This window comes from Amphritea sp. HPY (assembly GCF_050870985.1).
GTDB lineage: Bacteria > Pseudomonadota > Gammaproteobacteria > Pseudomonadales > Balneatricaceae > Amphritea.
The window spans coordinates 344686-402356 of the sequence record NZ_CP194015.1; the positions used below are offsets into that span (position 1 = coordinate 344686).

At 49.2% G+C, this 57671-nt stretch carries 46 protein-coding genes (1 of these 46 running past the window's edge); 29 read left to right on the forward strand and 17 right to left on the reverse strand.

Annotation, left to right across the window (positions count from 1 at the left end; translation table 11 throughout):
• Together ACQUQM_RS01490 and trmA are read left to right on the forward strand one after the other, a co-directional pair.
• Positions 1-468, forward strand: partial view of an HDOD domain-containing protein gene (locus ACQUQM_RS01490; protein ID WP_432472717.1) — the end only. 783 nt of this gene lie to the left of the window's left edge; the window shows 468 of its 1251 coding nt (coding positions 784-1251); its start codon lies off the left edge, out of view; the stop codon is at positions 466-468.
• 153 nt (positions 469-621) lie between these two features.
• Positions 622-1716 (forward strand): tRNA (uridine(54)-C5)-methyltransferase TrmA, encoded by a 1095-nt coding sequence (gene trmA / locus ACQUQM_RS01495; RefSeq protein ID WP_432472718.1) that lies wholly within the window; start codon positions 622-624, stop codon positions 1714-1716.
• 6 nt (positions 1717-1722) lie between these two features.
• Here the strand turns inward: trmA and ACQUQM_RS01500 are convergent, their stop codons facing one another.
• Positions 1723-4119, reverse strand: coding sequence for an EAL domain-containing protein (locus ACQUQM_RS01500; RefSeq protein ID WP_432472719.1), 2397 nt, complete (start codon positions 4117-4119; stop codon positions 1723-1725).
• Positions 4120-4136: 17 nt separating this feature from the next.
• Positions 4137-5246, reverse strand: a complete 1110-nt coding sequence (locus ACQUQM_RS01505; protein ID WP_432472720.1) for an ABC transporter substrate-binding protein — start codon at positions 5244-5246, stop codon at positions 4137-4139.
• A 313-nt stretch (positions 5247-5559) separates the two neighbouring features.
• Between ACQUQM_RS01505 and ACQUQM_RS01510 the strand changes: the two genes are divergently transcribed.
• The 7 genes from ACQUQM_RS01510 to ACQUQM_RS01540 all read left to right on the forward strand — a co-directional run bounded on the left by ACQUQM_RS01510 (position 5560) and on the right by ACQUQM_RS01540 (position 14767).
• Entirely contained in the window at positions 5560-9012 is a 3453-nt protein-coding gene (locus tag ACQUQM_RS01510) for an acyl-[ACP]--phospholipid O-acyltransferase (protein WP_432472721.1), read from the forward strand.
• A 150-nt stretch (positions 9013-9162) separates the two neighbouring features.
• Positions 9163-9375, forward strand: coding sequence for a hypothetical protein (locus ACQUQM_RS01515; protein WP_432472722.1), 213 nt, complete (start codon positions 9163-9165; stop codon positions 9373-9375).
• A 452-nt stretch (positions 9376-9827) separates the two neighbouring features.
• On the forward strand, positions 9828-11096 hold the full coding sequence (locus ACQUQM_RS01520; RefSeq protein WP_432472723.1) for a DEAD/DEAH box helicase: 1269 nt from the start codon (positions 9828-9830) through the stop codon (positions 11094-11096).
• 327 nt (positions 11097-11423) lie between these two features.
• Positions 11424-12236: an iron-sulfur cluster carrier protein ApbC gene (gene apbC / locus ACQUQM_RS01525; RefSeq protein WP_432472724.1), complete on the forward strand. Its 813-nt coding sequence runs from the start codon at positions 11424-11426 to the stop codon at positions 12234-12236.
• 121 nt (positions 12237-12357) lie between these two features.
• Positions 12358-12924 carry a dCTP deaminase gene (gene dcd, locus ACQUQM_RS01530; protein WP_432472725.1) on the forward strand — a complete coding sequence of 189 codons (567 nt, stop codon included), beginning with the start codon at positions 12358-12360 and terminating at the stop codon, positions 12922-12924.
• Positions 12921-13562, forward strand: a complete 642-nt coding sequence (locus ACQUQM_RS01535) for a hypothetical protein (RefSeq protein WP_432472726.1) — start codon at positions 12921-12923, stop codon at positions 13560-13562. The genes dcd and ACQUQM_RS01535 overlap by 4 nt, the downstream gene beginning before the upstream one ends.
• A gap of 407 nt (positions 13563-13969) precedes the next feature.
• Positions 13970-14767 (forward strand): hypothetical protein, encoded by a 798-nt coding sequence (locus tag ACQUQM_RS01540; RefSeq protein ID WP_432472727.1) that lies wholly within the window; start codon positions 13970-13972, stop codon positions 14765-14767.
• Between the two features lie 148 nt (positions 14768-14915).
• On the opposite strand, the gene ACQUQM_RS01545 is transcribed toward ACQUQM_RS01540, so the two are convergent.
• The 4 genes from ACQUQM_RS01545 to ACQUQM_RS01560 are packed head-to-tail and all read right to left on the reverse strand — an operon-like array spanning position 14916 to position 20995.
• Positions 14916-16202: a TolC family outer membrane protein gene (locus tag ACQUQM_RS01545; RefSeq protein WP_432474783.1), complete on the reverse strand. Its 1287-nt coding sequence runs from the start codon at positions 16200-16202 to the stop codon at positions 14916-14918.
• Positions 16203-16204: 2 nt separating this feature from the next.
• Positions 16205-19279 (reverse strand): efflux RND transporter permease subunit, encoded by a 3075-nt coding sequence (locus ACQUQM_RS01550; RefSeq protein WP_432472728.1) that lies wholly within the window; start codon positions 19277-19279, stop codon positions 16205-16207.
• A 3-nt stretch (positions 19280-19282) separates the two neighbouring features.
• Positions 19283-20353, reverse strand: coding sequence for an efflux RND transporter periplasmic adaptor subunit (locus tag ACQUQM_RS01555; RefSeq protein WP_432472729.1), 1071 nt, complete (start codon positions 20351-20353; stop codon positions 19283-19285).
• 12 nt (positions 20354-20365) lie between these two features.
• Positions 20366-20995: a TetR family transcriptional regulator C-terminal domain-containing protein gene (locus ACQUQM_RS01560; RefSeq protein WP_432472730.1), complete on the reverse strand. Its 630-nt coding sequence runs from the start codon at positions 20993-20995 to the stop codon at positions 20366-20368.
• A gap of 246 nt (positions 20996-21241) precedes the next feature.
• Here ACQUQM_RS01560 and ACQUQM_RS01565 point away from each other — a divergent pair, with 246 nt between their 5' ends.
• Positions 21242-22129: a DMT family transporter gene (locus ACQUQM_RS01565; RefSeq protein ID WP_432472731.1), complete on the forward strand. Its 888-nt coding sequence runs from the start codon at positions 21242-21244 to the stop codon at positions 22127-22129.
• Between the two features lie 71 nt (positions 22130-22200).
• On the opposite strand, the gene ACQUQM_RS01570 is transcribed toward ACQUQM_RS01565, so the two are convergent.
• A complete protein-coding gene (locus tag ACQUQM_RS01570) occupies positions 22201-22410 on the reverse strand; it encodes a hypothetical protein (protein WP_432472732.1) in 210 nt (69 codons plus the stop codon).
• Between the two features lie 89 nt (positions 22411-22499).
• On the opposite strand from ACQUQM_RS01570, the gene uvrB reads away from it, so the two are divergent.
• The gene (gene uvrB, locus ACQUQM_RS01575; protein WP_432472733.1) at positions 22500-24512 is read left to right on the forward strand and encodes an excinuclease ABC subunit UvrB; all 2013 of its coding nucleotides are present in this window, start codon (positions 22500-22502) and stop codon (positions 24510-24512) included.
• Positions 24513-24764: 252 nt separating this feature from the next.
• A complete protein-coding gene (locus ACQUQM_RS01580; protein ID WP_432472734.1) occupies positions 24765-27416 on the forward strand; it encodes a bifunctional diguanylate cyclase/phosphodiesterase in 2652 nt (883 codons plus the stop codon).
• 931 nt (positions 27417-28347) lie between these two features.
• Here the strand turns inward: ACQUQM_RS01580 and ACQUQM_RS01585 are convergent.
• The 3 genes from ACQUQM_RS01585 to ACQUQM_RS01595 all read right to left on the reverse strand — a co-directional run bounded on the left by ACQUQM_RS01585 (position 28348) and on the right by ACQUQM_RS01595 (position 33456).
• A complete protein-coding gene (locus tag ACQUQM_RS01585; RefSeq protein WP_432472735.1) occupies positions 28348-30000 on the reverse strand; it encodes a BCCT family transporter in 1653 nt (550 codons plus the stop codon).
• A gap of 134 nt (positions 30001-30134) precedes the next feature.
• Positions 30135-32228, reverse strand: a complete 2094-nt coding sequence (locus tag ACQUQM_RS01590) for an acetate--CoA ligase family protein (protein WP_432472736.1) — start codon at positions 32226-32228, stop codon at positions 30135-30137.
• Between the two features lie 61 nt (positions 32229-32289).
• Positions 32290-33456, reverse strand: coding sequence for an acyl-CoA dehydrogenase family protein (locus tag ACQUQM_RS01595; RefSeq protein WP_432472737.1), 1167 nt, complete (start codon positions 33454-33456; stop codon positions 32290-32292).
• 317 nt (positions 33457-33773) lie between these two features.
• Between ACQUQM_RS01595 and ACQUQM_RS01600 the strand changes: the two genes are divergently transcribed.
• Genes ACQUQM_RS01600 through caiE form a run of 3 tightly spaced genes read left to right on the forward strand, consistent with a single transcriptional unit; the run spans position 33774 to position 35962 of the window.
• Entirely contained in the window at positions 33774-34559 is a 786-nt protein-coding gene (locus ACQUQM_RS01600) for an enoyl-CoA hydratase-related protein (protein ID WP_432472738.1), read from the forward strand.
• Between the two features lie 9 nt (positions 34560-34568).
• Positions 34569-35351, forward strand: a complete 783-nt coding sequence (locus tag ACQUQM_RS01605) for an SDR family oxidoreductase (RefSeq protein ID WP_432472739.1) — start codon at positions 34569-34571, stop codon at positions 35349-35351.
• 20 nt (positions 35352-35371) lie between these two features.
• Positions 35372-35962, forward strand: a complete 591-nt coding sequence (gene caiE / locus ACQUQM_RS01610; RefSeq protein ID WP_432472740.1) for a carnitine operon protein CaiE — start codon at positions 35372-35374, stop codon at positions 35960-35962.
• A gap of 131 nt (positions 35963-36093) precedes the next feature.
• Here the strand turns inward: caiE and ACQUQM_RS01615 are convergent, their stop codons facing one another.
• Both ACQUQM_RS01615 and ACQUQM_RS01620 read right to left on the reverse strand, forming a co-directional pair.
• Complete coding sequence (locus ACQUQM_RS01615; protein ID WP_432472741.1) at positions 36094-37065, reverse strand: GlxA family transcriptional regulator; 972 nt, start codon at positions 37063-37065, stop codon at positions 36094-36096.
• A gap of 224 nt (positions 37066-37289) precedes the next feature.
• Positions 37290-37664, reverse strand: a complete 375-nt coding sequence (locus ACQUQM_RS01620; protein WP_432472742.1) for a hypothetical protein — start codon at positions 37662-37664, stop codon at positions 37290-37292.
• A gap of 488 nt (positions 37665-38152) precedes the next feature.
• Between ACQUQM_RS01620 and ACQUQM_RS01625 the strand changes: the two genes are divergently transcribed.
• From ACQUQM_RS01625 to ACQUQM_RS01660, 8 genes are all read left to right on the forward strand, one after another.
• Positions 38153-38377 carry a hypothetical protein gene (locus tag ACQUQM_RS01625; RefSeq protein ID WP_432472743.1) on the forward strand — a complete coding sequence of 75 codons (225 nt, stop codon included), beginning with the start codon at positions 38153-38155 and terminating at the stop codon, positions 38375-38377.
• A 620-nt stretch (positions 38378-38997) separates the two neighbouring features.
• On the forward strand, positions 38998-39204 hold the full coding sequence (locus tag ACQUQM_RS01630; RefSeq protein WP_432472744.1) for a cold-shock protein: 207 nt from the start codon (positions 38998-39000) through the stop codon (positions 39202-39204).
• A gap of 24 nt (positions 39205-39228) precedes the next feature.
• Positions 39229-39486 carry a hypothetical protein gene (locus ACQUQM_RS01635; protein ID WP_432472745.1) on the forward strand — a complete coding sequence of 86 codons (258 nt, stop codon included), beginning with the start codon at positions 39229-39231 and terminating at the stop codon, positions 39484-39486.
• A gap of 83 nt (positions 39487-39569) precedes the next feature.
• The gene (locus tag ACQUQM_RS01640; RefSeq protein ID WP_432472746.1) at positions 39570-39764 is read left to right on the forward strand and encodes a hypothetical protein; all 195 of its coding nucleotides are present in this window, start codon (positions 39570-39572) and stop codon (positions 39762-39764) included.
• A gap of 483 nt (positions 39765-40247) precedes the next feature.
• Positions 40248-40421 (forward strand): hypothetical protein, encoded by a 174-nt coding sequence (locus tag ACQUQM_RS01645; protein WP_432472747.1) that lies wholly within the window; start codon positions 40248-40250, stop codon positions 40419-40421.
• Between the two features lie 267 nt (positions 40422-40688).
• The gene (locus ACQUQM_RS01650; protein ID WP_432472748.1) at positions 40689-40811 is read left to right on the forward strand and encodes a hypothetical protein; all 123 of its coding nucleotides are present in this window, start codon (positions 40689-40691) and stop codon (positions 40809-40811) included.
• A gap of 29 nt (positions 40812-40840) precedes the next feature.
• On the forward strand, positions 40841-41041 hold the full coding sequence (locus ACQUQM_RS01655) for a hypothetical protein (protein ID WP_432472749.1): 201 nt from the start codon (positions 40841-40843) through the stop codon (positions 41039-41041).
• A 487-nt stretch (positions 41042-41528) separates the two neighbouring features.
• Entirely contained in the window at positions 41529-42680 is a 1152-nt protein-coding gene (locus ACQUQM_RS01660; RefSeq protein WP_432472750.1) for a GGDEF domain-containing protein, read from the forward strand.
• 126 nt (positions 42681-42806) lie between these two features.
• Here the strand turns inward: ACQUQM_RS01660 and ACQUQM_RS01665 are convergent, their stop codons facing one another.
• Positions 42807-43418, reverse strand: coding sequence for a tyrosine-type recombinase/integrase (locus ACQUQM_RS01665; protein ID WP_432472751.1), 612 nt, complete (start codon positions 43416-43418; stop codon positions 42807-42809).
• 534 nt (positions 43419-43952) lie between these two features.
• On the opposite strand from ACQUQM_RS01665, the gene ACQUQM_RS01670 reads away from it, so the two are divergent.
• The 5 genes from ACQUQM_RS01670 (at position 43953) to ACQUQM_RS01690 (ending at position 51014) form a co-directional block, all read left to right on the forward strand.
• Complete coding sequence (locus tag ACQUQM_RS01670) at positions 43953-44159, forward strand: cold shock domain-containing protein (RefSeq protein WP_432472752.1); 207 nt, start codon at positions 43953-43955, stop codon at positions 44157-44159.
• A 118-nt stretch (positions 44160-44277) separates the two neighbouring features.
• Positions 44278-45441, forward strand: a complete 1164-nt coding sequence (locus ACQUQM_RS01675) for a response regulator (RefSeq protein WP_432472753.1) — start codon at positions 44278-44280, stop codon at positions 45439-45441.
• Between the two features lie 111 nt (positions 45442-45552).
• Complete coding sequence (locus ACQUQM_RS01680) at positions 45553-46554, forward strand: ABC transporter substrate-binding protein (RefSeq protein WP_432472754.1); 1002 nt, start codon at positions 45553-45555, stop codon at positions 46552-46554.
• A 66-nt stretch (positions 46555-46620) separates the two neighbouring features.
• Positions 46621-49812 carry an ATP-binding protein gene (locus ACQUQM_RS01685; protein ID WP_432472755.1) on the forward strand — a complete coding sequence of 1064 codons (3192 nt, stop codon included), beginning with the start codon at positions 46621-46623 and terminating at the stop codon, positions 49810-49812.
• The gene (locus ACQUQM_RS01690; protein WP_432472756.1) at positions 49806-51014 is read left to right on the forward strand and encodes an EAL domain-containing response regulator; all 1209 of its coding nucleotides are present in this window, start codon (positions 49806-49808) and stop codon (positions 51012-51014) included. The genes ACQUQM_RS01685 and ACQUQM_RS01690 overlap by 7 nt, the downstream gene beginning before the upstream one ends.
• Before the next feature lie 225 nt (positions 51015-51239).
• Here ACQUQM_RS01690 and ACQUQM_RS01695 read toward each other — a convergent pair whose 3' ends face one another.
• The 3 genes from ACQUQM_RS01695 to ACQUQM_RS01705 form a co-directional block, all read right to left on the reverse strand.
• Positions 51240-51866, reverse strand: a complete 627-nt coding sequence (locus ACQUQM_RS01695) for a response regulator transcription factor (protein WP_432472757.1) — start codon at positions 51864-51866, stop codon at positions 51240-51242.
• A gap of 662 nt (positions 51867-52528) precedes the next feature.
• Complete coding sequence (locus ACQUQM_RS01700) at positions 52529-55372, reverse strand: transporter substrate-binding domain-containing protein (protein ID WP_432472758.1); 2844 nt, start codon at positions 55370-55372, stop codon at positions 52529-52531.
• 199 nt (positions 55373-55571) lie between these two features.
• Complete coding sequence (locus ACQUQM_RS01705) at positions 55572-55793, reverse strand: hypothetical protein (protein WP_432472759.1); 222 nt, start codon at positions 55791-55793, stop codon at positions 55572-55574.
• Between the two features lie 3 nt (positions 55794-55796).
• Between ACQUQM_RS01705 and ACQUQM_RS01710 the strand changes: the two genes are divergently transcribed.
• Positions 55797-56036 (forward strand): hypothetical protein, encoded by a 240-nt coding sequence (locus ACQUQM_RS01710; protein ID WP_432472760.1) that lies wholly within the window; start codon positions 55797-55799, stop codon positions 56034-56036.
• On the opposite strand, the gene rpoS is transcribed toward ACQUQM_RS01710, so the two are convergent.
• On the reverse strand, positions 56010-57020 hold the full coding sequence (gene rpoS, locus ACQUQM_RS01715; RefSeq protein ID WP_432472761.1) for an RNA polymerase sigma factor RpoS: 1011 nt from the start codon (positions 57018-57020) through the stop codon (positions 56010-56012). The two genes, ACQUQM_RS01710 and rpoS, sit on opposite strands and share 27 nt — an antisense overlap.
• Positions 57021-57671: the final 651 nt, after the last annotated feature.

Genomic DNA, 57671 nt, shown 5'->3' on the forward strand with positions numbered 1-57671 from the left:
CCGGCTGAGGTCGCTGATAAGGCATTTCTGGCAGCACTGCTTCAGGATATCGGCATGCTGGTGTTCGCTACCCGGGATCCCGCTAGTTACCGCTCAGTCATGCAGCAGTCCGCACAGATGGATCAGCCATTGTATGCGATTGAAAAATTGAAACTCGGAGTGACCCATATGGAAGTGGGGGCTTATATGCTAAGTCTGTGGAATCTCCCCCCCGAAGTGGTTGATGCGGTATTGTTTCACTCTTTTCCAAACTCAACCGGCGGCACCCACTTTACGCCGCTGACTGCGGTGCATATAGCCGATTCGCTGCTGCCTGATGTAGTCAATGTTACCGAGTGTAAAATTAACAGTCGTCTGAGTCAGAGTTATATTGAACGACTTGGCTTGCAGGATAAAATGCCTGCCTGGCAGGAGGAGGCCGAGCTGTATGCCAATCAGTTATACGCCGGAGTCGGCGCCGGTTTCTGACATTTTACCCCAGCTTGACCTTTAAGTTGTTCAATTCCCCTTTTGCGAAGATCAGTTATTTCTATTGTACGGGCCGGCCTGTTAGAATGCGCGGCTTGATTGTTTCTTAAATCAAAACCTGAATCCAAATCTGATCCCGAACCTGAGGTGTGCATGGCGCTGCCAGTTGTTGATCCGTCCCTTTATGATGGCCAGCTTTTAGATAAGAAAACTGAAATTGAACAGCAGTTTGCCGAGTTTAAGCTGCCGGCAGTTGAAGTTTTTGAGTCTGAACGTACAGCATACCGATTGCGTGCGGAGTTCCGTGTCTGGCATGAGGGCGATGACCTCTACTATGTGATGTTCAAACCCGGTGATAAAACCCAGCATAGTCGTCTGGAAGAGTGCCCGATGGTATCGGACACTATTCAGCAGGTGATGTTTAAACTGCTGGACTATGTACGCCCGAATGAACTGCTACGCCGCCGACTGTTTCAGGTGGATTTTCTCAGTACCCTTAGTGGCGAACTTATTGTCAGCCTGCTCTATCATAAGCCGCTGGATGATGAATGGACTGAAGAAGCTAAAAAACTGAAGCAACACTTCGGCATCAATTTTATCGGTCGCAGCCGTAAGACCAAAATCGTGCTGGATCAGGACTTTGCTATTGAAAAAATGCAGGTCGATGGTCGGGAGCTGATCTACAAACAGGTGGAAAACAGTTTCACTCAGCCTAATGGCGGGGTGTGTCAGCATATGTTGCACTGGGCGCTGGATGTCACCCGCGGTGCTGGTGGTGACCTGGTAGAGCTGTATTGTGGTAATGGCAACTTCACGATGGCATTGGCGGCGAACTTTAATTCAGTCATCGCTACTGAAATCGCTAAAGTATCTGTGAATGCCGCGCAATATAATATCGAAGCTAATAACGTTAATAATGTGAAGATCCTGCGCATGTCCAGCGAAGAGTTCTCTCAGGCCCTACAGGGAGTGCGAGAGTTCCGCAGGTTGAAGCAGAGCAACGTTGAACTGAGTGATTATAACTTCTCTACAGTGCTGGTCGATCCGCCTCGTAGCGGCCTGGATGATGAAACCGTTAAGCAGGTGGCCGAGTACAATAATATTGTCTACGTTTCCTGTAATCCGGATACCTTGCTGGATAATCTGCGAGAGCTGACCAAAACCCATCAGCTGGAACGTTTTGCGATATTCGATCAGTTTCCGTACACCCATCACTTGGAGTGCGGTGTATATCTGACCCGTCGTTAAGTCGGGTCAGTCTGTTTCCTCACAGATCTTATTTACAGACCGGCATTCGGAGCTGCCTGATATGTGTGTGAAGTTCCGAGTGAACTCAGAAGCACAAACTGGTTTCGCAAACAGGTAGCCCTGGACGCAAATATCATTGCTTAAATTCTGTAACAGGGCTAACTGACCGGGGGTTTCTACGCCTTCAGCGATAACCTTAAGGTTCATGCCCTGGCTCATCTGTATAATTGCTTTTATCAGACTGTTTTCCTGGCCATCATCATCAGCAGCAATCTGATGAACAAAGGAACGGTCAATTTTTAATACATTGATTGGGAACTTCATTAGGTAGCTGAGTGCAGAATAACCGGTGCCAAAATCATCGATAGCGATCCTGAACCCAAGGTGGTTCAGCCGCTTAAATACATTCATATTGTGCTGATTGTCATGCAGGAGCAGGCTTTCTGTTATCTCAATCAGAACCTTGTCAGCTGTCAGATGATAGTCTTCCAGCATCTGGCTGATGACAGCCATAAATGTTTTGGACTGGAACTGCCGGGTTGAAACATTTATCGAGATATAAAGCTCAGGGTCCAGTTGCTGGTGCCATTCAACCAGTTGCTCGCAGCTCTGGCGCAGGCACCACTCTCCGATTGATATGATTAGCCCGGACTCTTCAGCAATCGGAATAAATTGGTCAGGTGGAATCAGCTCATCTCCATCCTGCAGCCTCAGAAGTGCCTCCATCCCCACAATTTTTTTACTATGCAGATCGATAATCGGCTGGTAATGAAGCACCAGTGCATCGTTCTTAATCGCGTGGCGTAACAGGTTTTCTATCCGCATCCGTTTCTGGATAACTTCGTTATGCTGAGGTGTGTAAAAGGCAAAACAGGAACGGCCTTCGTCTTTTGCCCGGTACATGGCCAGGTCTGCGCTCTGCAACAATCCGGTGGGTTGCTCGTTATCACCAGGATAAAGGGCAATGCCGATGGAAGCGGAGATATAGATGTCGCTCTGTTGTAGGTAAAAGCTTTGCTGAGTGGTTGCGATGATCCGCGTAGCGATATTTTCTGCTTCGTTATCATCACTGATATCATGAATAATGACAGCGAACTCATCGCCACCCAGTCGCGCAATTTTATCATCCGGTCTCAGGATTGACTGAATGCGTTGGGTTGCCTGGCAGATTAGTTCGTCACCAGTATTGTGGCCAAAGGTATCGTTTACTGATTTAAAGTGATCGAGATCGATAAACATCAGGGCGAATGGGGTTTTGCTGTTTTGACGCTCAGTAATCAGCTGTTCAAGATATTTCTGAAAGTGGTAGCGGTTAGCAATACCGGATAAAAAGTCGGTATTTGCCTGATGTTCCAGCTTTTTTCTGGCCTGATTCAGGCTAGTGACATCGCTTATTACGGCAAGAGCTCCTGGGTAAGCGTCATTGGCTGACAGGGTTGCATCCATCAGTACTTCCATTTTTTCGCCTGCACCATTAATTATTTGCAGTGGCTGGTCGGTCAAATGAAGTTCTGTCCAGAGTTGCTGCAGAGTGTCCAGAATAGAGGCTTTGTTTTCCGGTTCAAACAGCAGGTCGCACAGATTAAAACCGATCACTTCTTCACGTTGATAGCCCATCTGTTCCAGAAAGTAATTACTGGCGTCACGGATATGACCAGATTTATCAAAACTGAACAGCAGTGACGGTGTTGAATGGTAGAGGTTCTGCAGATGCACTTTACTTTGTTCTAGCTGGCTATGGTGAGACTCCAGGCGCTCATGCATCTCATTAAAAGCTGCTGTGATCCGGCCCAGCTCGTCAGTTGATGAGTGCTCTATCCGGTTAAACTTATGTGCACTATGGTAATTTGTTATGGCATCCATCAACTTCTTGATCGGACTGTCCAGCAGGTATGTAAAAATGAGCCATACACTGAATAGCATGGCGAGATATATCAGTAGCAGAGAGATAATTGCAGTGTTAAGAAAGCGATCTTTCTCAGTATTCAGGCTGGTTTCACCAAGCTGAAGCTTGAGGGTTCCCGCTTGCTGGGTGATATGCGCATTGGAATATACGATAGGAAATGCCAGCTCGATACTGCGGCCTTCGCCCTGATAGTCAGATTGTTTATGCAACCGGATATTGCCACCTTCATCCAGAACTTCTACCAGTAACAGGTCAGGGTCCAGCATCATGGTATTGGCGATTTTTTCCACCCGTTCAGTGTTAAAGTTCCACAGCGGACCGGCAATAATATCAGCATAGTTTTTCAGGTTGTTTTTTTTAGCCTCCAGATCGGAGGTAAACTGCTTCTCAGCCTGGACGAAGGTATAGCTAAACGCCAGCATCAGCGCCAGAGTCGCGCCGGGAGCAAGAATGATAAGCAGTTTGAGCTTAAGGGAGTTGAGTCTTTTCAACAGCATAAAAAGTTCGATAACTTCTATTCGACGATTTGTTTGAAAACGCGTTCCAATGAGAAGTCATAAGCGTCCTTTATCCTTTTTGAGGTCGCAGAAAATCCGGTGAAATCAATTTTATTCCAGTTTTCATCGCCCAGTTTGTTCAGGTACTGATCAATGTTCTGTTGGTTGATACTCTGCATCTGAAACCGGACCTGCCCCAATGGAGTGGTCTTGTCCTTACGACTGTTTAAGTGATAATCCTGGATTAAGACCATCGACCAGGCGCCCGCCAGGAAGTGACCTCCATCGGTTAGCAGCATCTCGCCATTTTTGACCATTTGTAAGCCCTGGGCGGACCAGTTTAAGCCCACCAGGCAGAGATCCTGACCTGCCACCAGTCCCTGTTCGGGCAGAGCATCTCTGGCACCCATTGCGATCGGATCATTGGCTGCCCAGATACCGACAGGCGAAATATTATTTCTTTTGGCCCATTGCAGATAGTTACTGCTCAGTTGTTTGGCTTCCTGCTGATTCCAGTTGGCATAAAGGAATCTGTCCAGGGTGATTTCAGGGTTTTTAGCAATTACATCGAGCGCGCCCTGGTTACGCTCTATGGATGCCGGTGTTAACTGGTCTCCACCGATTGCCAGCATATGAAAAGGAGGCGCTTGGTGTTTCTGTTTTGCGCAGCTTAGCAGGGCGTTCATCATCCGTTGTCCGGCGTTGAAATTATCGGGTACAACTGCACCAATCAGGTTTGGGTTTTCTCCGGGCAGGCCAACCCGTTTGCTCTGATCGGGCAGGAAGTCATTCAACAGCATGAGAACCTTAATATTCTTATCTGCTGTGGCAAGTAATATCGTTTCAGCGGCCTGTTCCTCATTAACCAGAATCAGATATTCTGGTGGGTTCTGGCGCTTGGTCAATGCAATGCCCAACTCAGTCATACGTACCCGGTTTCGTTCGGCGTAAATGACTTCCAGATCGATATCAAAGTCATTGGCAGCTGCCTGCATTGTTTCGGTAACCATGTCCCAAAATCGTTCACCTTGTTTACCGGGGTTAACAAAGGTGACATTCATTGCAGAGATGGAGCTCGAAAGGCACAACAGGGCGGAGGCAATAAGCGGGATCAGGAGTTTTCTCATTATTATTCTCTTTTTACCTGACTGGATTTAAAAAAATATCGGAATTATTGGAAAAATAACAGTATTTTTTAAACTAATATAAAAATTATGGTTATGTCGTTTAGCTTTTTTAGCTCGTTTAGGTATAAGAGGCGATCTTCAAGTATTACATTTCAATACTTTTTCTTTGGTTTGCTTCGTTGGGTAAGGTTTTTGATAGATTTGTTAAAAAATGTCTCTCGCCATTTTAAACGCTGGTAATCTATCGCCACTGCACAGGCCGGCGTTTAGCGGGATAAGAGATCTTCAGGAAGAAGTATAGTTGGAGCCAAACATGAAAGAGTTACTCAAAGTACAGGGGTTTATCGCCTTCATCAGCGTCGCTTTTATCAATGCGTTTGTTGATCTGGGGCACAAGATTATAATCCAGAATACCCTGTTTAAAGCCTACGACGGGGATATACAGATTTTGCTGACAGCCGTCGTTAACGGTCTTATCCTGCTGCCCTTTATTATGCTGTTTACACCCTCCGGTTATCTTTCAGACAAGTATCCGAAGAATAGGGTTATGAAATATTCCGCCTGGGCTGTTGTAGCGGCCACGTTGTTGATTACTGCCTGCTATTACATGGGTTGGTTTATCGCCGCTTTTGCTTTGACCTTTGTCCTGGCGTTGCAGAGTGCGTTCTACTCACCGGCTAAATATGGCTTCATCAAAGAGTTGGTGGGTGAGGGCAATATTGCCGAAGGTAACGGCTGGATCCAGGCGGTGACAATGATCGCAATCCTGTCGGGTATTGCGGTTTTCTCTCTGTTGTTTGAGATGCGTCTGGAAGGGGCGCATCAGATGACTCCGGAGCAGAGTCTGGAGATGATTGCACCGCTGGGCTGGTTACTGGTCGCTGGTGCTGTGGTCGAGTTGGTGTTGGCTTACCGTCTGCCAGAGATGCGGCAAACTGATCGCGAGTCTCGCTTTGACTGGCCAGCATACCGTCGTGGCAAAACTTTGCAGCGCAACCTGCAGATGATTTACCGTAACCGTACTATCTGGCTGGCGATCATCGGCGTGTCGATGTTCTGGTCGGTGAGCCAGGTTATGCTGGCGGTGTTCCCCGCGTTCGCTGAGAGTAATTATGATCAGCATAATACCTTTGTTATCCAGGGCACGATGGCGTTGGCGGGGGTCGGTATCATGGTTGGCTCGATGCTGGCCGGCCGCTGGTCGACTCATTACATCAATATCGGCCTGATCCCACTGGGGGCTGCTGGGGTCGCCGCAGGTTTGTTGCTGTTGCCGCAGATGGTGACAGTTGCCATGCAAGCGGCGGTGTTCTTTCTGATCGGTCTCAGCGGAGCGCTGCTAAATGTGCCTCTGCAGGCGTTGATCCAGTTTAACGCCAAGGGGCCGCAAACCGGTAAAGTGCTGGCGGGTAGCAACTTCATACAGAATATCTGCATGCTCAGCTTTCTCGCGCTGACCGTGTTGTTTGCCTGGTTCAGTATTGATAGTGAGTGGTTATTGTGGATGCTAGCGCTGATCGGTATCGGCGGTGCGTTGTTTGCAATACGTACCTTGCCACAGGCGCTGGTGCGGGTACTGGTCGCAGGTCTGATGAAACGTAAATACAACCTGCAGGTACTGGGCTTTGAAAATCTGCCTAAAACAGGCCAGGGTGTGTTGTTACTGGGTAATCATATCAGCTGGCTGGACTGGGCTATGATCCAGATGGCGTGTCCCCGTCATATTCATTTCGTGATGGAGCGTTCAATTTATCAGCGCTGGTACCTGAAATGGTTCCTTTCAATGTATAAAGTGATCCCTATCTCAAGCGGTAAAAGCCGTGAAGCGCTGGCGCAGGTTGGTGAGCTGATTAGTGCCGGTCAGGTGGTATGCCTGTTCCCGGAGGGGGCGATCAGCCATACCGGTCAGATCGGCGAGTTCAAAAAGGGATTTGAACGGGCTTGCGAGGGTGCTGACGGGGTGATTGTGCCTTTCTATCTGCGTGGCCTCTGGGGCAGCCGTTTCTCCCGCTCGACCGATAAGATGAAAACCATTCGTCGTACCGGTCTTAAACGTGATGTGATTGTTGCTTACGGTAAGCCGATGGCGATCGATACTGCGGCCGATCAGGTGAAGAAAAAAGTCACTGAACTGTCTATCCATGCCTGGGATAGTTACACCACTCAGCTGGAACCGCTGTCGCAGACTTTTATCCGCACCGCGAAATCGGCTATGTCGGATATGGCGATCGCTGATGTTCAGGGTGATCCTCTGAGTTATCGACGTTTATTGACCGCCTGCACTATTTTCAGTCGACGGTTGCAGAATGCACCAGGTCAGCGACTAGGCTTGTTGATGCCGACATCGTCAGCCGGGGCGATTGCTAATCTGGCCGGGCTGTTTGCCGGTAAAACCCTGGTTAACCTTAACTTTACCGCTGCCGAACAGTCATTACTGGCCGCGCTGGAGCAAGCTGAAGTTAAGACGATTCTTACCGCCCATAAGTTCGTTAATAAACTTAAGGCACGGGGTATCGATCCACAGCCGTTGCTTGCCGGTCGTGAAGTGATCTATATGGAAGATGTCAAAGCCGGGGTTGGTAAGCCGGAAGCCCTGTTCACTTTGATGGCTGTCTCAGTGTTGCCGGTCAGTGTTTTGCAGTGGTTAGTATGTCGTAACACAAAGCTAGAAGATACGGCGGCAATTTTGTTCTCCTCCGGTAGTGAAGGAGCACCGAAAGGGGTGATGCTGAGTCACCGTAATATTCTGGCGAATCTGCGCCAGATTGCCGATGTGCTTAATGTGCGTGACGATGACTGTATTATGGCGACGCTGCCGTTGTTCCATGCTTTTGGTCTGACAGTCACCTGCTTTATGCCGTTGATCGAAGGTATTCCTGTCGTTTGTCATCCGGATCCGACGGATGCCTTCAATATTGGTAAAGGCGTGGCAAAGTACCGTGCGACATTGATGTGTGCTACATCGACCTTCCTGCGTTTGTATACCCGTAATAAACGCCTGCACCCGCTGATGTTTGAAAGTCTGCGAGTCGCTGTGGCCGGCGCTGAAAAGCTTGATCCAAAAATCCAGCAGGCCTTTGAGCAGAAGTTCCGGGTACCTATTGTTGAAGGTTATGGCTCAACTGAAACTACTCCTGTAGCCAGTGTTAACCTGCCGGACCACTTGGCGGTAGAGGGCTGGTTTGTGCAAGAGGGTACCCGCGCAGGAACAGTCGGTTTAGCACTGCCTGGCTCTACTATCCGCATTGTTGATCCTGAATCCTTGCAGGAACTGCCGACAGGTGAGGATGGCCTGATTCTGATTGGCGGTACACAGATCATGCAGGGATACCTCAATAATCCCGATAAAACAGCCGAGGTAGTGGTCGAGCTGGACGGTCTGCGCTGGTATAAGAGTGGCGATAAAGGCCATCTGGATAGTGATGGCTTCCTGACCATTGTCGATCGTTATTCACGGTTTGCGAAACTGGCCGGAGAGATGGTCAGTCTGGGAGCGATCGAAGCGCAGGTAATGAATATACTGGATGACGAAGATGCGCAGCTGGTGGCCATTAATCTGCCGGATGATAAGAAAGGTGAGAAAGTCGTGCTGCTGGTGGATGCTGATATCGAACCGGATCACCTGAGGACCCGGTTGATTGAGCAGGGTATGACGCCTTTAATGGTTCCGACACGCGTGCTGCGGGTTGATGCTATTCCACTGTTGGGAAGCGGTAAAACCAATTATCCCGCCGCGAAAGAGATTGCTGTTAGTTTATGTGATTAGATTTTATCTAATAGTTTTATTAAAAAACGGCTTCGGCCGTTTATTATTTTAGTTTTTATTTTAGTTTTTATTTTGGTTTTCAGGTTGCTTTCAGTTTTGGTGAATATTATGTGAGTCAACAAAGCAAATGTATATCAAGAGGAACACATTATGAAAACTATTATTACTACTGTTGCGCTGGTTTCTGCTCTGATGTCGGGAGTTGCGGTTGCAGGAACTGTAAGTACTGAATTGGACTACTTGGGGCAAGGTGTTGAGCTATCAAGCGGTTCTCACTTTACCAGTAAAGAGCACGTTCGTATCGATTCAGCTAACTTGCCAGATAATACGCTATCTTCAGATGTCTATGCTGGTAGCAACTAAACTGACTGATATCTATGTTTTTTAAAAACCGCCGTTAGGCGGTTTTTATGTTTTTAATATAGATGCTGCTAATGATTATTGTTTTATATAATAATATTTAGCGATAGTGTGTCGATAAATGTTTCATACTTATTTTAATAATAGCTTTAGTTTAAAAAGGTATTGAATAGTGTCGTGCGCTGTTTTTTAGAGGGGTTAATATAGCTTGCGGATGTCGTTCTGGCGCCTGGAAAGGCCTCGTCAGAGTCTGTTGTTTATCGCATCGGTACACCCATAAGGAGCCTTTCGTAACTGATAAAACATGAGACATAATTTGTAGATTACTTGCATGGCAAAGTAAGCCACTCGTGGGTCTTTGTCTCATAGTAAAAATCCTCTCACCAAAGTCTAAGAATTACTCTATAATATGCGCCCCGTTTATTAGCTGTAGCACGGCATACAGAGGATTTATCATGAAGTTTTCATCTCTAGACTTAGCTCCCGAGATTCAGCAAGCCCTGGATGCCTGTGGTTACAGCCAGATGACGCCTGTGCAAGAGCAGGCTATTGTACCGGCCCGCCGCGGCAAAAATCTGCTGGCGAATGCCCAGACCGGAACCGGCAAGACTGCCGCATTTACGCTGCCAATTCTGCAGCAGATGCATGATCGTCCGCAGCCGACAGAACCGGGTTTGCCGCGAGCGCTGATTTTAACGCCGACCCGTGAGCTGGCTGAGCAGCTGGCTGAAACGATTAAGCGTTATGCACAGTTTTTACCGTTAAAGGTCACTGCGATGTATGGCGGTGTGAATATGGATTCCCAGCAGAAAAAGCTGAAAGCGGGAGTCGATATTCTGATCTCTACGCCGGGGCGTCTGTTGGAGCATGTAACGCAGTGCAACGTAAACCTGGCCAGGATTGAGTTCGTAGTATTGGATGAAGCCGACCGGATGTTGGATATGGGCTTTATTGCCGACGTTAACTCGTTGTTGCAGCAAACGCCGGAAAAACGTCAGACGCTGATGTTTTCTGCGACTATTTCCCCGACAGTGAATGAGCTGGCTAAGCAGTTGATGAGCCGACATGAAGTGATCCGCGTAGCAAAGCAAAACGTCACTGCGGATACCGTCGAGCATGTAGTATATCCGGTAGAGGAAAAGCGCAAGGCCGATCTGTTTGCAGAACTGATCAACAAGTACAACTGGTTTCAGGTGCTGGTCTTTACCAGTACTAAGGCTCAGGCCGATTCTTTGCTTACCGACCTTAAAATTGACGGTATTAAAGGTGTGGTTTGCCACGGTGATAAAACTCAGGGATCACGGCGTCGTGCCCTGGCTGATTTTAAGGCTGGCAAGGTTCAGGTTCTTGTGGCGACAGAGGTTGCCGCCCGTGGTCTGGATATTCAGGGGCTGGAACATGTTGTTAACTACAACCTGCCTTACCTTGCGGAAGACTATGTACACCGTATCGGCAGAACGGGGCGGGCTGGTGCTAAAGGCCAGGCTATCTCGTTTGTCAGCCGGGAAGAAGAGCGGGCGCTTGATGATATTGAGCGGCTGATCGGCAGTCGTATCAAGCGCATCTATATGCCGGGCTATGAAGTAGGAAGTCGTGATGGTTTGCGCAAGCATCTGGGTAAAAAAGCGCATTCGCCTCGCACCAATAAAGCCAGCCGAACCAAAATTATCAGTAATAAAAAAGGCGTCGCTAAAGCGGCTGGTAAGAAAGCTAAGAAAAAATAGATTTTACTCTCTCCCCCGGCGGCCGATGGGCGGCCGGGGAAGTATTAAATCCAGCATTTAATCTTCTAACACCTCGTATCACCCCTCCGATATTACACTGCCCCGACGAGTTTCTTTCGTTATCTTTTTTCTGATGTAAGCTGTTTATGATCGTGTTGATTGTTATGTTTTACCGGTCGTAATTTGAAAAGTAAGCTGGCGGCTGGCATTTTCGACTGACGGCAGACAAAACACTGGTCATCATTCTGAAGTTGGCGCATAATTCCGACTAAATTACTTGGTTATAGTGTATTAACGCGTTAACGACAGATTGAGGAATTGAAAACCATGCAGGGCGTAAAGAACATTGTTGCGGTTTCTTCGGGTAAGGGTGGGGTCGGTAAATCAACCACCACGGTTAATCTGGCACTGGCGATGGCCGCTGAAGGTTATCGGGTAGGCATTCTGGATGCTGATATATATGGTCCGAGTATGGGGACAATGCTGGGTGTTGCAGCAAGTACCCGACCTGAACCGGTGGGCGAAAAAGGCATGAAGCCGGTTCTTGCTCAAGGTTTACAGGTCATGTCGATCGGATTTCTGATCGATGAAGACCAGCCAATGGTCTGGCGAGGACCAATGGCCAGTGGCGCGCTGCAGCAACTGTTGAATGAAACTATGTGGGATAACCTTGATTACCTGTTTATCGATATGCCGCCAGGCACCGGTGATATCCAGCTGACACTGTCTCAGAAAGTACCACTGAGCGGTGCTGTTGTAGTGACTACGCCGCAAGATATCGCATTGCTGGATGCCAAGAAAGGTATCGAGATGTTCCGCAAGGTTGATATACCTGTTCTGGGTATTGTTGAAAATATGAGTACCCATATTTGCAGCGAATGCGGTCATAATGAGCCGATTTTTGGTGAAGGTGGTGGCGAGCATCTGGCGCAGCGATACGATACGCCGATGCTGGGGGCTTTACCCCTGACCTTATCTATTCGTGAATTAACCGATAGTGGCAAGCCTACCGTAGCTTCCGCGCCGGACAGTGCTGAGGCGCAGATCTATCGGGAGATTGCTCGTAAGGTAAACTCCGCCCTGATAGATAGTCGTTCTGTGGACAATTCAATTCCGAATATTGTAATTCAGCAGGACTGATTTCAGGGTCTGAAAAAGCCGCACTTTTTTAACTGAAAGGGCGGTTTTTTTGTGGCTAAAGGAGTATCATATCCGGCCGCAAAATGCGTACAACCTAACCGGATAATACTGGAACTGAAATATGGGCATTAAATCAGATAGCTGGATTCGCCGTACCTCTCTTGAACATGGCATGATCGAACCGTTTGAGGCGGGTCAGGTTCGTCGTCGTAACGATGAGCGTCTGATCTCTTATGGTACCTCCAGTTATGGTTATGATGTACGTTGTGCCGATGAGTTTAAGATCTTTACCAACATCAACTCGTCCATCGTTGACCCGAAAAACTTTGATGAAGGCAGCTTTGTCGATGTGAAGTCTGATGTGTGCATTATTCCACCAAACTCTTTTGCCCTGGCCCGCACTGTCGAATACTTTCGTATTCCCCGTGATGTGCTGACTATTTGCCTGGGTAAAAGCACTTATGCCCGTTGCGGTATTATCGTTAATGTCACTCCGCTCGAGCCTGAATGGGAAGGCCATGTAACGCTGGAGTTTTCTAACACTACGCCGCTGCCGGCAAAGATTTATGCCAATGAAGGTGTTGCTCAGATGTTGTTCCTCGGCGCTGATGAAATTTGCGAAACCTCTTATAGAGACCGTGATGGTAAGTATCAGGGTCAAACCGGAGTGGTTGTTCCCCGTACATGATCGAATCTCGTAAAAAAATTCATAGTTTCTGGCAGCAGCTGGAACAAACCATCGACGGCCTGCTCAGTAGTGAGACTGAAAATCAGTTTGATGCTGATAGCCTGTTGCTGGAATATCGCAAATCACTGGAAACAATCGACACTAATCTGACTTTTCATTTTGAACGGGAAGAGGGGGAAGGTGCGGTTGAGATGATCTTTGGTTGTGATGGTTATCCGGAATCGATCCACTCGGTATTAAGCCTGGTGGGCGCTGCCCCGGAGATTGGTGGTATTCGCTTTGTCGCCTTCAATAACCGATATGACCCGGTGCCTGCCTGCGTCAACCTGGGTGATGAGCTGGTAGAGATTGCCGAGTTCTGGTTTGGCTACCGTATCGAGGCGCGTAAGCTTTATCTTGCAGTGTATATGCAGGAGCTGCCTAAGTCGCTTGATCTGGAGCCCAGAGTCGAGGCGGTGATGATCTATCTGGATGCGCTGATCGGCGAGTATGACCTGATGACCAGAGTGTCGACTCTGGACTGGTACGAGCTGCCGGTGGACCCGGTGGACTTTGGTTTGAAGCCTCTGGCAGAGCTACGGGATGTGTTTGATCAGGCCAGGGAAGCGATTGATCCGATCGGCCTGACGTATCACTAGCTGGACCTGACCCAAAAGGGACTTTCCGTGATGTTTTCCCGCGAGGGGCTCTCTGCGAAGGGCTATGGAGAGGGGCTAAATGTGGCCCCTGCCATTAATTGTCCGATAACACGTAGATAGTTCCCTCTTCATCATCATTGGGTGGTGTTGGTCTGCTGGCCCGCTTAATCAATGTGCTGTCCATTATAATGCCCTTTTATGGTCTGCATTGTGATGACAGAGAGCGCTGATCAATTACCCACGCAAGTTTAAGGCTACTGCTGATGATTCCGACTCCCTAACAAGTCCTATCGACAGTGGTTGGCAAAACATTAGCCCGAATTGCTGCGATCGGGTTTTTTTCAGAATTCGGCTACAGTAATAATTATATGCCCGACGTAATCGGGTGCAGATCGGGAGATCTATCTATGAGTCAGTTGCTTTCGGAAATAATTGGGCAGGTTCGCGCCGACTACCTGTCGCTGATGGCGCAGAAGGATGGACAGTTCCCATATACATCTGCAGAAAAGCTGTGTAACGAGCGGCTTTATCTTGATGCTGATCAGCTGGCCATGATCGTTGAACAGGATCCGACATTGCTGGCAGCCCGTGGCGGTAATCTGATCGCCCATGAGCAGGAACGGGAGAATCCAAGTGTCGGTATGATTATCAGCGCGAATATCGCAGCGGCGATGATGGAAGGCTTGATTGAAACCGCACTCGAGCAGGGCTGGCTGGCATTGGATGAAAATGATCATCTGATGGTTGATACACAGGAGCTACAGCTGCCAGAGCCTCCGGCAGTGCTTGTTGATTACAGTGATTCCGAGACCGCGCGTATTAATATAACCAGTCGCGGGGCCAGTAGTTTGAGTCAGATTATGGCGCATGCGGAATCCGCGTTTGTCGATCAGCTTTCTGAAAGTCAGCAGGATGCTTACCCGTTAGCCTTGCAGACAGCGTCCGAATACTCTGTTTTTTCTCCGGAAGATATTGCGCCACTAGTGGCGGAAAACCCATTGTTGCTGGGGCTGCGCGCCGATGGTCTGGTCGATGAAGAACTGTTTGATGGAGATGCACCTGCGGGATTGATTATCAGCGCACATCTGACGCAGATGATTATGAATCAATTGCTGGAGCTGGCGGTTGAACAAGGCGCCATAGGTATCGACAGTAGTGGTAATCCGCTAACCTCAGATGGCTCGCAAGGACCGATTGTTCACTGATCAGATGTTAAAGCGGCCGTTTTTTGGCAGGAAAAAAGTAAAAAAATGCTCCCGAGGGAGCATTTTTTTTGCCTGGTAAATTAATCAGAGTGCCAGGCGCTTCATATTTCAGCTGATTACTGTCTCAGCCAATTACGGTTTCACCAAATTATTGCTTCATCCACAGGTCCAGTCCGGCCAGGTCGTCCGGGTTAAGGGTGCCGACCTGCTGCTTGAAACTGAATAGGTTAAGTACGTAATTGAAGCGTGCGGTGGCGTAATCCCGTTGTGCTGCGTAGAGCTGCTGCTCTGCTTGCAGTACATCAACAACGTTACGGGTGCCGACGCTAAAGCCTTCTTCGGTTGCTTTCAAAGCGGTCTGGCTTGAAACGATACTCTGCTGGCGGGCTGCCACGCTTAATACATCGGTGCGCAGGTTGCGCAGCAGATTACGGGTTTCCTGAATCACAGCACGGTGGCTGTCTTCACGGGTTTGTTGTGCCTCAATATAGCGGAATTCAGCTTCCCGGGTCTGTGAGCTGGTGGCGCCACCGGAGTACAGAGGCATCGAAAGGCTGATGCCAACCTGGTTCGTTTCCACCCAGCCATCACTCACTGCAGTGCCATTATCTTTATCGTGGCTTGCGGTCAGCGATAGCGTTGGCAGATGCCCGCTACGCTGTACCTGGGTTTGGTGTCGGGCCGCTTCGACGTTGGCGTCAGCTACCATCAGCGAAAGGTTGTTGTCGCGCGCCTTTTCCAGCCATGCGTCCGGGTCGTATGGAGTTACATTGTCTACCGGATAGTCAGGACTCAAAGGATCGATCTGGCTGATTGGGCTGCCGGTAAGGCGTTCTAAAGCCTGAAAACTGTTATCCAGGTCGCCCTCTGCCAGAATGCGGTTTACTTTGGCGTTGTCGAATGAGGCCTGCGCTTCATGGACATCAGTGATTGCGATCAGGCCGACTTCAAACTGCGCATTGACCTGATCCAGGCGGCGCTGGATGGCTCGCTCTTCGGCCTGACTGGTTTCCAGGGTATTCTCCGCGCGCAGCACGTTGAGATAGTTTTCAACGGTACGCAGAATCAGCGCTTGTTGCGCCTGATCATACTGAAGCCGGGCCACGTCACTGAGGGCCAGGCCTTGTTTGTAGCCAAACCATGCCGCCGCTGAAAAGATCGGCTGGCTCAGGCTGACGGTATAGCCGTGATTATTGAAGTTTACCGCCGGATCTGTCTCAGTCCAGTTGCTATTACCGTTCAGGGTCAGCGAAGGCAGCAGGGCTGCTCTCGCCTGGGGCAGCGCTTCTCCACCGGCCAGAGACGACGCCTCGGCAGCTTTTAGCTGAGGGTCCTGATTCAGTGCCTGATTGTATATATCAGCCAGAGAGCCTGCATTCACACTGCCTGCCTGAAGGGCGCAGGCGATAGCTGTTGAAAGCCAGATTTTACTCATTTTCACGGATTTGATCCTTGTTCCTGAAGTTGTGAGTCCGGTTCTGCCTGTTTAAACAAGCGCTTACCAAGATAACTATATACGGTCGGGATTACAAACAGGGTTAGAATTGTACCAAATGTCATACCGCCGACAATGACCCAGCCCAGCTGTTGCCGACTTTCAGCACCAGCACCGAAGGCGATTGCCAGAGGCACTGCGCCGAGTACCGTTGCGCCTGTTGTCATAAGTATAGGTCGCAGGCGCAGGGTTGCCGCTTCAATAATAGCGTCTTGCAGGGCGTAGCCGCGGTCCTGTAGCTGGTTGGCAAACTCGACGATCAGAATACCATGTTTAGTAACCAGGCCGATTAAAGTGATCAAGCCTATCTGGCTGTAGATGCTCAGAGAACCACCGCTGAAATAGAGGGCCAGCAGGCCGCCAAATACCGCCGGGGGTACCGATAGCATTATGATTAAAGGGTTTCTGAAGCTCTCAAACTGCGCTGCCAGTACCAGGAAAGTGAAAACTCCGGCCAGCAGTGCTGTGAGCATAAGGCTGTTGCTGGATTCCTTGAACTCACGGGACTGGCCGCCGAAATCATACAGGGTTTCCGGGCTGATCTCAGCCATCTGCAACTCGATGAAGTTCAGTGCTTCACCGACGCTGTAGCCAGGTGCCAGAATGGCCTGAAAGGTCACCGATTTCATTTTATCGAAGTGATTAAGTTCTTTCGGCGCAACACTTTCGGTAATACTAACCACTGAACTCAGTTGTACCATTCGATTATCCCCGGTTCTCATGTAGAGCGTGCTCAGGTCGCTGGGATCACGCCGCTGATCGGGTTCTACCTGCAGGATAACATCATACTGTTCGCCGTCTTTTTTGAAACGTGTGACCTTGCGGCTGGCCATAAAGGTTTCGATACTATGCCCGATCAGGCCGATGTTCAGCCCCATATCCGATGCTTTGTCGCGGTTTACATCGATTGTCAGTTCAGGTTTGTTCAGCTTCAGGTCGATGTCCGGCTGAATGAACCCTGGATTTTGCATGATCCTGGCCATCAGCTGGTCCGAAATAGATTTCAGCTCGGCATAGTCTGTGTCGGATTTAATTATAAATTCAACCGGCCGGGAGATGAAACTTTGCCCCAGCGATGGCGGATTCATAGCAAATGACATTGTGCCGGTGACACCGCCGTAGAGTTGCGGAGTCAGCTGTTGGGTAATTTGCTGTTGCTTACGCTGGCGATCTTCCCAGGATTCAAGGCCAAGAAAAATCATGGAACTGGTCTGGGTCGGAAAGCCAACAATAGAGAAGTAACTTTTTTCCTCAGGTACCTGTTGCAGCATGCCTTCGACCTGGCGGGTATAGCGATCAACATAGTCAACCGATGCGCCATCGGGCGCGATCGACATGGCCAGTATCACACTGCGATCTTCGACGGGTGCCAGTTCCTGGGGGAGCTGATTATAGAGGACGCCTGCGCCTGCGATGCTGCCCAACATCAGTGTCATCGCCAGTAGACGCGATTTCAGTACCTGCCGTAACAGTTTCTGATAGCCGTGGGTGAGGTTTTGCAGGCCGCTTTCGATAAGGCTGAATATAGCGTTGTGTTTAGTTTTCCGGCTTAGCAGGCGAGAAGCCAGCATCGGTGACAGAGACAGTGCGATAAAGGTGGATATAACGACTGCCCCGGCCAGTGTCAGGGCAAATTCTGTAAATAGCTTACCAGTGCGGCCGGGCGTGAAGGCTACGGGCGCAAAGACGGCGACTAAGGTGAGCGTAGTGGCGATGACCGCAAAACCGATCTCTTTACTGCCTTTAAAAGCGGCTTGTATTGGTGAAAGGCCGTTTTCAACGTGGCGGTAGATGTTCTCCAGCATAACGATAGCGTCATCGACCACCAGGCCGATAGCCAGCACCATTGCCAGCAGGGTCAGCGTATTAATACTGAAGCCCATAAGCGACATCATCGCGAATACACCGATCAGGGACAGGGGAATGGTTATGATCGGAATCAGAGTTGCCCGAAAATTACGCAGGAAGAAGAAGATCACCAGCACGACCAGCAGGCTGGCCAGCAGAATAGTACTGAATACTGATTTTATCGATTCGGCGATAAAGACAGACAGATCGAAGGCCAGCTTAACAGTGATGCCTTCCGGCAGGGCTGCTTCGATCTGTGGTAAGCGTTCCTTAATACCTGCGGATACGCTCAGAGGGTTGGCGGTTGATTGCTTAATTACGCCGAGAGCGACCGCTGATTCGCCGTTAAAACGGGAATTTCTGCGTTCTTCTTCCGGAGCGACTTCTACCCGGGCGATATCGCTGATGCGCACCGGATAGCCGTCGTCGTTACGGATAATAATATCTTCAAATTGCGCAACAGAGTTCAGGTCGGTACGCGCCAGAACGCTGAATTCCCGCTGGCTGCTTTCGATACGTCCCGCCGGAGTTTCAATGTTCTGGCTGTTCAGGGCGGCTTCAATGTCCTGTGGGATGATCCCATAGGCAGCCATCCTGGAAGGATCCAGCCAGATCCGCATGGCATAACGTCGCTCGCCAACCAGCATTACACTGGCCACTCCATTCACTGTCTGTAGCGGATCTTTCACCATCCGCTCGGCGATATCGGAGATCTCCATCATGCTATGGCGATCAGACGACAGCGCCAGCCAGATGACCGGCTGAGCATCAGCTTCAGTTTTTGCGGTTACCGGCTCATCAACATTATCTGGCAGCGCGCCGCGTACCCGGCCAACCCGGTCGCGCACATCGCTGGCGGCATCGTCAGGATCCCGGCTCAGTTTAAAGGTAACCGTTATCTGGCTCTTCTCGGAGCGACTAATTGATTTGATATAGTCGATGCCTTCGATGCCGGATAGTGAGTCCTCTATTATCTGGGTGACCTGAGTCTCAATAATTGAGGCGCTGGCACCGGGATAGCTGGTTTCAACAGTTACTACGGGGACATCGATTTTCGGGTATTCACGAACCGTCAGGCGGTCATAGGAAACCGCGCCTATCAGCAGCACCAGCAGGCTCATTACCGTTGCCAGTACCGGGCGCTTGATACTTATTTCGGAGAGAATCATCGATTAGGCTCCCGGCTGTTGTTCAGTTTTAGCGGCCGAGCCGTCAACGAAAACAGGGGTTACCGGCATGCCCGGGAATAGTTTGATCTGTCCGGCGGTAATTATGACTTCATCAGCATTCAGGCCAGAGAGTATATTGACTTCACCGTTACGCCGTACACCCAGATTTACCGGCGTCATTGCTACTTTACCGGCTTCCACTTTCATCACGAAAAAACTGTTATTCTGCGGAATAATCGCCTCTTCGGGAATCATCAGCGCAGTTTTGTCGATGCCGGTTATTACCTGAATACGGGCAAACAGTCCGGGACGCAGCAAGTTGCCAGGGTTGGGAACAGTAGCCCGGACGGCAATATTGTGGCCTCGCGCGTTTACGCTGGGCGCTATCGCATAGATAGTACCGGTGAACTCTTCATCTTTAAGCGCATCCACCAATACGCGGATTGTCTGGCCTGTTTTCAGGTTTGCCAGCTTATTCTCAGGGATCTGAAATTCTACTTTCATAGTACTGAGATCAGTCAGCTCAACGAGATCCTGGCCCGCTGTGACATAATCGCCAGGGCTGATCAGGCGCAGGCCGATAACACCTGAAAACGGCGCATTGATAGTCATCTTGTCGAGGCGGGTTTGTGCCAATACCTGCTGCGCCTGGTCCACTCTGAGTTGTGCCAGGGATGAGTCGAGATCCTGTTGTGAACCAACTCTTTTCTTAACCAGGCTGGCGGCACGTTGATGTGCTATCCGGCTCAGACTGACCCGTGCTTTAGCTTGCTCCAGTTCCGCCTGATAAAGCGATGACTCTAATACCAGCAGTTTGTCTGCTGCCGATACCTGACCACCTTCCTGAAACAGGATCTGCTCAATCTTGCCACTTTGTTCTGGTCGCAGGATGATCGATTCGTTTGCCTGTAGCTTGCCAACGGCTTCGATCATATGGGTCAGGGGTTTATTTTGTACATGGACTACTTCTGCAGGCAGTCCGCGCGGTGCTTGCTGCTCTTCAGCGTGGCTGATAACAGTGCCTGACAGGGCGATGCAGAACAGTGCCGGGGTAAGTATTTGCTTAATCTTCATCGTTGTATTCCGTTAACTTTTATCAGGTTGTTCAGCAGGTTGTTCAGCAGGTTGAGCGAACAGGGTAAACAGGCTATCGATCACTTCGTGAAGAGGGTCGGTTGATGCCTCGACTTTGGTGCGCAGCAGAGCACCTTGCCAGGCGTTCCAGAATAGCTTTGCCATGACAGAGGCCGGCATATCAATGCGCATAGAGTGTTCCTGCTGTGCCTTTAGGAAGTCTTCTTCAATGCATTGCAGGACCTGATCCGATGAGTGCTGGATTATGCGCCGGAAAGACTCGCTGGCACTGCCCACTTCGCCCATCATATTGGTCAGCAGGCAGCCTTGTTTATCCGGATCCTGTTCCTGTTCCGCAATTAATTGGTTGAGGATCTGGCGCATACGGGTGATCCGGTCACCTGAAAGAGAATCGTGAAATTGCTTCCACTTCTCATCTTCCAGTTGCTGGTGGTATTCGAGTACCTCAACGGCAAACTGTTCTTTACTTGCAAAGTAATTATAAAAAGAGCCCTTGGGTACCTGGCAGGCATCCAGAATCTCTTTCAGGCCGGTGCCGTTGTAACCCTGGCGGTTAAACAGCTCCATGCCTGTTTCCAGGATTTTCTCCCGGTTGTGTTCGTTACGTCTGGGGCGATTCATGCTTGATTAGACCGGTCGTCTTAAAACTAAGGGACGCATTGTATTCCTAGTTATATCAAATGCCAATGTTATTTACGGATAACAAGTGTAAAGAATGGTAAAGCAGGCTTTGCAGTGACATAGCGGCTCTGTCAGAGGATTAATGTCGTTTTCAGATATCAAAAGAGCCTTGTGAAACAGCTGCGGCTGAGGTGGTTAGGGTAATCTGCATCATTGTTTTTTGCTTTGTTAATATCCAGGCAGGCTATGATGTTCCATTCATTATCTTCTGATCAATACAATAAAGGCTTTGTGCTGGTGCTGCTTTCAGCGCTTTGTTATGGCCTGCAGCCTTTCTTTGCTTATTTTGCCTATGCCGATGGTGCCGATCCAATTGGCTTGCTGGTGGCGCGCTTCTCTCTGGCCAGCGGCATGATGTTGCTATGGTTAAAAAAGTCATCAGCCGGTTTACCTGGGGTGGGGCAGTTCTTTCGGACCATGCTGATCGGAGTGGGCTATGCCGGGGCAGCCCTTGGCTACTACAGTGCCAGCCACTCGGTATCATTCAGTCTGGCGATCATTCTGATGTTTTCGTTTCCCGCTTTCGTTACTTTATTCTCAATACTTTTTTTACGGGAAGCGCTGTGCTGGAAAAAGTTGTGCAGCCTTATTCTGGCCAGCGGTGGTGTGATTCTGGCAACCGATATGAGTTTTAAAGGCGATCTGAACGGAGTGTTTTGGGCGTTGTTTGCAGCTCTCAGTTATGGTGCTGCCATTCTTTACGGCACCCATAAAGTACCCTCTTCAGGCTCATTGGTATCGGCGACGATTATTTTGCTCGGTGGGATGGCAGCGGTGCTTTGCGTGAGTTTTTTTCAGGGCGTGACCTGGCCACAAACAATTGTCGGCTGGAGCGCCATAGCGGGATTGGCACTGTTTGCCACAATCCTGCCGATAGCGACGTTTATCAGTGGCTCACCCCATATAGGTGCATCCCGGGCATCGACACTTTCTACACTGGAACCGTTGGTGGCGATCTCTATCGCGGTACTTTTGATCGGCGAGAGTTTGAGTTCCACGATGCTTATCGGCGGGGGGCTGGTGGTAATCGCCGCAGTACTGTTGGCGAGTAGTGGTGACCGGAAGCCGGCTTAACATTTTATCGGAGCACAAAAAAACGGGCATTGCCTGGTTTTTTGATTTAACGAAGATTAGCCAGAAAAAGATTATGCTGCCAGGGCTTTGGCAATACGGCTGATTGCGTCTTGCAGAACATCTTTGGAGGTTGCGAACGACAGAGGTATGTTGTCCGCTGCACCAAAGGCTGAGCACGGTACCAGTGCGACACCGGTTTCCTGTAGCAGGAATTCAGCCAGATCGATGTCGTTGCTGAAGCGGTGGTCGTTGTCGATGACCTGATAATTGAGAAGATGCATAATCTTTTAACTTTGGGGGGAGGAGATGAAGCACAATTTATCTCGACGGGGTATAATATCCGGCTCTGTTTTTTACCGTATTGAGCATTATGAAGCAGCGTTTCCAGCTCCAGTCCAATTTCGAACCCGCCGGTGACCAGCCGACCGCTATTAAAGGTCTGGTGGACGGCATTAATGCCGGCCTTGCCGCCCAGACTCTGCTCGGGGTAACTGGCTCCGGTAAGACATTTACGATTGCCAATGTCATCTCTGAACTGCAGCGGCCGACCATTATCATGGCCCATAACAAAACACTGGCGGCGCAGTTGTACGGTGAGTTTCGCGAGTTTTTTCCGAACAACGCCGTAGAGTACTTCGTTTCTTATTACGATTATTACCAGCCAGAGGCCTATGTGCCGTCTTCCGATACCTTTATCGAGAAAGACGCGTCGATCAATGAGCATATCGAACAGATGCGATTGTCGGCGACTAAGGCTTTACTGGAGCGCGACGATGCCATCATCGTCGCCACGGTCTCTGCGATCTATGGCTTGGGTGATCCGAAATCCTATCTCGGAATGATGCTGCACCTGGATCGCGGTGATGAAGTGGATCAGCGCTTTATCCTGCGCCGTCTGGCTGAATTGCAGTACACCCGTAATGATATCGAACTGCACCGGGGTACCTACCGGGTTCGTGGTGATGTGATCGATGTATTTCCGGCGGAGTCGGAAAAAGAAGCTGTTCGAATTGAGCTGTTCGACGACGAAGTCGAGAGCATCAGCTACTTTGATCCACTAACGGGTGAAGTTCTGCGTAAGGTGCCCCGCGCTACTATCTATCCAAAATCCCATTACGTAACGCCCCGTGAGATTCTGCTGGAAGCGGTGGATAAGATTCTGGAGGAGTTGCACCCCCGTCTGGAACAGTTGCGCAGCAACGATAAGCTGGTGGAGGTACAGCGTCTTGAGCAGCGCGTAATGTACGATATGGAGATGATCCGGGAGTTGGGTTACTGCTCCGGGATCGAGAACTATTCCCGCTATCTGTCCGGCCGGGATCCGGGAGCGCCGCCACCGACGCTGTTTGACTATCTGCCGGACAACGCGTTGTTGGTGATGGACGAATCCCACGTTACGATTCCTCAGCTGGGTGCTATGTATAAAGGCGACCGCTCGCGTAAGGAGACCCTGGTTGAGTATGGTTTCCGGCTGCCTTCTGCGCTGGATAACCGGCCGATGAAGTTTGAAGAGTGGGAGCGACAGGCACCACAGATGATAATGGTCTCTGCCACCCCGAGTAAATATGAAGCGGCTAATGCCGGTCAGGTGGTGGAGCAGGTTGTCCGCCCGACAGGCTTGATCGATCCGGTAGTAGAAATACGCCCGGCGCAGACCCAGGTTGATGATCTGCTGGGTGAAATTCATAAGGTGGCCGCTAATAATGAACGGGTCATCGTCACCGTACTAACCAAACGGATGGCCGAGGATCTGACCGATTACCTTGACGAGCACGGTGTTCGGGTACGTTATCTGCACTCTGATATTGATACCGTGGAGCGGGTCGAAATTATTCGCGATCTGCGGATCGGTGAATTTGACGTGCTGGTGGGTATCAACCTGCTACGTGAAGGTATCGATATGCCGGAAGTGGGACTAGTGACGATTCTGGATGCCGATAAAGAGGGCTTCCTGCGTTCGGAAACTTCAATGATTCAAACCATTGGCCGGGCTGCCCGTAATCTTAATGGGCGGGCGATTCTCTATGCTGACCGGATTACCGGTTCAATGCAGCGGGCTATTGACGAGACCGACCGTCGTCGTAAAAAACAGATTGAGCATAATGAGAAGCACGGCATCATACCTCAAGGTATTAAAAAATCCGTCGCTGATATTATGGAGGGTGCGTCGTTTATTCCGGGTCGTAAAGGTAAAACTACCCGTAAAGTCGCCGAAGAATCCGCTGAATATGATATCGATCCGAAGAAGATGAGCTCAGCGCAACTGGCTAAATTGATGACTCAGTTGGAAGATAAGATGTATGAGGCAGCTAAAAATCTGGAGTTTGAACAGGCTGGCCGGTATCGGGATCAGCTTGAGAAACTGAAGCACAGTGGGTTGTAGCTATATTTCTTAGTTTAATTTTACCTTCAGAATTATGTTGCGGGTATTTATGGTTTTCATACAATTGTTTGGATTTGTTAAATACTCAGTCTGGGTATCTAACCCCTGTTAAGAGTAGGTAATGGCTGTAACCCCGGTGTACATTTATTGTAAACAGGGGAAATAATCTATGCAGTGTGTTTTTTTTAGTTTCAACCGCCATCGACATTTGTTTGACCGTAGCTCTCCCGTTTCAGCGCAGCTGATTTGTTGATGAAAGTCAGAACCGTTCTCCTTATTTTAACCCTGGTGTGTTGTGTAACCGCAGCATTGGGGGTTACCGCTTATTATTCTCAGATCAACTCTTCTGCAGAGCGCGTAGCCCGGCTCAATGCGGATAAAGTGGTTGAGTTGCTTAACCATGAACTGGAAGCCTATTTCCAGGGGCAATCGGCCCAGGTTGCCGTGCAGGCGGTTATGCCCGACGTGCAGCGTTATTTCTCAGGCAGCATCGCTGATGCTGAGATGACCCGGCTATTAAATGCTGTTTGCCGTAGTAATGGCGCCTCTCTGTGTTACCTGTTGGATAAGCAGGGTGTATTCGTCGCGTCGAACGATTTTTCTAAGAAATCGATAACTATGGGCAATAGTTACGCCTTCAGGCCCTATTTCAAGGAAGCTATATCCGGCGGTTCGGCGATCTACCTGACTAAAGGTAATACGACTAAAAAGCGCGGCATCTATTTCTCTCATATCGTGCGTAATAAAGCAGGACAGTTCAGCGGCATGGTGGTGAATAAGTTTGCCGTTGAAGATTTTGAAGCGCGGTTTAAAAAGCTACCAGGCCAGATGGTATTGATGGATACCGATGGCGTAGTCTTTGCCTCGAATATTAAAGAGTGGATTTTTAACAGTCTGCTGCCGCTCGATGCCATGCAGCAGGATGCCATCGCCAACAGTCTGCAGTTTGGTGAAGAGGCTCCCGGGCTAATTCCTTTTCGCTGGTTGAGCAGTGAATCAGCTGAAGATCAGTTTGGTAACCGCTACTGGGTGACCAGTGAGCCGGTTAATCGATTGCCAGGCTGGCGGCTGACCTACCTTAATAGCAGTGAGTCAATGACATCTCAGGCACTGCATAGCAATAGTTTGCTTGGTACTGTGATTTTGCTGGGGCTTTTGGTGTTGGGGACGGTGATCTTTTTGTACCGCCAGGGCAGCTACAATATCGCTAAACGCCACGGTGTTGAAGCCAAGCTGCGGCAAAGTGAAGCTCGTTTGTTGCAGCTTTCTCAGGTTTCGACCGAAGCGATAGTAATGCACCGTGATGAGACGATTCTTGATTTTAATGAGATCGCTGAGAGGCTGTTTGGTTATACCAGAGAGGAACTGCTGCAGCTGTCGATGGCCGATATATATGCCCCGGATAAACTTAAAAAGACTCGCCAGCAGCTTGCCGATGGCAGTACCTGTATTGAGTCTGAGGCGGTACGCCGTGATGGTGTCAGTTTTCCGGTAGAGGTTAACGTCAAACATACCCAGATTGATGGCCAGGATCAGTGGATGAGCGCTATCAGGGATATTACCCTGCGTAAGCAGCAGGAAAAGCGTATGCATTATCAGGCGCAGTTCGATGCCCTGACTAACCTGCCAAACCGTAAATTGATGCGAGAACGATTGGAGCGGGCGATCACCCGGGCCCGGTTAAAAGGTACCTTAGTGGTACTGATGTTTATTGATCTCGATGACTTTAAGAAAATTAACGATACCCTGGGCCATGAGGTGGGTGATCAGTTATTGGTGAGTGTTTCCGGCCGGCTGCAGGATGCCGTGCGTGAGGGGGACACCCTGGCCCGATATGGCGGTGATGAGTTTATCCTGATGCTGGAAGATCAGGAGGGTTTATATGATGCGGAGATCGTGGCGCGCAAAATGCTTGCGGTGCTTGGTATGGAGTTTCGCCTGCTGGGGCGCAGTTTCTTTATCTCTGGCAGTATCGGTATATCAGTTGCGCCGGGGGATGGTATCGCGCCTGATGAGCTGCTGAAGAAAGCGGATACTGCGATGTACCGGGTCAAAGATGAGGGGCGCAATAACTTCTGTTTCTACACCCCGGATATGAATACCGAAATTACCAATCGTCTGGAGATAGAGCATCAGCTGCGCGGTGCGCTGAGTCGCAATGAGCTGCACCTGCACTACCAGCCAATCTACTGCCTTAAACGCAATGTACTAATGGGGGCCGAAGTGTTGGTGCGTTGGGATAATGAGGCCTTAGGGACGATTACCCCGGATCAGTTTATTCCGGTGGCCGAGCAAACAGGGTTGATTATCCCGATCGGTGAATGGATTCTGCGGCAGGCTTGTATGCAGGCGAAGCAGTGGATGACTCTTTTGAATCCGGGGTTTCGTCTGGGTGTTAACGTCTCGCCGCGGCAATTTAAAGATGGCCATATCGTACATATGCTATTGCGGGTACTTGAGGAAACCGGATTTCCAGCAAGCCAGTTGATTGTTGAAATAACCGAAGGGGTGCTGATCAGAAATGATGAGTCTACTGCCCAGACGCTGGCCCAGATCAAGGCGATGGGGATCGGTTTGTCGATGGATGACTTTGGTACCGGGTACTCTTCGTTGAGTTATCTGAAACAGTTTCCGTTCGATACCATTAAAATCGATCGTAGCTTTGTTAGCGATCTGGTCGATGACCCCGGTGATCGGCAGCTGATTAAAGCGTCAGTAGCGATGGCAAAGGGGCTGGGGCTTAAGGTCGTCGCCGAAGGAGTAGAAGCCGGAGAACAGCTTGGATTTTTGCAGCAGGCTGGCTGTGATGCGGTGCAAGGGTATTATCTCGGGCGCCCGGTCAGTGCTATGGAGTTTACTGAGAAGACTCTGAGTCGTTCTGAACTTACAGAACTGATCAGTTGAATAATCTGTTTTGCGAATAATGTTTCATCTATTCCAGGAAAAATCATATCGACTGTTTCAGTCAGATATAAAAAGCCTCTTTGCTGCAAGCTATTACGCTTTCGTGTTGCTGTAAGGTGAAAATAGAAAGGAGCCGCAGATTTTATAGCCTCGGCTCATTTTTGCAGTTATGTAATATCTGCTTTGTGCGTTGGATTCAGTGGGTCGTTGCAACACACCTTGACTCAGCCTGAGCTAATGATTTCTTTCGGCCCAAGAATCCATGATAGCGCAGATTATTTGCGCTGGTTTTATCCTCTGTTAAATCTGAAAGCGGACACGTCATGTGATGCTCTAGGCGTCAGCAAACGCCACGAAGCGGTCTTATTGGCTTGCTGCGCAAAGCTTCAGCAAACGGCACATTGCTGCCTTAGCAGAAGGTCGGAAAAAGCTGTGGCCAACGGCTCTCCACAACCCAAAGCGGTCATTTACCCTAGACTGCTTGGACTTTGGCTAATGGCACAATCCAGTTCTTGGGGGGGATTTCCTATGTTCCAGCTGAAGGTCTTTTCTCACACAATATTGAAGCATTGATTTGAGCTTACTCTAATTTCAGCTGACAACACCAAGATGATCTTAATCGCGGTGTGGCTAAAAAGTACTAAACTACGGCAATCTTGTACTGCTGCATGATCGTTATAAACCTCTAAAATTCATAATTTCTGATTAAAAGCGTCGATGATTCATTTGGCGGAGAAACCGTTTTTGAGAGTAAGTCATGTCTCAGGAAATTAGCCTTCTAAATTCTTCAATTGTGGCTGTCAGGCAGGCACAATAATGCCCGAAACCGCTAATCGCTTTCGGGCGTTTGAGGTAAGAAAAAAAGGGCTGGTAGAACTACCAGCCCAAAAGAAAAGGTGTAGCATAACCACACCAGGCTGAACGAACTTAGTTAAGCTGAGGTTTGCGGAGTTGCTGCGATTCCAGAAGTTTCTTCGATAGTAGAAGCCTTTCCGTCATATTGATGCACCAGAACGTTCTTGCCCTGCAGGTCACAGCGTGCAATCGCATGGGGAGCCAAATCTGCACCAAAGTCTTCATAGGCCCAGCGCAGCATTGATGCTGCCATAATAAACAGAACCGGAATCATTGGCAGCGCTACCAGAATGGTCGACGTTTGTACTGCCTTCAGACCACCGACAGATAGTAGACCGACACCGACCAGCGCCAGCAGCAGAGTCCACAGAATACGGTTCCAGCGAGCTGGCTCCTGATAACCGGTGATCTCTTTAGTACAGATGGCCGCCAGCATATAAGCTGAGGAATCAACTGTTGTTGCCAGGAACACAAAGCAGAGCAGGGTGAAAACTGGAATCACAATGCCGGAAGCCGGTAGGGTTTGCAGAACCGCAACAACGGTTGCCGGGATGCCACCTTCACTGAGTACCGCCTGCAGATCGACTGTTCCGCTGACATCCAGGTCTAGCGCGTAACCACCCCAGATAGCAAAGAATGCCCAGCAGCCAACGCTACCCCAGACTACACCGTTGATGATTAGTTCTTTTATGGTACGACCGCGTGAGATACGTGCTACGAACAGGCCCATCATTGGCGCATAGGCGATCCACCAGGCCCAGTAGAAGATAGTCCAGCCTTCAGGGAAACCACCTTTACCCACCGGATCGGTCCAGAAGTTGATCCGGAAAAAGTTATCCATGAACAGACCGAAGCTGTTCGACCAAAGGTTCAGCAGGAACACAGTAGAGCCGGCAAACAGTACAAATACCAGCAAGACAAAAGCCAGAATTGCGTTGATATTCGACAGCGTTTGAATACCTTTATTAAGACCGTTATAGACACTCCAGCCGATCATCAGGGTCCAGGTGGCCAGTATGGCCATCTGCAGTAAAAAGCTATCTTCCAGACCAAACATTGCCTGAAACAACGCAGAAACCAAAGGTACAGACAGGCCTAACGACGTGCCGACACCACCAACAATTGAGAAAATTACGACGATATCGATGATCTTGCCCACCGGGCCATCGACCAGATCACCCAGGATGCCACGACAGGCCTCACTCAGGCGCAGCACATGTACTTTACGTACATACAGGGCATAACCGATCGGCAAAGCAGGCATCAGATACAGAGCCCAAGGTACAACACCCCAGTGGAACATCGGGTACATCGCCGCCCATTCAGCAGCTTCTGCTGTGCCTGATTCCACACCCAGAGGAGGGCTGGAAAGGAAATACAATGGCTCAACAAAAGCCCAGTTACAGATGGAGATACCGATGCCGGCACAGAACAGCATCGCGATCCAGGACACTTTTTTGAACTCCGGCTTATCTTCCGGGGCGCCCAGTTTAATCTTACCGATCGGGCCAAAGGCCAGCCAGCACATAAAGAAGAAGCTACCGATTCCGGTTAGCAGGTAGAGCCATCCGAAATTGCCGGTGAACCAGCTCAGCAAGCCGCTAACCACCGCTTTACCCGCTTCGGGATAGATTGCCAGTGGCAGGCTGGCTGCCAGAATTGCCGCTACAGCGGGCCAAAGAATGGAGGGGTCTACTGCCATTCTTTTGTTGTTTTGTAATGTACTCATGGTTATTCACCTGGGTTTTATTCTTGTTGTTGTACAATATCCGGAGTCAAAGTCATTGCTGACTTCCCGGGTTATTGCCTGAGTTGTGTAATTGCCGTGACCCCCCCGTCACGGCGGTTGTGTACAATAGCGCGTTAGTCAATCATCCTTACCAGGGCGTCGGCAGCGACAGCTCCTTTACCTTTCGGTCGTACCATCAGGGGGTTGATATCCAGCTCGGTAATGTTTTGCCAGTGTTCCTGGGCAAAGTCTGCTACCGCCAGAACTGCATCTGCGACCGCCTCAATATCCCCTTCCGGGCGACCCCGATAACCCTGTAACAGTTTGATGCCTTTCAGGGAGTAAAGAGCGTCGTGTATGGCATCACGGCTGGTTGGTAGCAAGAGAGTGGCGCTGTCATTTAACAGGTTAACCAGAATGCCCCCGGTACCTATAATCAGCGCCAGGCCGAACTGTTCATCCCGTTTTAATCCGATAATCATCTCGCCGATAAAATCAGACACCATAGGTTCAATCAGGAAGCGGAACTGTTGCAGGCCCTGATCTTTCAGACTGGCGGCCATCTGTTGTGCTGCGGCGTTAACTGCGGCGGCATCTTTCAGATTCAGAACCACAGCCCCGGCTTCGGTTTTATGGGCCAGCTGGTCGCTGACGCCTTTCATCACAACCGGATAACCGACAGTGTCGGCAATACTGGCAACCTCAGTCAGTTCGGCTACCTGGCCACCGGGTAGTGGCAGGCCGTACCGGGCGACTAGTTGCTTAGAGTCCCATTCATCCAGCATCCGGCTCTCACCCTCAGTCAGAGATCCCTGTCGCAGTAGTAGCTGCTGCGGATTATCCAATGCCAGAATCTGACGTCGCCGGGCACTGAAGCGAACAATACGGGCAAGGGCGGCAACGCCGTCTTTGAGTCCCTGTAAGGGTGCAATACCCGCTTTAACCAGACGCTGACGGGCGTTTTCAGGCATCAGCTCACTGAGATTACAGATCACGGCTGCGGTTTTATGATGGCTGGTGTGTGCTGCGATCATGGAATTGATTGCAACCTGCCACTCATGATCGTCGCCCAAGCCCGGCTTAGGGAAGTCTAACGCCAGGATTGTAGCGTCATAGTCGCCTTCCATCATTGTGCCGAAAACCTCAGTACAGACACTTTCATTACCCCAGATACTGGTATTGTAATCCAGTGGATTGGAGAGGCTGGCAAAGTCCGGTAACAGGTTTTTTAAGGTGCGGTTTTGGTCGTTACTCAATGGTGGTAGTGGCAGCTGATAATGGTCCAGGCTGTCGGCGAGCATTGCACTGTCACCGCCGGAGCATGTTAGTACACCGATACGGTCACCTTCGGGGAGTTCGCACAATGCTGCGATCTTCAGGGTTTCCAGTAACTCACCCAGAGAATGTACTCGCATGATACCAAGTCGATCAAACATCGCCTGATACATATCATCAGAGCCGGCCAGGGAGCTGGTATGGCTCATGGTCAGCTGAGTACCAATCTCTGAGGTGCCGGCTTTCAGTACTACCAGAGGCACACCTTTTTGGACTGCTTTCAGGGCTGCGCGACTGAATGACTCAATATCTTTCAGGCCTTCAATGTAGAAGCCGATAGCGGCAACACTGTCATCTTCCAGCAGGGGTTCGATATAATCACCGACGCCCATTACCGCTTGATTACCGACGCTGATCACATGGGTTATCGGAAGCGAACGGTCGTGCATCGTCAGGTTTAGAGCTACGTTACCGCTCTGACTGATGATAGCTACACCCCTTTCTGTCCGCTCGCCGGACAAACGGTCAGGCCAAAGTGCCACGCCATTGGTAAAGTTAAGCAGGCCATAACAGTTCGGCCCGACCAGTGCCATATCACCAGCCGCTGCAATCAGTTTATCCTGTAACTGGTTACCCGGACCGCCGACTTCAGCAAAGCCAGCCGCATAACAAACTACGCCACCACAGCCTTTATCTCGTAGTTCAGCAACCGCCTGTACCGAGAGTCCGGCATTGACTGAAATAAATGCTGCATCGGGTGCGTCGGGCAGGTCCGCAATACTGGGATAGCAGCGGATGCCGGCGATCTCATCGTATTTTGGATTAACCACCCATATTTCCCCGTCGAAACCAATATCCCGGGTGTTACGTATTGGTAATTCAAGATTAGAACCGCCAATTAATACGATATGTCGGGGCGACATTAAACGCCGCAAGTTATCTTGCAAGGACATAATTAATACCTGAATCAGATGGGAGGCACGGCGCAGCAGTGAGTCTGCCCCCCGGTGTTAATTACCAGCCGGTGTAGATATCCAGACCACGTTTCTTGATCTGACCACCGATGACAACACGTTGGATTTCGGATGTGCCTTCCCAGATGCGATCGACCCGGGTATCACGCCACAAGCGTTCCACTGCCTGTTCGCGCATATAGCCACGACCACCCAGTATCTGAACCGCCTTGTCGCAGACGCGGCCGACCATTTCTGAACAGAAAAGCTTCAGTGCAGATGCCCGTGCATGGTTACGCTTGCGATCATCGCTCTGATCGATTTCCCAGCTTAAGCGGTAGAGCATTGACTTGGCAGCCATAATCTCTACTGCCATGTCGGCCAGCATAAACTCGATCGCCTGGAAGTCGCGAACAGGCTGACCGAACTGCACCCGGTTAGCGGCGTATTCATTTGCTTCACGGGTGGCACGGATAGCGCCACCGACACAACGTGCAGCGATACCCAGACGGGCTTCTACAAACCAGTCTTTGGTCATATCGTAACCCTGACCGATTTCGCCGAGAATCTTGTCGTCGCCGACTATCACATCGTTAAAGATATATTCCGGATGTTTAAATGCGAAATGGTGGGTATAGAGCGGCGTACGCTTTAGCTCGACCCCTGGTAGGTCTTTATCGACAAAGAATACGGTTGGCTTATTAACATCACCGTCGACATGAGCATGTACCAGAATATAGTCAGCGATATCGCCGATGGTAACGAACCATTTTTCACCATTGATCTTCCAGCCTCCATCGACTTTGTCTGCACGGGTCGAGCACTGGGTAGGATCAGAACCAGCATCGGCTTCGGTGATGGCATAAGCATCACGACGTCTGCCCTGACAGGTTGGAATCAGGTATTCCTCTTTCTGAGCGGGAGAAGCAAATCGCATCGGATAGGATGGATACCAGAGAGCATCCCAGATAGCCCCTGTCGCCATACCTAACTGTTCGTTCAGCAGGGTCTGCTCAAATATAGTAAAGCCTTGTCCGCCATCTTCCTTGCTGTGATTCGGTGCATTAAAGCCCCATTCAAGGGTGGCGTCGATAATTTTCTGATGGGTTTCTCTGCTGATACCATCGTTCTCTTCGCACTCAATTTCGTGAGGGAACAGCACTTGCTCGGTGAATTCTTTAGCTTTTGCCTGTAATGCAAGGTGCTCTTCTGACAGTCTGAAATCCATTACTGAATCTCCATAGTGTTAATTATTATTTGCATCGATATGGGGTTGCAGTGTTCACCTCAGTGACGGTGAACATGTCTTCTACCCTAAGTTAGGGGTTGGAAAATCAGTTGATTAAATACGACATTATTATCCACTCAGTCGCCATAGTTAATAATTTGTGCGGTGCAGCATGGTGTGCCTGGGGTGGGTTGTCGTCTATGTGACCATGGATGTCGCATTTATATAGCTGGTTTATGGCCTGTTAAACGTACTTTGGAAGCGTTAGAGCAAGGTGCCTGAGGTCACCGGAAAACAATAACAAGAGAGACTGTCTTATGAGTTCTGCTGTACGCACTGAGCAACAGGAATCTGTGCTCATCATTACCCTCGACCGGCCTAAAGCTAATGCTATTGACTGCAGTACCAGTCTTCAGTTGTACAAGGCGCTGGCTGACTTTGAAGTAAATCCTGAGCTGCAGGTTGCCATTATTACAGGTGCCGGTGAGCGGTTCTTCTCTGCGGGCTGGGATCTTAATGCTGCCAGCGAAGGGGAAGCGGTAGATGCCGATCATGGTCCCGGAGGCTTTGCCGGTCTGACCGAGTTTTTTACATTAACTAAACCTGTGATTGCGGCTGTTAACGGCATGGCGGTTGGCGGTGGCTTTGAGCTGGCACTGGCCTGCGACCTGATTGTGGCGGTTGATCATGCACAGTTTTTCCTGCCGGAAGGACAGGTCGGTATCGTGCCCGACTCCGGTGGTGTATTCCGTCTGCCAGCCCGGTTACCGCGAGCTATTGCATTGGAAATGATGCTTACAGGTAAACGACTTGATGCAACGGAAGCCCTGCGCTGGGGACTGGTGAACCGGGTAGTCAGTAGTGAGAAATTATTAGCGACGGCATTGGAGCTGGCACAGCAGATAAGTACCAGCGCTCCGCTAGCGCAGCGAGCCATTAAAGAGCTGGTTAAACTGGGGGAAAGCCTACCGTTGGCCGGTGCGTTTACAGAGCAGCGCAGTGGCCGGCTACCTTATTACCAGCAGATGCTTGAGTCTGAGGATGCCGCCGAAGGTGGTAAAGCTTTTGCCGAAGGTCGGGCGCCGGTCTGGAAGGGCTGTTAGGAGATGCTTATGCAACAGGTATTTAATCAGGATTTGTTTGTTGGCCAGACGGTTCTGGTCAGCGGTGGTGGCAGCGGTATCGGCTTGGCGATCGCCCGCTGCTTTGGTGAGCTCGGTGCCCGGCTGGTGATTGTGGCGCGGGATCGGGATAGGTTAGAGCAGGCGGCAACTGAATTACGGGATCAGGGGATGGAGGTGTTGTGTCGGGCAGTCAATATTCGTGATGCTGATTCAGTCAGTGAATTATTTGACGGGCTGACAGAACAGGGAATATGCCCTGATCTGCTGGTAAATAATGCCGGAGGTCAGTTTACCGCTCCGGCACTGGATATTTCGCCAAATGGCTTCCGATCGGTGGTTGATCTCAATCTGCAGGGCACGTTTCAGATGAGCCAGGCTTATGCTCGTTGCTGCCAGACTGCCGGGAAAGGAGGCAATATCGTTAATATAGTGCTCTGTTTAGAACAGGGTATTCCAGGTATGGCTCACGCTGCAGCATCCCGCGCGGGAGTGGTTAATCTGACCCGAACGCTGGCCTGGGAGTGGGCAGAACTGGGGATACGGGTGAATGCTGTGGCCCCCGGTACGATCGAAACCGATGGCCTGGATAATTATGATGCCGATAACCTACAACAGGGGATAGATCAGTTGTTGATAAAACGGATGGGCAGCCCGGCTGAGGTGGCACAAACAGTGGCTTTTCTGGCTTCACCGGCAGCATCCTATATAACCGGAATTTGTCTTGCACAGGACGGTGGCGAGCACCTGACCGGTGCGTCACCACAGCGTTAATTGGGTCACAGGAGTAATACATGCCTTGTTATGAATTTGAAGGATTGGTTCCGGTGGTCGATCCCACCGCTTATGTGCATCCGACTGCAGTGCTGATCGGTGATGTCATTGTTGGTCCCGGGGTCTATATCGGACCTACTGCATCGTTACGGGGAGATTATGGTCGATTGATTCTGGAAGCGGGCTCTAACCTTCAGGATGGCTGCATCATGCATGGCTACTGCGATATGGATACTGTTGTCGAGCAAGAGGGTCATATCGGTCATGGCGCGATATTGCATGGTTGTGTGGTGCAGCGTAACGCCCTAGTGGGGATGAACGCGGTAGTTATGGATGGTGCCGTAATCGGTGAGGAAAGTATCGTTGCTGCGATGAGCTTTGTTAAAGCGGGGTTCAGTGGCGAACCCCGGCAGCTTTTAGTGGGTTCGCCGGCTAAGGCTATTCGTGAGGTGTCGGATCAGGATCTGCACTGGAAGGGTTTGAATACTCAGGAGTATCAGGCTCTGGTACGGCGTTCGGCGGTCTCCATGAATGAAGTGGAGCCGCTGCCGGAGATGGAAGTGAATCGTCCCCGCCTGCAGGGAGTAACTGAGGTGCAGCCAAAGCTCTGAAGATAGAGATCAATAATGTTCGATGCTGTGGACTTGTGTTGAGCAAGTTCTGTTTTTGACCCGTGGAGGTTTCTGTATCCCCTAATGTCAGCCTGCCCGCCCCTGTCCTTGTCGGGCAGGCTTTTTAACGTTTACTTAGCGCCGACTTTCCTGTCTTCGCTGGGACTGATATCAAACTTCCCTCGATAGCTGCGGGTAAAATGCGGCCCCGAACTAAAACCACAGGCGATACTTATTTCGGCGATACTGAGACTGGATTCCCGCAATAGCTGGCGAGCTCGGTTGAGCCGTAGGCAGATATAATAGCCAGATGGGGAGTTATTCAGATTACTTTTGAATAATCTTTCTAACTGACGTACTGATATATGCGCATGTGCCGCCAGTTCTGTAGTTGGAATTGGATTGTCCAGGTTGTCTTCCATCATCGCTAGTACTTTAAGCAAGCGGGGATGATGAATTTTGAGCCGGGCGGCCAGATCGATACGCTGTTTGTCGGACTTTTGCCGGACACCCGTTTTGATAAACTGTTCACAGATGGATACCGCCAGTTCGTGACCCAGCTCTGATTGTATAATGTATAGTATCAGGTCAATTGCTGCAGTGCCGCCAGCACAGGTGATTAGATTGCGATCAATTTCAAACAGTTCATTCGTTATTTCAAGGTCAGGGTAATCCTCACTGAATGCCGGTACCGCTTCCCAGTGCATAGTGAAACGGTGATTTCTGAGTAGGTTTGCTTTCGCCAGCAGATAGCAGCCAGTATCCATCGCACCGATCACCGCGCCTCTGCGGGACATACTTCTGACCCAGCTGACAATGTCTGAGTGAAGATGTTTTTCCGGGTGAAAACTGGAGCAGATAAACAGGTTTTGAGGGGTGCCGGCATCTTCAATTGCAGTATGATCTTGCAATGCTAAGGTGTTGCTGGCGTGCACTGCAGAGCCATCTTCCGACAATAGCTGCCAACGAAAGACTTCCCGTTTGGCAAAACGGTTTGCCACCCGCATAGGTTCGATAGCTGACAACAGTGCAACCATCGCATATTCCGGCATCAGCAGGAAGGAAATGGTGAAGACACCATCTTGATCGGGTTTCAGAATCATAGGTTATTCTTGTTTTTGACAGATCATGTAAACAAGTGCAGGGAGCAGCAAGCGCCACAAACCTGACCTTTATGAATTGCTAATATAGGGTTTTACCCACCAACTCGCAGGTTCAAAAGTAGACGTCGAGAATTTGCAGATTCGGGCATCATCAAGTGGTTCTAGACGACACAAAAAAGCCCCATTATTTATGATGGAGGCTTTTTAGAAAAAAGAAGCTTAAATTAAGCTGCCTTTTTAGCAATTATCTTCGGGGCTGGAGCAGCCTTAGCTACTACTTCCTGACTCTCGGTCAGGATAGCCTGTACTTCTGCGAAGTATGCTTTTGCGTCTTCAGTAGCAACCTGGGTGCTCTCGGTCAGTTCTTGAAAGCTGGAATTGGTAATTTCTGACTGCTCAGTAACGAATGCGGTAAAACCGTCTATGTCTTTGATTTCCAGAGCGGCTTTGGTGCGGGCCTGGGACAGGCTCAGCAGGTCCTTAGCTGCGGCTTGCTGTACCTCAAATGCCTTGATGATGGCTGCGGTGTTCAGATCAATCATTTTCTGAATCGGAGCGGCGAAGGCAGAAAAATCAACAGCTGGAATATTGTTAAACATATCTATAGATTCCTTAAAGTAAAAACCGATGGTGGACCATGTTATAGATCCATATGCTGCAGCGCAGCATGCTTTAGGATAAGTAGTGATATCAAACTTCTCCTTTGAAGCTGATACTCTCTGACCTACAGATAGATGTATATAAGGAAAAATCTTATTCACGCTTGAGGGTGGAATTGAATATCTCATATTGTGGTTAACAGTGATAAAGCTAAAAGAGAATAGGTGGTTTGTATCGTTTATACAGGTGCAAGAAGTGAACTTGTGAACCTGAACAGTTCCGCTTCTGGCACATAGCCGAAGTTCAAGCAGTCATGCCTCATTGGTCGCTTTGGGTTGTGGTTTCAATGAGTCAATGCAACCACAGCACAACGCAGCCCTTAAGCTGATCAGGATCAATGACGCGTCAGCAGGCCATAATCACTCTGGCAACTTCTAGATTCCGTTCTACACTTGGTATTCTGTTAACCAAAAAGGGGTGGTTCGGCATGAGTTCAGGTAATCAGCAATTGCTCGGCATATCCAGGCTCCAACAGCGGACAAAGCAACTGAAACTGCAGCAAGATCTGACGGAGAATCAGTCCCTTAACTTGGCAGCCCATGAGCACGGTTTTAGTGATTACCAGGCCTACCTGGGATCAGTGCGTAAGCAAGCTATCCAGGTGGTGCTCTGTCAAAATCGCCAGACACTGAATCAGCGATCTTATTCCTAGCTAGTCTTGAGTCATGAGTATCATCAAGAGAAGGTTTGTACTTCACATCCGCAAGGGCCGATTACCCTACGCATATGCCTACAAGATATCGCTGTATACCTTGATCAGCTTGGGCGTAATAGCCGTATCCTGCTATGATTTAGCTCAACGAGAGCCATCCCTCAATCAGATCGTCTTACTTATGACTGCCGCCGTCTCCTGCATTCTTCTTATTGTAAAGCTTTACTCCGAATATACGGATATGAAGCTCAGATTCTTCAAGCATGGGTTTGTTCGGAGATCTCGAATATGGCAAATGGAATAATAAGACTTTTTCCTATAGCCCAATCAGCAAAACGGATCTACTTTGAAATAGGTTCTTCATCGGAATTCGCCCCGGTTTTTTAGCATTTGGCAGGGGTATTTTTTTTGCGCCGTTAAACCAGTAAAAAAGCCTTTCCCAGTTCAGCTTCTTCTGAAATCTTTATTATTTCTTAGAAAATTAAGATTTTTCCTTATTTACAGATTCCAGTAGCACGTCAAGAATAAGGCTCAAGGAACACTTTGTATTAGCTGCAGTGTAACTTCTGACTCAGTTAGCATGATGTTGAGTGCCATTTTCAAAGGACAGGGGAAACGCTATGTATACTGGAACAGTGAAGTGGTTTAACCCCGCGAAGGGATTTGGCTTTATCATTTCCCAGGAGCATGATGAAGATCTGTTTGCACACTTTTCAGCCATTCTGGTCGATGGTTATAAGAGCCTGAAGGGTGGTCAGGAAGTAGAGTTCGAAGCAAAGCCAGAGGGTAATGGTATTCACGCCATAAATATCAAACCGATAGCGTGACCTCAACCGGATAAGGATCGCCCTATGAATAATCTATCGAATGCTCCGGCTGAGTCGTGTGGCTACGACTCGGAGCAGGACTCGTACATTTCCATCGATGAGGCAGGTGTAGTTGTTGACCAGTGCCCAACTGGTGGTGAAGTAGTAGCTTGGATGAAGAATCATACTTCAATTTTTTCACAGCAGGGACTTATTCGCATCATCCCTAGGCTCTCGGCTGTTGAAAATAGGGCGGGCAGCACGCAAATTTTTGAGCTTGTTAATCATCAAATTATTCGATAGTGGGTTGACTCTATAATATACGCCCCGGCTCTACCGTCGGCATGGATAAAACAATAATAACGCGAGTGAATGGAAACCTTACCATGTACGAGAATTTGATTCCTAACAAGAAGTCCAGCCTGGAACCGATGATTGATGTTGCAGAGATCCCCTGCAAAATGGGGGGGGAAGCTAGCAGCATAGAGGATGAGGCTCTTTACCAGAAAATTGCCAGTCAACGGCCCGAGATTGCCGAGTATCGTTGCCGTTATGAGTTTCTGCAAGAAGACTTGAGCTGATTCCAAGAACAGGTCAGTTAGGATGAGATATGGAAGCCACAGTGTGCTTTCGGTGCGCAAGTGGTTTTTTCCGTATCTCCCAGACTGACCGTTCTCCTAAATAGAAATAATAACGCGAGTGAACCGATGAAAGAATGCACATACGCAACAAATGAAGAGGATTGTGACGTGGATGTGGTGTATATCCCATCCAACAATTAGCTGACTAACAGCCCCCTTCCCCCAAGAATAAAGCTGCCCCTGGAGCCTTGTGCAAAAATAGACCGCATGCATGCCCGATTAAAGGAGCATAGGTGATTGTCAGCCCGATTACCTATGTTCTGGCCACTGTTCAGGGCTCGATGCACATCGAGCATCCGTATCAGGCCCTCGACTGACAGCTGACGACACAATATAGATACTCCGTCTCACTCTCTATGATACTAGGCACAGTTGGTAGGTAGCCGCAAAGGGCACCTAAACAGCCCTGAAATGAGGGGCACGATGGCGGTACAAAATTTCGGACCAGCATCGGCAACCATTACGCTGCTGGCGTTTCATGGATCCCCCGGTTTGGGAATGGATAACAAGAAAAACTCGCAGTATTTAGCGCATTTCAATCCGGTCGCTCGTCCGATGACAGCATTACTCAATAACACTCAAACAGGAGAAACATAATGTATCAAAGGATCGCGCTCGTTACTGGAGGTACAGGTGGTATCGGCTCTGCAATCGGCAAAACTTTGGCAAATATTAAACCGTAGCAGTAACTCAGGGTATTGGATTATCCCAGATAATGTAGCTTCCGCGTAGTACTGATATGAGTTCCGTTTATCGTTCTGATTAGAGTCGGCTTATATAACGCCATACATCGCCGGTACTGACGCCATTGGTCAGATCAGTTCGGTAGTATTAGGTTTGTTTGAGAAAGAGTCCGTCGAAACAATGCAGCGCCGACATGTCGAAGTGCTGAAAGGCCGTTCAGGTGAGATCGGTGAATTCAATATTAACTGGGATTTTCACAAGATGAGCTTCAACCAGTGGGTGGACTTGATGTGGAATCACTGAACAATCTTGGCTATATGTAGGAGGCAGTAATGCACAAGCAATTTCCCCGAAAGAAAAAAACCTCAAAGCTGGAGAAGCACAAATATGAAGTGCTGGCTGACATTAATGACCGAGGGATGACCATCAGAGAAGCGGCTGACAAGTGGCAGATAGCACCATCCTCGTTGAGCCTGTTGCGCCAGCGGTGGATGGGCCGGAACTACTACCCGTTAACCCGAGTAGGTTCATGATGACAAATGGAACAGAAGGCTGACAGTTATGGTCAGCAGGTAAGTCTGAGGCAGAGCTGGGTACGTTAGCCCACAACTGCCAATCGGGCGTTATCTTCAATCTACGGGAAGACATTAAGTGCCTGAAGGAGGAGAACAAGTCGCTGGGGTCGCTGGTGTACCAGATGCGCGACACGATGGACCGTGAGGAGAGGGTATAGATGAAGGAGAAATTTTGAAGATCGAACTCTAATGTCTCTATATGACACTGAGCTGCCCCAAATTCTTGATCTGGCTCGACTCAGAGGCAATTAGGTCGCTTATCGTCCCAAAGCGGATACGCTAGGAATCAACAAATTGAAAAGCGGCCGCAGAAGGCCGATCGATTCGCTGTATTGGCTAAAAAATAAAGGGCATTTTCAAAGTGGCTGTCCCTCTGTTGAAAACTATGTCCCCTGTCAGCGATTTTCTAATAAATTAATAGATGTAGATGTAGATGTAGATGTAGATGGATAAGCAACAAGTTTATATACGTGCACAGACAGCAATGAACGATTTTGACGTATTTCCTTGGATCGGCAACTTTAAAATCGGTCATGAAGAAATCGATAGACAGCACAAGAAACTCTTCAGCCTGATTAATGAGTTGGCAAGGTCCTTAATACAAGGAGAGTCAGTAGATTTGCGCCGGGCGTTCGATGAACTGGTTCAGTACGCAAATTTCCACTTTAAGTATGAGGAATCAGTATGGGCTGAATTTCTCGATGAAGTCGACCTCTGGTTCAGCGATCATAATTCAAAGCACGAATCTTTTTTACTTTCCGTATCAGCACTGCAAAACAACGCTAAAGGTAAGCCGGTGATTGAAGTGCTTGAGGATATTCTTCAATTCCTGATTGGCTGGTTTGTTTATCACATTATTGATGATGATAAGCGTCTGGTTATAGCTATAAAGGCTATGAGCCATGGTCATACGATAGAGCAAGCGAAGGCTATAGCTGATAAGGAGATGAATGGTTCGGTGTTAGAGCTCTTCGAAGCAGGCATGCAGATGTATCGTACATCCTCATCACAATCGCTCAGTTTAATTCGAGAGCGTAAAGCCCGTGCTAAAGTTGAAGCTGAACTGCGAGAAGCCAACGATCAACTAGCTGAGCTGGCGATTACCGATCAGCTCACTGGACTTTTCAATCGGCGTCACTTTGATAATGTTATCAAGGCAGAGCTGCAACGCGCGCATAGGGACCAAAAGTCACTCGCTCTGATCTCGTTCGACATAGATTATTTTAAAAAACTGAATGACCACTATGGGCACTCAGTTGGAGATGAGGCACTAAAGAAGATAGGTCAGCGGTTAAAGGAAATCTGCCGTCGATCCAGCGATTTCTCTTTCCGGTTAGGCGGGGAAGAGTTTGCGGTTATAACTACAGATCAGACCAATCAAGACGGCATGGAGTATGGTGAGAGAATCCGCAAACATATTGAAGAACTGAAAATACCAAACATCAATAGCAAGGCTTCTGATTATATGACAGTTTCCGTAGGGCTTGTTATAGCAAATCCAGAGACAGGGTATGACTCAGACAAGCTAATGAAGATTGTTGATCAACGGCTTTATGCTGCGAAGGATTTAGGTCGCAATCGGATTGTAGCAAGTTAAGTCATAGCAGGGGGAGTGGTGGAGACTCAAGCTTCTACCCTTAATCTCGATTATGAAGGGCGCTACATGTGTCTTTCTTTATGTCCGCTGTTGGCAGCGACCTTCCATGTCGCTCTGACTTGGCTATTACACCTCTGTCTGCTCGGCTATTTCCAGAGCATTATCTACATCAATACCTAGGTAACGTACTGTGCTCTCAAGCTTAGTATGTCCTAGCAGTAATTGAACTGCTCGCAGATTCTTCGTGCGCTTGTAGATTAACGCAGGCTTCGTTCGCCGCATCGAATGCGTACCGTATGCAGAAGCCTCAAGCCCAATACTTGTTACCCAACGTTTAACAATACGAGCATATTGCCGCGTTGTAATATGATTGGATCTGTCTGTGCGGTTAGGAAAAAGGTAATCGTTGTTGTTGGCACCAGATACCTGTAGCCACTTTGACTGTGCTTCTCGGGTCTGCTCCATCAGTTCAAAGCGTACAGACGTTTGAGTTTTCTGTTGCAATACCATAGCTCGCGATTGAATTGCTGAGCCATTAGTAATATCGCGTACCCTCAGATTTACTAAATCACAAGCCCGCAGTTTGCTATCGATTGCCAGGTTAAACATCGCTAATTCACGGTGTTGCAGGTTGATCCGGATTGCCCAGATTTCTCTGAGTTTTAGCGGCTTCTTTTGGCCAACCAGTTTACCTTTGTTCCATGGTTGCCGAGCGGAAAGGCCTATTACTGTAGACATGATATATCTCCATCAGTGGTTATAGAGGTCGTTAGACTGAATTGGGTCTAACAATCGCTGACTGACACGGAGGAGATTCGGGACAGATTGAATTAGATAGCCTGATCATTCAAAGCGGACATAGACTGTGCTGTTCTGTGCGTCAGCAAGCGCCACACTGGAGCTGATGATCAGCTAGCTTCAGCCTCACCTTCAATCCATATTTCTCCATAGCGGACAACCGGGCCGGGGCTATCTGGGCTTCAGCTTTCGGCAGGACACGCCCATAAGCGGAACGGTTCAGGTTCACAAGTTCACATCTTGCACCGGTATAAACGATACAAACCACCTATCCTCTTTTAGCTTTATCACTGTTAACCACAAAATTAGATATTCAATTCCACCCTCAAGCGTGAATAAGATTTTTCCTTATATACATCTATCTGTAGGTCAGAGAGTATCAGTTTCAAAGGAGAAGTTTTTCAAGAACGTGAAATGGTTATGACTTGGTAAAACAGGGCCTACAGCACCTTAACTGAAAGATGGGAACACCCAATGCACATAGGGCAAGTGAAGTGGTTTAATAATACGAAGGGATTTGGGTTCATTGTTTCCTCAGAGCATAACGAAGACCTATTTGCACACTACTCTGCTATTTTGGCAGATGGTTGTAAAAGCCTAAAAGCAGGTCAGGTAGTAGAATTCGATACATCGCCTGGAGATCGTGGGATTCACGCTGTGAATATCAAGCCTATCACATAGATGTTGACGGACAGGCAATGAATCCCGCTGAGGTGGTTGTAATAGAATGCATATAGATGTGCTGCGAGGCGAGTTGCTAGCCTGCATAGATGGAGTAGTGCCTGAAAGGAAAAAATAAATGACAGTGCAATCAATCATAATTCTTGCGGCAAGACAGGTGGATATAGATGAATGTTCAGCCCTAATTAGGGATGAGTTTTCTTCTATTTACTCCTGCAAAACTATACCGGTAGCCCGTGAACTGCTAGAGCAACATAAATCAGGCTTTCTTATTTTTAACCACGACAGTCTTAAAGAATCGTTTAACGTCCATCAAACATTATTTCATCTTAAGAAAAAATCTCAGGCCTCTCTATATACAACGATTTTACTGTGTAAAGCCGTGGATGCTGATACGGCTTATAAACTGGTTCAAAAGAAAGTCTTTGACGACTACATTATTTTCAAGCCTCTGTATGACCCTCATCGCCTACGCCTGATGATTCAATCGCTGAGTGGCATACACTCTAACAGCGTCAGTCAAAAAGAACTCGAAGAACGGCTGGCGAACCTTACTGCTAAAGCAAAAGTTTTGTATCGAGCACTGGGCGAATCAATGAGCTTATCCAATGATGCTCGGGAACAGGTACAGACGACGTATGCCGATCTGAAAGATAGCGTTATTGAACAGGTTAACTCTCTGCCATCGCAACTCGCCTCCAGTGGGTGGCAGGATGCCGTCAAAGTCCTTGAGCCTGAAGTATTGCAACAACGCATCAATGACTTCACCGAGCGGCGTGTTAATACGCAATTTGAGCAATCAGAAGACAAGTTGCAACAAACGATGGAGCATTGGGCGGGTGGAATAAAAGAAAATATAGCCCGTGCTACAGAGTTTCTTGATGAAGCTACAGTTGATTTCGATGCGGGTGGCAAAAAAATATTGATCGTTGACGACGATGAGATCTACAGCAGTATTCTGAAATCCATACTTGAGGAGGTTGGATACGCTGTTACCTGCGAACCTAACGGTGAAAAGGGACTCCATCGAATGGCCACATTACAACCCGATCAGGTGCTACTGGATTATAAACTGCCGGACATGACAGGGCTCAATGTACTAGAAAAGGTGAAGGATAGTAACCTGCTAAAACATATCCCCATATTTCTTTTAACGGGTCACGCTGAGAGTGATTTAGTAAAGAAAAGTCTCCAGTATGGAGCCAGTGGCTTTATCGTCAAGCCTGCAAATAGAGAGGCTATCCTGTTGAAATTAAAGGATAACTCTGCATGCAATGGATGAAAAACATGACAGTATCGTTCCCTCTATTGGACGGTTGCGGAAAGTTACGTTATTGAACGTCAGTGGGTGATTATTAGTTTCTGAAGAACGACATTCAAGAGGAATAGAATAATGGCCGCAGGACGTCAGTTGTGGATCTGGGTATTACTCGGAGCTCCCCTCGTAAGCACCATCATCTGGTTCGCCTTGAACTCCGCTCGCCTACACCCTGAAAAAATCACCCTGGCCGAAGCTAATCAACCCGTTTTTGCTCTTATCTATATCGCCGAAGAAAAGGGCTATTTCGACGAGGAAGGGCTCGATATTACCTATCGTTCCTTTACTTCGGGACGTGACGCTCTGACCGATGTACTCGAAGGCAATTCTGATATCGCCACCGTTTACGAGACTCCGGTGGTTCTTCGCAGCCTCGAAGGCTTTTCCCTGGGAATAGTCAGTACGTTGCACAGTTCCACCAAGAACACGGGTCTAGTAGCACGACGCGATGCTGGCATCACCGTACCGGCCGACTTAAAAGGCAAACGCATCGGGATTACTCCGAATACCAATGGGGAGTTTTTCCTATCCTTGTATCTGACCAGCCAGGGGATCGGTTTCTCGGATGTAAACATTGTCACCTTCCATCCGCAGGAATTGAGTCTGGCTCTGGCGAATGGCAGTGTCGACGCTGTCGCCACATGGAATCCAAACCTATTCAATGCACAAAAAGCTCTCGCGGAGGGGGAGACGATCACCTTCTGGTCCGATGTTTATACGGAGCTCTCGGTATTGGCCGGCACTCAAACTTTCATGACGAGCAGAGCCGAAGCCCTACACAGGCTGGTACGGGGGCTACTCCGGGCTGAGAAGTTTCTGCAGAATAATGAACAGGAAGCACTGCAGCTGGTCCTGCAGCGGCTCCCGAATTATCCCGAAGCTACGATTCGAGGCGTGTGGAAGGCGTTCAAGGCGGAGGCTAAGCTAAACAATGTACTCCTATCAGTGTTGCAAAGTGAATCCCAATGGTTCACCTCCAAGGGCGTTGTCAAAGAACAGACTCCCGACTACCGCGAGATTATCTTTGAAAACTATCTTAAGAAAGAAAGCTCAGAAGCAGTAACTCTTCTCAAATAATAGCTGCTGGCCCAATAGTGAGAGTGGAAGTCGTGTGAGGTTCAGCCCAGAAGGAGAATAAAAAATATGGTGAAACCCTTTAGAAGCATCAGCATCAAAATTGCACTGCCCGCTATCATTACAGCAGTTGCACTGGTCCTGACTTTTGCTTACACAGTTTCACTGTACCTGAATCTTGAGGAAAGAATATCGGCGACGATAACCCAGACTGAAAAGACAATGATGCTGTCAAGCCGACTATTGATAGTGAAAAAAGATATTGAGCTGGGTATTAATCTATTTTTAGTCCGTAAAAACCCTGTTTTTGCTGCGAAAAACAGAGTAAATGAACAGGAATTCGAGACAATCGCCAAGCGACTGCAAAAACTTCATACATCACCCACTGCTCTGGTGCTGCAACAAGAACTTTTGCAAACCTGGCGAGATCTCTCTCAGTTAACCAAAGAACTCGAAGAGAACGTTAACAATGGACAGGATAAAAAAATAAAACGGACGTTTCGTCGTTGGAGCCTGCTGAGCATAAAAGCCCAATCACAAATCGAAGATTACACGGTAGCAAATTTTCGCTATATAGAAGAAGTTAATGCACAGATTCAAGAGTTGGCACAGGGGTATATCTTTTCCGGGTTGGTTCTGATTGCCCTGATGCTGACTTGTGTTACCGGATTATTTCTTTTTCTAAAAAAATCAATTATCTTCCCTATTCAATTACTCACTCGAACGGCTACCGGTATTGCCGTTGGGGACTACGAAAAGGCACCCCCACGAATCGTTCGTAACGACGAGATAGGACTGCTTTCCAGTGCGTTTTCCAGCATGGCGTTAAACCTGATAAGTTTCAATCGGGGGTTAGAAAGCGAAGTGCAACAGCGAACGTCGGAACTCGCCAATGCTAATGCACTTTTGAAAAAGGAAATTCTCGAACGCCAGCGTTCCGAGGCGCAACTGGAGATGATTATCAATTCGGTCCCGGCCGGTATCTCCTACTTCGACCGGTCGCTACGATTTGTGTTTGCCAACAAAAAATACCAGGATCTGGTGGGTCTGCCGCCCAACGAGCTGCCCGGCATGCATCTGCAGGAGGTCATCGGGAACACCTCCTACCGCAAGGCAGAACCCCATGTGCTACAAGCTCTGAACGGTAAAGCCACGAGCTTCGACAACCAGTTGCCCGGTCACGACGCCTCCCTGTTTTTCGAGGTCAGTTACCTGCCGCACCTGGATTCGGATGGCACGGTGACCGGATTCTGTGCCATGGTCCATGACATCAGCCTACGCAAACGGCAGGAGGCCTCGCTGTTAGACGCTAAGCTACGGGCGGAAAGTGCCGACGAGGCAAAAAGCCGCTTCCTGTCCCAAATGAGTCATGAGATTCGCACACCGATGAACGGTGTTATTGGCTGCGTGGATATGCTGGCCCGGTCAAGCTTGAAGCCCCACCAGGTAGAGCTGGTGGAGACCATGCACGACTCATCATTAGCTCTGCTCACGGTGATTGACGATATTCTCGACTTTTCCAAGATAGAGGCGGGCCAGCTGGAGTTGGAACGCGAGCCGGTTTCCCTGGAGCAAGTGGTGGAATCTGCATGTGCGACGATGAAGCAAATCGCGCTGCGCAAGCGGCTAAAAATAGACTTATTCATCCATCCGCGCCTACCGCATTTGATCTTGAGCGACAGTGTTCGCCTGCGCCAGATTATTAACAACCTGCTATCCAACGCGATCAAGTTTACCCGCAATCAAAACTGCAGTGGCCGAATTATGGTGCGGGTCGAGTCCGCTAGTGAATCACTGGTGCGTATATCCGTGACCGATAACGGCATTGGTATCTCAGCGGAAGGGCAAGCCAAACTCTTCAAGCCTTTTATGCAGGCGGAGTCTTCCACCACACGCCGTTACGGTGGTACCGGCCTGGGTCTGTCGATCTGCAAGCAATTGGTGGACATGCTCGGGGGCCATATCGAGGTGGACAGTCAGGTGGGATGTGGGTCAACCTTTTTGGTTACCCTGCCCATCGAACCGGTTACTGCCCCTTCGCCTCCTGTCGACCCCGATCTGAGCGGGCTGCACTGTCTGATTGTGGTTCGGGATATGGAGCAGGCGCGGGACTGGTGTGTCTATCTGGAGCACGCTGGCGCCTGCTCGGAGCCAATCGCCGAACAGGAAATGGTACAGCGGAGACTGGCGCAGTTGCCTCCGGAAACAACGGTAGTGGTAATGGAAGGGGCGAGTAAGGCGGTGCGGCAATGGCTCGACGGTCTGTTGATTGATTCGAAGCCGACCCTTGTGGTTATGACCCATGATAACGAGCAAATACCGCATCAGCTGGGGGCGGGTATCGCAGAGATCAATGGTGATCTCATATCCCGCAGCGCCTTACTGCAAGCTATTGGCATCGCTACTGGCCGTATCCAGCCGCAGTCAATAGATGATGTTTCTTCTGAGCATCTGAGCAAAATGCTAACGCCCCTGGACAGGGAGTTAGCTATTAAGCAGAACCGACTTATTCTCGTTGCCGAGGACAATGCGATCAATCAGAAGATGATCTCTCGCCAGCTTACGCTACTGGGGTATGCCGCCGATGTGATCGACAATGGCCGCGATGCGCTATATGCCTGGCGTGAAGGTTGCCACGCATTGCTGCTGACCGACCTGCATATGCCTGCGATGGATGGCTACGAATTAACCAGAGCCATACGTAACGAAGAAAGCGGCACAGAGCATCTGCCAATCATAGCAATTACGGCTAATGCCTTTATAGAAGAAGCTGATAAATGCCTTGCTGTCGGCATGGACGAATACCTTTCGAAACCGATAGTACTCGATAAACTTAAGGCCAGCCTGGGAAAATTGCTGCCTGAAATTGACATGGATGCGACGCCTGCTCTTGCCGATATCACCGTACAATCAGCAGAAATTCCCGATAAAAAGCCGCTGGATACAGCGGTACTCGCGAACCTGGTAGGCGATGATCCTACGCTTATTGAAGAATTCTTTCAGGATTACCGGCAGTCTATCGAAGAGGCTGCAATGCAAATAAAAGCGGCGCTGCGCGCCAACGAGCATGAGGTGGTGAGAGATGTGGCGCATCGGCTAAAATCTTCCTCACGTGCTGTCGGCGCGCTGAGTTTGGGGGAGTGCTGCGAACAAATTGAGCAGTCCACCAATGCTGGTGATCCAATGTTGCATAAGGAATTTGAAAGTATCCTAAATGACGTTATAGCCGAAATTGATAAAATAGTGAAACTGCCATGTTAAACAAAATACATATTTTGCTGCTTGATGACGATCCACTCCAGCTCAAACTACTGACGTGGCAGTTGAAAAACCTTGGCTGCGATCAAATCGTAGGCTTCAACTCGGCGTCAAAGGCACTGGCCGCGTTGGAGGACACCGAACCGGTCATTGATTTAATATTTCTCGACCTGAAAATGCCCGACATGGACGGTGTGGAAGTCCTGCGTCAGCTGTCGCATATCCTATATACTGGTGCTCTGGTGTTGTTCACCGGGGAAGATCAGGACATCATGGAGGCAACAGCTCGGCTGGCTACTGCTCACAAACTTAACCTGCTCGGGGCATTGTCCAAACCCTGTGGGCACGATGAGCTTTACGCGTTATTAGATCGCTATCAGCGGTCCAAACGATCAGCGAATGGCAATGGAAAAAAGACCTACACCTCGGATGAGATCCGCTGCGGCATCGATCAGGGTGAGTTTGTAAATGTCTATCAACCTAAGGTGAAACTTGTTGATGGCACGTTAGCTGACGTGGAAACACTGGTGCGTTGGCATCATCCTTATGATGGACTTGTGTATCCGGATCAGTTCATCACTGTGGCCGAAGAGCACAGCCTCATTCAACGCTTGACTCGTAGCGTACTGGCCGAAGGGCTGATACAAATGAAGTGCTGGCGTGACGCAGGCTTGCAGTGTGGTGTGTCCTTCAATGTATCGATGCTCGATCTTACCGACCTAGCATTTCCTGAATACGTACTGGGCGAACTCCAGCGGAATGACGTATCTACGACTAATCTCACCCTTGAGGTCACCGAATCGCGTCTGATAATGGATTTTCGAGCCTCTATGGAAATTCTGCTTCGATTGCGGCTTATGGGGGTTAGATTGTCGATCGACGATTTTGGCACGGGCCATTCTTCGCTCGCCCAGTTACGTGATCTGCCTTTCACTGAGCTCAAATTAGACCGTAGCTTTGTGGATGGCGTTCACAACGATTCGACCCTTGGCGCAATCGTCGAGGCCAGTGGTGATATGGCGCAGCACCTGAACATGATGGTGGTCGCCGAGGGCGTGGAAAGCCTGGAAGACTGGCGCTGGTTACGAGAGCGCAACTGCGACCTGGCACAGGGCTATTTAATAGCCAAACCCATGCCTGGTGAAGAACTAGCAGGCTGGCTCGAAAACTGGGAGGCACGCAAGCAGGAATTGCTGGCAGACTAACCCCGGCAACACCCGAGAGTCAAAGACATACTGATCGCCTGTGTCGATGCTTTAAAAGACTTTCCTAATGCGATTAACACTTCGTTCCCAGATAATCCCCTATAGCTATAGGGCATACACGGTATGTTGGATCGATCAGTTGAATCTATCACCGTTATTTTTCGAGAGGATTACCCAGGAACCATTCGTAGTAAGTCTGCTTTAATTTGCAGTAACTCCTTTTACTTATGGCTCGACAACATTAGAGCGAATAGCCAGGCGGGTAAGTTCGGCTGTATTGCGCAGTTCCAGCTTATGCATAATGTTGGTCTGGTGCACGCCAACAGTTTTGGGACTGATGTACAGCAACTCAGCAATATCTGTAACCGGTTGTCCCTCGGCCAGCTTACAGAATACTTGAAACTCACGTTTCGAGAGCTGAATCAATGGGCTCGGAATATTGGCATCCGCTTCAGTTGAATCCGGTACGGTCGCATACGTATGAGGCCTGTCCTCGGCCACAGAGTGAACCGCATCCATCATCTGTCCTGCCACGCTCGATTTTGACAAATAACCTGTCGCACCGGCTGTCAATGCTCGTTCGATCATGACCTTGTTATCATGCATACTGAACACCAGTATACGCACACTTGGATTTCTTGCGCGTAGGCGACGGATGGTCTCCAGCCCACCGATCCCCGGCATGTTGAGATCCAGTACAACGATGTCTGCACCCTGCTTTGCATACAAATCGCAGGCTTCCTCGCCGCTGCCAGCCTCTGCTATCACCTGAATGTCTGCAGAACTTTCAAGGAGACGGCGATAACCATCACGTACAACGGGGTGGTCATCTACAAGTAGTATTTTTATCATTATGTCATTATTGCGTAACAACCAGATTTTACCTAAGGGAATTAGGCAAACAGTGTCCAATAACTCTAAAATTAAGGAATTTTCTTATAGGAATGGAATGATGCCGTACTAACACTAAGTTCTAATTTTAGCCGTTATGACGGCTCTTGCCGTAAGGCAGTGCGGGAAATTGTTTTTCCATGGATGAGAAACAAAGTATGCGTATTGGTGATATGAACGATACCGATAGCATCTCAAGTAAGGTCAAATCGCGAGATAAATTGTTACACGAAGTGCGTCTACTGGAGGCCTTAATCAAAGATTAAGGCTTGCTGAACCCATCAATGCTGATGTCATGGCCCACGCAAGATATACCGCGATTGCCTGGATCGGCGATTGCAAGAAATGAACCCGATTTCTCCCCCCTCCTTAAGCGGTTCTCATTAACCGGTCTTCTCACCGCCACCCTCCAGGCGTTTTTTTGTATGCGGACTGTGCCATGAAGGCAATGAATCATCCACTTATCTGTAGACACTCTTAAGCGTTATTAAGAGGAGTTCATGATCGAGGCTATTCCCATTTATGCATTGCAGGTATACCAGTATTTTTTGCTTACCAGGGGAAAGGGGCCAGTAGAACGGCACATCAAGAGTACTTACTTTAGCTGCCTTGGCCGTGAAGACTTATGAGGAGGCGGTAGCCTCCGATCGACTTGCTTGTCTCAGTCCTGCTCGCCGGTATAGCGGAAATGTCGCTTTTATCTGTACGCCATTTCCGACATAACTATTTAGAATAAATTCGCCGTGCGCAGCGAGCACGCGCTCGCGCATGCCAACCAGGCCAAATCCTTCCGTGGTTGCCTCCATATCCATGCCCTTACCGTTGTCCTCGACACTCAGCAACAGGCTGTCCTGTTCCCCGGTTTCTTCCGTGTGTCGAATCAGCTGGACAGCAACATAATTGGCTCCGGAATATTTGGCTGCGTTAGTCAGACTTTCCTGGATGACGCGATAAAGCGTGATATTGAGGTCATCATCTAAATCATCCAGCTCACCATCCATTGTTAGTTTGAGTTCAACCGCAGGGTGCTGTTCCTGCCGCTGATTGATCAGTTCCTTGAGACTCTCTACCAGGCCAAATTCATCGAGCAAGGTGGGGCGCAACTGACGTATCATGCCGCGGATGTTCTTGTGCATCTCGGTGGCACTGTCATCGATGATCTGGGCAGTGGCCTGAACACCCTCATTCTGCCCCCCATTGAGCTGGCTTATGACCTCGGCGTTGATGTGGATTGCCGTCAGCCACTGACCGAATTCATCATGCAGCTCACGGGCCAGATAGCGGCGCTCCTCTTCCTGCACCTGGAACATGCGTTGCGTCAGGTCACGATTTTGTTGAAGGAGATCAAGTATTTCTTCCTCCGCTTGCTTGCGTTCGGTGACATCTGAGGTAATAGCCACTATTTTCTCTACTTCCTGCTTTTCATTGATTACAGGGTAGAGCCTGGTGTCGAAATAGCTTCCCTCTCTTATTTCCTCAGCGTGAACTGCTTTTTTGGTCTCGAATACCTTCTTCAGGTAACCACTCCACTTTTCCACCAACTTGGGTGGCATCGGGCCATAATTGTTCATTCCTATTAATCCGGATGGCTCCACGTCGAATCGCTTCACCGCAGTCTCGTTCGCTTCCAGGCAGACACCCTCCTTGTCCATGAGAAAGATGCTGTCATCCGTCGCACCCAGTAGCGCCTGCCAACTCCTGTTGCCTTCATCAAGTTCGGCGGTGCGCTCCTGTACGCGCATCTCCAGTTCGTCATGGGCCTTGCGCAGCGCTTCATCGGCTTTTTGTAATGCCAGCCTCTGTCGGTGTATCTGCCACAGCCAGAACAATAGCAAGGCAAGCAGCACGATTGCGACAGCGACGATCTTCCAGATCAGGGTGTAGTCGATCTTTTCTTCATACTTCAGGGATACCCATTTGTTCCTGATGGCCAGTCGTTCCTCTTCGCTGATGGAGGCCAGGGCTTTGTCAAGAATGCCCACCAGCATCGGCCAGTCGTCGCGAACGCCAACGCCCAATAGCGGCTGTTCAACGTCGACGGGCGCGGCGAACTTGAGATTGCTGATGTAGTGTTCACGAATCAGGTGGGCTGCTACCGGTACATCGAGCACCGCGGCTTCGGTCTGTCCCGTGGCAACAGCCTGCAGGGCCGCCAGTGGCGTTTCTGCAGGCTGAGGCACAATCTGCGGATAACGCGCAGAAATTAGTCCAGTACTCATGTAGCTTCCTGTCAGTGCGGTTTTCTTGCCGGAAAAGTCTTCCAGGCCAGTCACAAAAGGCACATCGTCGCGTGTTATCAGGACCAGGTCGGTTTTGATAAACGGCTCGCTGAAGCGCAGGTATTGCGAGCGCGGCTCGGTTTTTGCCAGCAGGCTGACGATATCGATTTCTTTGCGTTTGGCCTTATCCAACACTTCTGACCAGGTAAGTCTGAACACCGGTTCGATGGTGATGCCGAGTTGGTCACTGATGATCTTCATGTAATCGGCAATGATGCCCTTGTGCTTGCCGTCTTTACCGACATAATCAAACGGCGGGTAGGCGGAATCGAAACCCATGCGCAAGCGGGGATGTTTGGTCAGCCAGGCCTGTTCTGCCTGAGTGAGATTCAGTGGAGGTGCTATCGGCTTCTCTTGCTCGAGTGGCTGAAAGAGCAGCCATTTGGCCTGGATATCGTCGCGTTCCGTCTGGTTGATGGCGGCCAGTCCCTTGTTAAGGATACCGACCAACTCCGGCCAGTCCTTACGAATCGAGTAGACCAGACTCAGGGGCCGGTCCTTGATCACATACGCGACTTTAATGCGTTCGATTTCGTCTGGCGCAAGCAAAGAGAAAAAGGAGTCGTCACCGATAGTGGCATCCACCTTGCCGTCCTGCAGTTGATTGAAGCTTTCACGGTCCGAGCCTGTTTCGACAATGTCGATGTCGCCGACCTTGCCCAAAACATCTCGATCAAAGGCAACGCCCTTTTGTACGGCCACCGTACGTCCGGCCAGGTCCTGCAGGCTGCGCACCGTAAAATCCGCTTCTTTACGGGTGACAATATTCTTGTGCGAGGTGTGATAGTTGTCGCTGAAGCGGAAATGGATTTTGCGCTCTTTCAACGGGGCCGAGGTGGTAAGACCGTCGATCTCGTGTGCCTTGGCCGCGATCACCATGTCTGCCCATTTGCCGGCGCGCAGTTCGATTTGTGTCCCCAACTTTTCATTCAACAGCGCGATATAATCGGCATCCAGGCCTCGAACTACGCCATTTTTACCGACCTGCACGTAAGGCTTCCAGCTAGCTTCGGTGCCTAACACGATACGGGGATGCGCCTTTAGCCAGGCACGCTCGGCGTCAGTCAGCGCAACAGGCTGATCGGCTAATGCGAGCGGCGTATACAGCGCCATCATCCCGGCTACCATCACCAATAGTGCAACGCTTGTCTTTTGTAAAATACTTCTCAGGACCATTAAGTCTTCCATCTTTATTAATCACGTCGTGAGCTTAGCCGTGAATGCTTGTGGGGATACGGCAAGCCCGACCGGCTTTACTGTCTCAATCCTTTTCGCCGGTATTGATCGGAAATATAGCCTTAATTTGCACCACATTGCCGACATGACTATTTAGATTGAATTCTCCGCCAACACCCATGATTTGCTTGCGCGTGCCGGTAATCCCAAATCATTTCCTGTGTTGATTGAGGTCCATTCCCTTCCAGTTATCGTCAATGGTTAAAAGCAATCGTTCTGGTTGTTTTTCAGTACGCACGCGATTCAATAAAATCTTGACCTGGCTCACCCCTGCATACTTGGCCACGTTGGTGAGGGCCTCCTGCATAATACGATAAATGGTGGCATCAAGGCTGGCATCTAGGTTGGATATATCACCTTCGATGTTTAACATACAGTGGCTATCGGGTTACTGTCTATTCCAGCTATCAATCTGATCGATCTGGGCATATTTCAATTCCAGATCAACCAGCAAACCGGGCCGCAGACTCCGAATAATCGAGCGAATCTGGACATGCATCTCCTGGGCGGTGTCGTTGATGACCTCGACACTGTGGAGAGACTCCTTATCGCAGGCTTTACATTCTTCATTGACGCATCAGGCTACATATTACGTCAACAGATCTTCGCTGCTTAAACCGTCACCTTCAACAATCCCTCGCAACCTACGTAATGCGTCAGTCTGAATCTGCCTGATACGTTCACGCGTCAAACCAATCTCTTTCCCTACCTGTTCAAGAGTACTCATCTCATACCCCCGCAATCCAAAACGACGTGAAAGAACCTCCGCATGCTTCTCTGGCAGCCTATCCAGCCAGTTTTCAAGATTGCCACTGATATTTGTTTTTTGTAACAACGTTTCCGGATCAGAAGACTCTTCATCAGGAATAGTCTCCAGCAACGTCTTATCCGAATCCTTACCTGCCGGGGTATCAACAGAAGTGACTCGCTCATTTATACGAAACAGGCGCTCCACATTTTCTACCGGTTTATCAACCGCTTCAGCAATCTCTTCAGCCGAGGGCTCATGATCCAGTTTCTGCGCCAATTCACGGGCCGTTCGTAGATAAACATTCAGCTCCTTAACAACATGAACTGGTAGACGGATAGTACGCGTCTGATTCATGATTGCACGCTCGATGGCCTGACGAATCCACCAGGTAGCATAAGTAGAAAAACGGAAGCCGAGCTCTGGATCAAACTTCTCTACAGCGCGAATCAGGCCTAGATTCCCCTCTTCAATCAGATCAAGCAGAGTTAAACCACGATTAATATAACGGCGCGCAATCTTAACGACTAGACGCAGGTTACTCTCAATCATTCGCTTACGAGACGCCTCATCTCCCTTCAATGCCCGGCGAGAAAAATACACTTCCTCTTCCGCGGTCAGTAAAGGAGACAAACCAATCTCATTCAGATAAAGCTGGGTCGCATCCAGAGTTTTAGCGTTCAGCAGATCATTATGGGCCATGCTGCCTTTACCACGGCCACTCTTGAGAAATTTCGGAAGACTTTTGGCTTTTTTACGTTCGATGTCTTCCGCTTTGACATCTATATCTTTACCTTCACTATCTATTGATAGCTGCACACACCCGTTATCAAAGTTGTCTTGAAAGTCCATTACCCTTCCCCTAAACCGCTGTATATAAGAATATATGTAAGCTGTCACCGCCCCCTCGAACGGCAGCTGACGCCACAACGCGAACATTGTCCGTCTGTCAACATCTATGTGATAGGCTTGATATTCACAGCGTGAATCCCACGATCACCAGGCGATGTATCGAACTCTACTATCTGACTTGTTTTCAAATCCCTTCGCATTATTAAACCACTTCACTTGCCCTATGAGCACTGATGCTCTTCGATCTTTAGCCAATGTACTGCAGGCCCTGTTTTGCCAGGTCATAACCAATTCAACTCCTTGAAAAACTGCTCCTTTTAAGCTGATACTCTCTGACCTACAGATAGATGTATATAAGGAAAAATCTTATTCACACTTGAGGGTGGAATTGAATATCTCATATTGTGGTTAACAGTGATAAAGCTAAAAGAGGATAGGTGGTTTGTATCGTTTATACAGGTGCAATAAGTGAACTTGTGAACCTGAACAGTTCCGCTTCTGGCACATAGCAACCCAATACAGACATCGTAAGTTCTGTCCGCTTTCGAGGATTTTGATAGATAATAAGTCCTCCAGAATATCAAATGAGAATATTACCTTCGGGTCGTTTGCTGAAGTTCAGAAGGCAACGTTGGAGGATCGGCTTTAGGT

Coding starts and splice junctions, on each gene's coding strand:
- trmA (WP_432472718.1), top strand. CDS start 622: ATGGCGCTGCCAGTTGTTGATCCGTCCCTTTATGATGGCCAGCTTTTA.
- ACQUQM_RS01500 (WP_432472719.1), bottom strand. CDS start 4,119: ATGCTGTTGAAAAGACTCAACTCCCTTAAGCTCAAACTGCTTATCATT.
- ACQUQM_RS01505 (WP_432472720.1), bottom strand. CDS start 5,246: ATGAGAAAACTCCTGATCCCGCTTATTGCCTCCGCCCTGTTGTGCCTT.
- ACQUQM_RS01510 (WP_432472721.1), top strand. CDS start 5,560: ATGAAAGAGTTACTCAAAGTACAGGGGTTTATCGCCTTCATCAGCGTC.
- ACQUQM_RS01515 (WP_432472722.1), top strand. CDS start 9,163: ATGAAAACTATTATTACTACTGTTGCGCTGGTTTCTGCTCTGATGTCG.
- ACQUQM_RS01520 (WP_432472723.1), top strand. CDS start 9,828: ATGAAGTTTTCATCTCTAGACTTAGCTCCCGAGATTCAGCAAGCCCTG.
- apbC (WP_432472724.1), top strand. CDS start 11,424: ATGCAGGGCGTAAAGAACATTGTTGCGGTTTCTTCGGGTAAGGGTGGG.
- dcd (WP_432472725.1), top strand. CDS start 12,358: ATGGGCATTAAATCAGATAGCTGGATTCGCCGTACCTCTCTTGAACAT.
- ACQUQM_RS01535 (WP_432472726.1), top strand. CDS start 12,921: ATGATCGAATCTCGTAAAAAAATTCATAGTTTCTGGCAGCAGCTGGAA.
- ACQUQM_RS01540 (WP_432472727.1), top strand. CDS start 13,970: ATGAGTCAGTTGCTTTCGGAAATAATTGGGCAGGTTCGCGCCGACTAC.
- ACQUQM_RS01545 (WP_432474783.1), bottom strand. CDS start 16,202: ATGAGTAAAATCTGGCTTTCAACAGCTATCGCCTGCGCCCTTCAGGCA.
- ACQUQM_RS01550 (WP_432472728.1), bottom strand. CDS start 19,279: ATGATTCTCTCCGAAATAAGTATCAAGCGCCCGGTACTGGCAACGGTA.
- ACQUQM_RS01555 (WP_432472729.1), bottom strand. CDS start 20,353: ATGAAGATTAAGCAAATACTTACCCCGGCACTGTTCTGCATCGCCCTG.
- ACQUQM_RS01560 (WP_432472730.1), bottom strand. CDS start 20,995: ATGAATCGCCCCAGACGTAACGAACACAACCGGGAGAAAATCCTGGAA.
- ACQUQM_RS01565 (WP_432472731.1), top strand. CDS start 21,242: ATGATGTTCCATTCATTATCTTCTGATCAATACAATAAAGGCTTTGTG.
- ACQUQM_RS01570 (WP_432472732.1), bottom strand. CDS start 22,410: ATGCATCTTCTCAATTATCAGGTCATCGACAACGACCACCGCTTCAGC.
- uvrB (WP_432472733.1), top strand. CDS start 22,500: ATGAAGCAGCGTTTCCAGCTCCAGTCCAATTTCGAACCCGCCGGTGAC.
- ACQUQM_RS01580 (WP_432472734.1), top strand. CDS start 24,765: ATGAAAGTCAGAACCGTTCTCCTTATTTTAACCCTGGTGTGTTGTGTA.
- ACQUQM_RS01585 (WP_432472735.1), bottom strand. CDS start 30,000: ATGAGTACATTACAAAACAACAAAAGAATGGCAGTAGACCCCTCCATT.
- ACQUQM_RS01590 (WP_432472736.1), bottom strand. CDS start 32,228: ATGTCCTTGCAAGATAACTTGCGGCGTTTAATGTCGCCCCGACATATC.
- ACQUQM_RS01595 (WP_432472737.1), bottom strand. CDS start 33,456: ATGGATTTCAGACTGTCAGAAGAGCACCTTGCATTACAGGCAAAAGCT.
- ACQUQM_RS01600 (WP_432472738.1), top strand. CDS start 33,774: ATGAGTTCTGCTGTACGCACTGAGCAACAGGAATCTGTGCTCATCATT.
- ACQUQM_RS01605 (WP_432472739.1), top strand. CDS start 34,569: ATGCAACAGGTATTTAATCAGGATTTGTTTGTTGGCCAGACGGTTCTG.
- caiE (WP_432472740.1), top strand. CDS start 35,372: ATGCCTTGTTATGAATTTGAAGGATTGGTTCCGGTGGTCGATCCCACC.
- ACQUQM_RS01615 (WP_432472741.1), bottom strand. CDS start 37,065: ATGATTCTGAAACCCGATCAAGATGGTGTCTTCACCATTTCCTTCCTG.
- ACQUQM_RS01620 (WP_432472742.1), bottom strand. CDS start 37,664: ATGTTTAACAATATTCCAGCTGTTGATTTTTCTGCCTTCGCCGCTCCG.
- ACQUQM_RS01625 (WP_432472743.1), top strand. CDS start 38,153: ATGAGTTCAGGTAATCAGCAATTGCTCGGCATATCCAGGCTCCAACAG.
- ACQUQM_RS01630 (WP_432472744.1), top strand. CDS start 38,998: ATGTATACTGGAACAGTGAAGTGGTTTAACCCCGCGAAGGGATTTGGC.
- ACQUQM_RS01635 (WP_432472745.1), top strand. CDS start 39,229: ATGAATAATCTATCGAATGCTCCGGCTGAGTCGTGTGGCTACGACTCG.
- ACQUQM_RS01640 (WP_432472746.1), top strand. CDS start 39,570: ATGTACGAGAATTTGATTCCTAACAAGAAGTCCAGCCTGGAACCGATG.
- ACQUQM_RS01645 (WP_432472747.1), top strand. CDS start 40,248: ATGGCGGTACAAAATTTCGGACCAGCATCGGCAACCATTACGCTGCTG.
- ACQUQM_RS01650 (WP_432472748.1), top strand. CDS start 40,689: ATGCAGCGCCGACATGTCGAAGTGCTGAAAGGCCGTTCAGGTGAGATC.
- ACQUQM_RS01655 (WP_432472749.1), top strand. CDS start 40,841: ATGCACAAGCAATTTCCCCGAAAGAAAAAAACCTCAAAGCTGGAGAAG.
- ACQUQM_RS01660 (WP_432472750.1), top strand. CDS start 41,529: ATGGATAAGCAACAAGTTTATATACGTGCACAGACAGCAATGAACGAT.
- ACQUQM_RS01665 (WP_432472751.1), bottom strand. CDS start 43,418: ATGTCTACAGTAATAGGCCTTTCCGCTCGGCAACCATGGAACAAAGGT.
- ACQUQM_RS01670 (WP_432472752.1), top strand. CDS start 43,953: ATGCACATAGGGCAAGTGAAGTGGTTTAATAATACGAAGGGATTTGGG.
- ACQUQM_RS01675 (WP_432472753.1), top strand. CDS start 44,278: ATGACAGTGCAATCAATCATAATTCTTGCGGCAAGACAGGTGGATATA.
- ACQUQM_RS01680 (WP_432472754.1), top strand. CDS start 45,553: ATGGCCGCAGGACGTCAGTTGTGGATCTGGGTATTACTCGGAGCTCCC.
- ACQUQM_RS01685 (WP_432472755.1), top strand. CDS start 46,621: ATGGTGAAACCCTTTAGAAGCATCAGCATCAAAATTGCACTGCCCGCT.
- ACQUQM_RS01690 (WP_432472756.1), top strand. CDS start 49,806: ATGTTAAACAAAATACATATTTTGCTGCTTGATGACGATCCACTCCAG.
- ACQUQM_RS01695 (WP_432472757.1), bottom strand. CDS start 51,866: ATGATAAAAATACTACTTGTAGATGACCACCCCGTTGTACGTGATGGT.
- ACQUQM_RS01700 (WP_432472758.1), bottom strand. CDS start 55,372: ATGGAAGACTTAATGGTCCTGAGAAGTATTTTACAAAAGACAAGCGTT.
- ACQUQM_RS01705 (WP_432472759.1), bottom strand. CDS start 55,793: ATGTTAAACATCGAAGGTGATATATCCAACCTAGATGCCAGCCTTGAT.
- rpoS (WP_432472761.1), bottom strand. CDS start 57,020: ATGGACTTTCAAGACAACTTTGATAACGGGTGTGTGCAGCTATCAATA.